General features: G+C 61.5%; 49 protein-coding genes and 2 tRNA genes (1 of these 51 running past the window's edge). 18 read left to right on the top strand and 33 right to left on the bottom strand.

Annotation, left to right across the window (positions count from 1 at the left end):
* Window positions 1-350: 350 nt before the first annotated feature.
* The 4 genes from CKW24_RS18070 to CKW24_RS18085 all read right to left on the bottom strand — a co-directional run bounded on the left by CKW24_RS18070 (window position 351) and on the right by CKW24_RS18085 (window position 3839).
* Complete coding sequence (locus CKW24_RS18070; RefSeq protein ID WP_095169528.1) at window positions 351-1364, bottom strand: AI-2E family transporter; 1014 nt, start codon at window positions 1362-1364, stop codon at window positions 351-353.
* 127 nt (window positions 1365-1491) lie between these two features.
* A complete protein-coding gene (locus CKW24_RS18075) occupies window positions 1492-1797 on the bottom strand; it encodes a PsiF family protein (RefSeq protein WP_095169529.1) in 306 nt (101 codons plus the stop codon).
* Window positions 1798-1930: 133 nt separating this feature from the next.
* Window positions 1931-2830, bottom strand: a complete 900-nt coding sequence (locus CKW24_RS18080) for a hypothetical protein (protein WP_143501232.1) — start codon at window positions 2828-2830, stop codon at window positions 1931-1933.
* Between the two features lie 226 nt (window positions 2831-3056).
* Window positions 3057-3839 (bottom strand): helix-turn-helix transcriptional regulator, encoded by a 783-nt coding sequence (locus CKW24_RS18085; RefSeq protein ID WP_095169531.1) that lies wholly within the window; start codon window positions 3837-3839, stop codon window positions 3057-3059.
* Between the two features lie 96 nt (window positions 3840-3935).
* On the opposite strand from CKW24_RS18085, the gene CKW24_RS18090 reads away from it, so the two are divergent.
* Complete coding sequence (locus CKW24_RS18090) at window positions 3936-4811, top strand: DMT family transporter (RefSeq protein WP_095169532.1); 876 nt, start codon at window positions 3936-3938, stop codon at window positions 4809-4811.
* Window positions 4812-4821: 10 nt separating this feature from the next.
* On the opposite strand, the gene CKW24_RS18095 is transcribed toward CKW24_RS18090, so the two are convergent.
* The gene (locus tag CKW24_RS18095) at window positions 4822-5712 is read right to left on the bottom strand and encodes a triacylglycerol lipase (RefSeq protein ID WP_095169533.1); all 891 of its coding nucleotides are present in this window, start codon (window positions 5710-5712) and stop codon (window positions 4822-4824) included.
* 238 nt (window positions 5713-5950) lie between these two features.
* On the opposite strand from CKW24_RS18095, the gene CKW24_RS18100 reads away from it, so the two are divergent.
* A complete protein-coding gene (locus CKW24_RS18100) occupies window positions 5951-6481 on the top strand; it encodes a bacterioferritin (RefSeq protein WP_095169534.1) in 531 nt (176 codons plus the stop codon).
* A 65-nt stretch (window positions 6482-6546) separates the two neighbouring features.
* On the opposite strand, the gene CKW24_RS18105 is transcribed toward CKW24_RS18100, so the two are convergent.
* The gene (locus CKW24_RS18105) at window positions 6547-8616 is read right to left on the bottom strand and encodes an AsmA family protein (protein ID WP_095169535.1); all 2070 of its coding nucleotides are present in this window, start codon (window positions 8614-8616) and stop codon (window positions 6547-6549) included.
* 388 nt (window positions 8617-9004) lie between these two features.
* Between CKW24_RS18105 and CKW24_RS18110 the strand changes: the two genes are divergently transcribed.
* The 7 genes from CKW24_RS18110 to CKW24_RS18140 all read left to right on the top strand — a co-directional run bounded on the left by CKW24_RS18110 (window position 9005) and on the right by CKW24_RS18140 (window position 13958).
* A complete protein-coding gene (locus CKW24_RS18110; protein WP_095169536.1) occupies window positions 9005-9346 on the top strand; it encodes a hypothetical protein in 342 nt (113 codons plus the stop codon).
* Window positions 9347-9514: 168 nt separating this feature from the next.
* A complete protein-coding gene (locus CKW24_RS18115) occupies window positions 9515-10147 on the top strand; it encodes a TetR family transcriptional regulator (protein WP_095169537.1) in 633 nt (210 codons plus the stop codon).
* Window positions 10148-10348: 201 nt separating this feature from the next.
* Complete coding sequence (gene ureE, locus CKW24_RS18120; RefSeq protein ID WP_095169538.1) at window positions 10349-10849, top strand: urease accessory protein UreE; 501 nt, start codon at window positions 10349-10351, stop codon at window positions 10847-10849.
* Window positions 10846-11520 (top strand): urease accessory protein UreF, encoded by a 675-nt coding sequence (locus CKW24_RS18125; protein ID WP_095169539.1) that lies wholly within the window; start codon window positions 10846-10848, stop codon window positions 11518-11520. Before ureE ends, CKW24_RS18125 begins: the two co-directional genes overlap by 4 nt.
* A gap of 24 nt (window positions 11521-11544) precedes the next feature.
* Complete coding sequence (gene ureG, locus CKW24_RS18130) at window positions 11545-12159, top strand: urease accessory protein UreG (protein WP_095169540.1); 615 nt, start codon at window positions 11545-11547, stop codon at window positions 12157-12159.
* A 37-nt stretch (window positions 12160-12196) separates the two neighbouring features.
* A complete protein-coding gene (locus tag CKW24_RS18135) occupies window positions 12197-12769 on the top strand; it encodes a HupE/UreJ family protein (RefSeq protein ID WP_095169541.1) in 573 nt (190 codons plus the stop codon).
* A gap of 55 nt (window positions 12770-12824) precedes the next feature.
* Complete coding sequence (locus tag CKW24_RS18140) at window positions 12825-13958, top strand: AGE family epimerase/isomerase (protein ID WP_095169542.1); 1134 nt, start codon at window positions 12825-12827, stop codon at window positions 13956-13958.
* Window positions 13959-13994: 36 nt separating this feature from the next.
* Here the strand turns inward: CKW24_RS18140 and CKW24_RS18145 are convergent, their stop codons facing one another.
* The 9 genes from CKW24_RS18145 to CKW24_RS18190 form a co-directional block, all read right to left on the bottom strand.
* The gene (locus CKW24_RS18145) at window positions 13995-14903 is read right to left on the bottom strand and encodes a cation diffusion facilitator family transporter (RefSeq protein ID WP_095169543.1); all 909 of its coding nucleotides are present in this window, start codon (window positions 14901-14903) and stop codon (window positions 13995-13997) included.
* Between the two features lie 98 nt (window positions 14904-15001).
* Window positions 15002-15769, bottom strand: a complete 768-nt coding sequence (locus CKW24_RS18150) for an SDR family oxidoreductase (protein WP_095169544.1) — start codon at window positions 15767-15769, stop codon at window positions 15002-15004.
* Window positions 15770-16520: 751 nt separating this feature from the next.
* Window positions 16521-17237: an ABC transporter ATP-binding protein gene (locus CKW24_RS18160; protein WP_095169545.1), complete on the bottom strand. Its 717-nt coding sequence runs from the start codon at window positions 17235-17237 to the stop codon at window positions 16521-16523.
* Window positions 17234-18106, bottom strand: coding sequence for an ATP-binding cassette domain-containing protein (locus CKW24_RS18165; protein ID WP_095169546.1), 873 nt, complete (start codon window positions 18104-18106; stop codon window positions 17234-17236). The genes CKW24_RS18160 and CKW24_RS18165 overlap by 4 nt, the downstream gene beginning before the upstream one ends.
* A complete protein-coding gene (gene livM / locus CKW24_RS18170; RefSeq protein ID WP_095169547.1) occupies window positions 18099-19406 on the bottom strand; it encodes a high-affinity branched-chain amino acid ABC transporter permease LivM in 1308 nt (435 codons plus the stop codon). The genes CKW24_RS18165 and livM overlap by 8 nt, the downstream gene beginning before the upstream one ends.
* A 3-nt stretch (window positions 19407-19409) precedes the next feature.
* Window positions 19410-20324, bottom strand: coding sequence for a branched-chain amino acid ABC transporter permease LivH (locus CKW24_RS18175; protein ID WP_095169548.1), 915 nt, complete (start codon window positions 20322-20324; stop codon window positions 19410-19412).
* 229 nt (window positions 20325-20553) lie between these two features.
* Window positions 20554-21687 (bottom strand): branched-chain amino acid ABC transporter substrate-binding protein, encoded by a 1134-nt coding sequence (locus CKW24_RS18180; RefSeq protein WP_095169549.1) that lies wholly within the window; start codon window positions 21685-21687, stop codon window positions 20554-20556.
* 363 nt (window positions 21688-22050) lie between these two features.
* Window positions 22051-23334, bottom strand: a complete 1284-nt coding sequence (locus CKW24_RS18185; protein WP_095169550.1) for an FAD-binding oxidoreductase — start codon at window positions 23332-23334, stop codon at window positions 22051-22053.
* Window positions 23335-23423: 89 nt separating this feature from the next.
* Window positions 23424-24914, bottom strand: coding sequence for an aldehyde dehydrogenase family protein (locus CKW24_RS18190; protein WP_095169551.1), 1491 nt, complete (start codon window positions 24912-24914; stop codon window positions 23424-23426).
* A 164-nt stretch (window positions 24915-25078) separates the two neighbouring features.
* Here CKW24_RS18190 and CKW24_RS18195 point away from each other — a divergent pair, with 164 nt between their 5' ends.
* The 3 genes from CKW24_RS18195 (at window position 25079) to nadE (ending at window position 28172) form a co-directional block, all read left to right on the top strand.
* The gene (locus CKW24_RS18195) at window positions 25079-25984 is read left to right on the top strand and encodes a LysR family transcriptional regulator (RefSeq protein ID WP_095169552.1); all 906 of its coding nucleotides are present in this window, start codon (window positions 25079-25081) and stop codon (window positions 25982-25984) included.
* A 129-nt stretch (window positions 25985-26113) separates the two neighbouring features.
* Window positions 26114-27340: a nicotinate phosphoribosyltransferase gene (gene pncB, locus CKW24_RS18200; protein ID WP_095169553.1), complete on the top strand. Its 1227-nt coding sequence runs from the start codon at window positions 26114-26116 to the stop codon at window positions 27338-27340.
* A gap of 4 nt (window positions 27341-27344) precedes the next feature.
* On the top strand, window positions 27345-28172 hold the full coding sequence (gene nadE / locus CKW24_RS18205; protein ID WP_095169554.1) for an ammonia-dependent NAD(+) synthetase: 828 nt from the start codon (window positions 27345-27347) through the stop codon (window positions 28170-28172).
* 257 nt (window positions 28173-28429) lie between these two features.
* Here nadE and azu read toward each other — a convergent pair whose 3' ends face one another.
* Complete coding sequence (gene azu, locus CKW24_RS18210) at window positions 28430-28876, bottom strand: azurin (RefSeq protein ID WP_095169555.1); 447 nt, start codon at window positions 28874-28876, stop codon at window positions 28430-28432.
* A 343-nt stretch (window positions 28877-29219) separates the two neighbouring features.
* Between azu and CKW24_RS18215 the strand changes: the two genes are divergently transcribed.
* Window positions 29220-29807, top strand: a complete 588-nt coding sequence (locus CKW24_RS18215; RefSeq protein WP_095169556.1) for a TIGR00730 family Rossman fold protein — start codon at window positions 29220-29222, stop codon at window positions 29805-29807.
* A gap of 68 nt (window positions 29808-29875) precedes the next feature.
* Window positions 29876-30067 carry a hypothetical protein gene (locus CKW24_RS18220; RefSeq protein WP_095169557.1) on the top strand — a complete coding sequence of 64 codons (192 nt, stop codon included), beginning with the start codon at window positions 29876-29878 and terminating at the stop codon, window positions 30065-30067.
* A 68-nt stretch (window positions 30068-30135) separates the two neighbouring features.
* Here the strand turns inward: CKW24_RS18220 and CKW24_RS18225 are convergent, their stop codons facing one another.
* The 11 genes from CKW24_RS18225 to rnr all read right to left on the bottom strand — a co-directional run bounded on the left by CKW24_RS18225 (window position 30136) and on the right by rnr (window position 47008).
* Window positions 30136-31029 carry a transglutaminase family protein gene (locus CKW24_RS18225; protein ID WP_095169558.1) on the bottom strand — a complete coding sequence of 298 codons (894 nt, stop codon included), beginning with the start codon at window positions 31027-31029 and terminating at the stop codon, window positions 30136-30138.
* Window positions 31026-33512 (bottom strand): circularly permuted type 2 ATP-grasp protein, encoded by a 2487-nt coding sequence (locus CKW24_RS18230; RefSeq protein ID WP_095169559.1) that lies wholly within the window; start codon window positions 33510-33512, stop codon window positions 31026-31028. The genes CKW24_RS18225 and CKW24_RS18230 overlap by 4 nt, the downstream gene beginning before the upstream one ends.
* Before the next feature lie 57 nt (window positions 33513-33569).
* Entirely contained in the window at window positions 33570-36860 is a 3291-nt protein-coding gene (locus CKW24_RS18235; protein ID WP_095169560.1) for a DUF2126 domain-containing protein, read from the bottom strand.
* 363 nt (window positions 36861-37223) lie between these two features.
* Window positions 37224-39530, bottom strand: coding sequence for a YgiQ family radical SAM protein (locus CKW24_RS18240; RefSeq protein ID WP_095169561.1), 2307 nt, complete (start codon window positions 39528-39530; stop codon window positions 37224-37226).
* A gap of 186 nt (window positions 39531-39716) precedes the next feature.
* Window positions 39717-41111 (bottom strand): replicative DNA helicase, encoded by a 1395-nt coding sequence (gene dnaB / locus CKW24_RS18245; RefSeq protein WP_017336265.1) that lies wholly within the window; start codon window positions 41109-41111, stop codon window positions 39717-39719.
* 110 nt (window positions 41112-41221) lie between these two features.
* Complete coding sequence (gene rplI / locus CKW24_RS18250; RefSeq protein ID WP_095169562.1) at window positions 41222-41668, bottom strand: 50S ribosomal protein L9; 447 nt, start codon at window positions 41666-41668, stop codon at window positions 41222-41224.
* A 19-nt stretch (window positions 41669-41687) separates the two neighbouring features.
* The gene (locus CKW24_RS18255) at window positions 41688-42581 is read right to left on the bottom strand and encodes a hypothetical protein (RefSeq protein WP_095169563.1); all 894 of its coding nucleotides are present in this window, start codon (window positions 42579-42581) and stop codon (window positions 41688-41690) included.
* Window positions 42582-42617: 36 nt separating this feature from the next.
* The gene (rpsR, locus tag CKW24_RS18260; RefSeq protein ID WP_002551829.1) at window positions 42618-42848 is read right to left on the bottom strand and encodes a 30S ribosomal protein S18; all 231 of its coding nucleotides are present in this window, start codon (window positions 42846-42848) and stop codon (window positions 42618-42620) included.
* Between the two features lie 28 nt (window positions 42849-42876).
* Window positions 42877-43299, bottom strand: coding sequence for a 30S ribosomal protein S6 (gene rpsF, locus CKW24_RS18265; protein ID WP_003217491.1), 423 nt, complete (start codon window positions 43297-43299; stop codon window positions 42877-42879).
* A 314-nt stretch (window positions 43300-43613) separates the two neighbouring features.
* Window positions 43614-44381 (bottom strand): 23S rRNA (guanosine(2251)-2'-O)-methyltransferase RlmB, encoded by a 768-nt coding sequence (gene rlmB / locus CKW24_RS18270; RefSeq protein WP_095169564.1) that lies wholly within the window; start codon window positions 44379-44381, stop codon window positions 43614-43616.
* On the bottom strand, window positions 44378-47008 hold the full coding sequence (gene rnr, locus CKW24_RS18275; protein ID WP_095169565.1) for a ribonuclease R: 2631 nt from the start codon (window positions 47006-47008) through the stop codon (window positions 44378-44380). Before rnr ends, rlmB begins: the two co-directional genes overlap by 4 nt.
* 225 nt (window positions 47009-47233) lie before the next feature.
* On the opposite strand from rnr, the gene CKW24_RS18280 reads away from it, so the two are divergent.
* From CKW24_RS18280 to CKW24_RS18295, 4 genes are all read left to right on the top strand, one after another.
* A tRNA-Leu gene (locus CKW24_RS18280) sits at window positions 47234-47320 on the top strand.
* Between the two features lie 165 nt (window positions 47321-47485).
* Window positions 47486-47572, top strand: a tRNA-Leu gene (locus CKW24_RS18285).
* Window positions 47573-47848: 276 nt separating this feature from the next.
* Complete coding sequence (locus CKW24_RS18290) at window positions 47849-48859, top strand: extracellular solute-binding protein (protein ID WP_095169566.1); 1011 nt, start codon at window positions 47849-47851, stop codon at window positions 48857-48859.
* On the top strand, window positions 48859-50424 hold the full coding sequence (locus tag CKW24_RS18295; protein ID WP_095169567.1) for an iron ABC transporter permease: 1566 nt from the start codon (window positions 48859-48861) through the stop codon (window positions 50422-50424). Before CKW24_RS18290 ends, CKW24_RS18295 begins: the two co-directional genes overlap by 1 nt.
* A 48-nt stretch (window positions 50425-50472) precedes the next feature.
* Here CKW24_RS18295 and CKW24_RS18300 read toward each other — a convergent pair whose 3' ends face one another.
* The 6 genes from CKW24_RS18300 to hflX all read right to left on the bottom strand — a co-directional run.
* Window positions 50473-52407 carry a methyl-accepting chemotaxis protein gene (locus CKW24_RS18300; protein ID WP_095169568.1) on the bottom strand — a complete coding sequence of 645 codons (1935 nt, stop codon included), beginning with the start codon at window positions 52405-52407 and terminating at the stop codon, window positions 50473-50475.
* Between the two features lie 137 nt (window positions 52408-52544).
* Window positions 52545-53834, bottom strand: a complete 1290-nt coding sequence (locus tag CKW24_RS18305; RefSeq protein ID WP_095169569.1) for an adenylosuccinate synthase — start codon at window positions 53832-53834, stop codon at window positions 52545-52547.
* A gap of 54 nt (window positions 53835-53888) precedes the next feature.
* On the bottom strand, window positions 53889-55076 hold the full coding sequence (locus CKW24_RS18310) for an ATP phosphoribosyltransferase regulatory subunit (RefSeq protein WP_095169570.1): 1188 nt from the start codon (window positions 55074-55076) through the stop codon (window positions 53889-53891).
* A 306-nt stretch (window positions 55077-55382) separates the two neighbouring features.
* The gene (gene hflC, locus CKW24_RS18315; protein WP_095169571.1) at window positions 55383-56252 is read right to left on the bottom strand and encodes a protease modulator HflC; all 870 of its coding nucleotides are present in this window, start codon (window positions 56250-56252) and stop codon (window positions 55383-55385) included.
* Window positions 56252-57418 carry an FtsH protease activity modulator HflK gene (hflK, locus tag CKW24_RS18320; protein WP_095169572.1) on the bottom strand — a complete coding sequence of 389 codons (1167 nt, stop codon included), beginning with the start codon at window positions 57416-57418 and terminating at the stop codon, window positions 56252-56254. The genes hflC and hflK overlap by 1 nt, the downstream gene beginning before the upstream one ends.
* Before the next feature lie 96 nt (window positions 57419-57514).
* Window positions 57515-57671, bottom strand: partial view of a ribosome rescue GTPase HflX gene (gene hflX / locus CKW24_RS18325; protein ID WP_095169573.1) — the 3' end only. Its footprint extends 1145 nt past the window's final position; 157 of the gene's 1302 nt are visible here — the last part of the coding sequence; the start codon falls outside the window, past its right edge; the stop codon is at window positions 57515-57517.

Here is a 57671-nt window from a genome sequence, read left to right on the forward strand (position 1 = left end):
TTGGGGGGTAAACCGGCAGGACGCCGGTTTAGCCGCACTGGGCCAGGGATGGCCCATTGCGGCGGCCCCCCAAATCAATGTCGGAGTACGGGCATGCCGAGCCTAAGCGAGGCACCGAGTGGTGGGGTAAGAGCGTTTTGCTTACTTTTGCGCTGTTCAAAAGTGAGCCGCCGTCAGGCGGAACCATAGGAGGCCGTTACCGCAAAAATGGATATGTACTCCGCCTAATCCAACACCCCAGAGGTCACTACACAAGCAGGTTCTCTCTCCACAGGTGCAACGTCGCACCACAGCTGTGTAGATACCTATGCCAGCGATGACGTCAGGTCAGGCAACCCACATCTCGCAGATCAAACCATCCCCGCCTGCTTCAACTCGCTCTTGAGATACGCGTAGTAAATCGGCCCTGCCACCACTCCCGGCAGGCCGAACGCAGCTTCGAATACCAGCATCGCCAGGAGCAACTCCCACGACTTGGCACTGATCTGCCCGCCGACGATCCGTGCGTTGAGGAAGTACTCCAGCTTGTGGATGAAAATCAGGTAGCCCAGCGCCGCCATCGCCACCCAGATCGACAGCGATAAGCCGACGATGGTGATCAGGGTATTGGACATCAGGTTGCCAATCACCGGCAGCAAGCCCAGCAGGAAGGTCAACACGATCAGGGTCTTGGTCAGCGGCAGGTGAATGCCGAACATCGGCAGGATCACCGCCAGGAAGATCCCGGTGAAGAAGGTGTTGAGCAGGGAAATCTTGATCTGCGCAAAAACGATGTTGCGAAAGGCCTGGACCAGCAGGTGCAGGCGGTCGAACAGCGCGGCAGCCAGGGGTTTGCGCTTGGTCAGGTCCGGCACCCGCTGCAGGGCAATGATTGCCCCCAGCACCATACCGATCAGCAAGGTGACGAACATGTGCGCCGCGTCCTTGCCCACCAGTTGCAGGTCGCTCAGGTGTTTGCTCAGCCATTCACCGATGGCCACGCGGAATTCGGCGGCACTGGCCGGCAAATAGGCGTCAACGAACGGCGGTAGCTGGCCGCGCGCCTTATCGACCACGCCCATGAATTTATCCAGCGACGCCCCGGGATTTTCCGCTTCATGCAACAGGAAGCTGAAGGCGCCGGCAAAGATCAGCGCCAGCACACTGACCACCAGGGTGCCCAGCAAGGCCACCGCCAACCAGCGCGCACGCCGCCCTTCGATCAGCCGTTGCAGTTGGGGGGTGAGCATGTTGACCAGTTCGTAGACCAACAACCCGGCCAGCAGGCTGGGCAACAGCCGCAGGGGCAAGACCAGCAGCAAACCACCAAAAATGATCACCCAACTGACTACCAGCAACACGTGACGCTGAGAAAACGTTGGCATACAGCCTCAAAACAAACGGCGTTAAAGGATTGGCAGTCTGCCAGCGTTCGGCCCTTGAAGCGAGCGGATGGCCGATATCGATCGGCACCGCTGGCTTGAACGCTGGCCGCCAATTTGCCCTGGTAGTTTATTTTTTCTTCAGGCAATCACTCATGAAGGTTTTACGTGCCTCGCCGGTCAGCGCCTGGGTGGCTGCGGTGGCGTTGCAGGTTTTCATCTTCTCTTGTTGTGGGGTCAGGGCCTTGGCGTCATTGGCTGCCGGCTGCGCCTTGAGGCAATCGCTCATGAAGGCTTTGCGCTCGTCGCCCTTGAGGGCCTTGGTGGTGGCGTCGGCGTTGCAGGTGGTCATTTTGTTCTGTTGCGCCGTGGCGGCAAAACCCTGGGAGCAGAGCAGCAAGCCGACCATCAACAACGGGATACGCAGCATCTTCATGGAGACTTCTCCTGGTTGCTGCGCCGAGGGGCGCAGCTTGAACTGCAGTGTAGACAACAGCTGTTACAGGTTCATCCAGGAGCAGCAAACGTCAGGGCGCGATTAACCCACCCGGTCCCGGCTTCGCAGCTCGTCAGACGGGGCCAATCGCCTGTACGTATTCCTCATAAGCCTTTATTCGGCGCTCAATGAGCTCGGCGCGAAAGCGTTCGAAAGACACCGGCTGCCCGCCAGGCTCACGATAGGTAGCGCCCAGTGCATTCGATGAGGTCCATTGGGCGTAAGAGCCTTTCTGATGCAACTTCGCAACCTTGATTGAACGCAAGGTCGAGTCATCGGTGCCCCGCGCGGGTAACGTCGGAGGACCTGGTGGCGTGTCATTGATAAAGCTGTACTCGGCAATCGCCGGCCCGGGCTCCAGGCTGATCACGGGATCAGGATCAAAGCCGAAGCAACCCTCCTGGGCCAGGTGTGCAGCGGGCAGTTCTGGCCAGGAGTCAGCGACCACCAACTCGGCGGGCTTGCTCAGGTCACCGATGAGCACGTATTGGTGGTCAAAGTCGCTGGCCCTGACAATATGCACCGCAGCAGATCTTGGCTGGCTGGCCAGAATCGAAAAGGTCACCTTGGAGTTTTCCGAGCAGTTGCCGCCCATGATTTTTATCGCGGCCTGAGCTGCCTCGCCGATGGTCAGTTCGGCGGTGGCCTGGCCGGTCGCCAGGTCGATCTTCCTGAGGTTTTTCAGTTTGGCGATGGCCGAACCTCCTTTTTCCCAGATGCTCGGCCTTTGATTGCCTGACAGGGGCAGCAGCTCCTTGCTCCGGGCGACGGTTCGTTGTGCCAACTGCAGATTGGCCATGGTTGGCGCGTCCACTTCAATCACTCTGCCTGGCTGCACCGGCAGATCGAAAAGCTGCGCATAGCTAAACAGGTCTGCTGCGGTATCTGACTGAGCTCCCTCGGCCGTCGTCGACTGCGCCAGCGCATCGTACTCACTGGCACGCCCGGTTTGCTTCAGATAACGCGCGGTCATGGCCAACTCCCGCTGAGCAGTGGACAGTTCCCCTCGTTGCTCGCTGAACGCATTGTCCAACACGCTGGAAAACTGTTCAGGCGTCAACAGCCCGTTCAATTCGGGTAAAAGCTCGATACTTTGCCTGAGTCTTTCTATGGCCAAGGGGCTTTCGCGCGCGTACGCGTATGAAACGTCTGGCTAATGCGTAAACACGCAATCTTTAAATCCCGCGCCATCGCACAATTCAAAATCCTTTGTTTCGACGATAGTGTTCCGGCGAACAACCGGCCTGGCGCTGAAACATCGCGGTAAAGGCCGAGGCCGTGCTGTAGCCCATATCGAAGGCGATTTCCTGGATGCTGCGTGAGCTGTCCAGAGCCTCGATCGAGGCAAGAAAGCGCAGGCGCTGGCGCCACTCGCCGAAACCCATGCCCAGTTCCCGCAGACATTGACGCGCCAGCGTCCGCTCGCTGATGTGCACGTGCGCGGCCCATTGCGCCTGCGTGCGGTTGTCACCTGGGGCCGCCTGCAACGCTTCAAGCACTGCCGACAACGCCGCGCTGCGGGCGTAGGGCAGATAGCCGTTGTGAACCGGCGCCTGGTGCAGTTGATCTATCAGCACTTCGGCCAGGCGCTGATCGGCAGCCAAGGCGGGGATTTTCACATCGCGCGCGGCGAAATCCTTGAGGATCGCCTTGAGAATGTCGCTGATCGCCAGCGTGCAGGCCTGCGCCGGCAACTCGCGACACACCTGGGGCGCCAGGCACACCGCGCGATAGTTGATTGGCTGATCACTGTAGAAACTGTGCTCGGTCTGCGGCGGCACCCAGATCGCATACTGGGGCGGAGACATGAAGCGGCTGCCGCCAACTTCCATGTGCAGCACACCATGGGCCGAATACTCCAGCGTGCCCCATGGGTGGCGGTGAGCGGCGGCATACAGGTGCGCGTCGAAATCGGCATAACGAAAGTACACCGGGGCGGGCAGTTCGCTGAAATCCAGCAGATCAATGTGTTTACGGCTCATGCTGTCCGGATTCAAGGGCAGGTTGTCTGAATGCAAGTATAGGCTTTGATCCAGACAGGCGGATAATCCCCCCTCATTAATGCTCTGGTTGTCCTCATGCAATACGCTTATCCCCTGCTGGCCATTTTCATCTGGGCCGGCAACACCGTAATCACCAAAATGTCGGCCGGGGCGATCTTCCCCGCCGAGATCGGCTTTTATCGCTGGCTGCTTGCCGGCCTGCTGTTCACCCCGTTCATGCTCAAGCCAGTGCTGCAGCATTGGCCGCTCATCCGCCCGAACCTGGGCAAGATCTTTGTCCTCGGCGTACTCGGCATGGCGGTGTATCAAAGCCTGGCGTACTTCGCCGCGAGCCTGACCTCAGCCACCAACATGGGCATCATCCTGTCGCTGATGCCGCTGATGTCACTGGCCATGGCCATCATCAGCCTCGGTCAGCGCCTGACCGCCGGGGCGCTGGTCGGAGCGCTGCTGTCATTTTCCGGGGTGCTGGTGGTGGTATCGTCCGGTAGCATGGCGACGCTGCTGGAGCATGGGCTCAACCTGGGGGATGCAATGATGCTGATCGCGACCCTCGCCTATGCGATCTACAGCACCCTGTTGAAAAAATGGCAACTGCGCCTGCCGCCCCTGGTGCTGCTCTACCTGCAAGTGCTGGTGGCGGTGGTGGTGCTGTTTCCGCTGTTCGTCGCCTCGCCGAAAACCGGCCTGACCCTCCACAATGTGCCCCTGGTGCTGTACGCCTGCCTGCTGGCCTCGATGGTTGCGCCCCTGGCCTGGATGCAGGCCGTGGTGCGCCTGGGGCCAAGCCGGACCACGCAGTTTTTCAACCTGCTGCCGTTGATCACCGCACTGATTGCCGCCGTGGTGCTGCACGAACAACTGGCGCTGTACCACCTGGTGGGTGGGGCGCTGACCCTGGGCGGGGTGATTGTGTGCGAACGCTGGACCCGGGTGCTGGGCCGCAGATGATCGGCTGAAGCTAGACGCCCGCCGCCTTCAACCGCTGCGCATGTTCGACAAACAGGCGCACCGGGTCCGCACCCTTGCCCACCAGCCCGAGCGACTGGTTGACGATGTCGAAGTGATCCAGCGGGAAATCATCACCGATGACCGTGCCCAGGTGCGAGCTGTAGCGCCCGACCATGCCGTCGCAGTGCCCGGCCTCGCGGACGAAGGTACGGGCAAACAGACGGCAACTACGGTTGGTGCCGTCGATCAGGTTGCCGCCACGATCGGTGATACCCGGCTGCAGGGTGCCCGACCACGAGTAATAACGCACACCATTGACCTCCTCGGGCCCCTGCCCGCCCCAAGTCTGCGGCAAGCCCTGTGGATAACATTGGTTGAACAGTGCCACCCCGGCGCTGGTCAGCGAGTTGTGGGAGGCGTGCACATCCACTGGCCATCGGCGCACGTGGTGGCCGGTCTCCAGCAATCCCATCAGCCAGGCGACGCCTTGTAACAGGGCACTCAGCAGCCGACCCTTGGCGCTCTCGGGCGGGTAGTGCTGGTGCAGGTAGTCCGCCAGCTCCGAGCCGTGGTTGGGACCGGCCACCGAGGTCACCGAGGCTACCAGGTCGGGGCGTTTGGCGGCGGCGTAGCGGGCGGTCAACGAGCCTTGGCTATGGCCGATCAGGTTGACCTTGCTGGCGCCGGTTTCCCGCAGGATCGCCTCGACCTGCAGCAACAACTCTTCGCCGCGCACCTCGTTGGAGTTGACCGGCGACACCTGCACCGCAATCACCTTGGCCCCGCCCCGCCGCAGCGCCGGGATGATCGCGTACCAGTATGGATACAGCACCAGGCGAACAAACCCGAGCATTCCCGGGACCAGCACCAAGGGGTAGCGAGTGGCAGTGTCTTGCGACATGGGCAAACATCCTTGTGATCGATGGGAAAGCCCGGGAGGGGATGCAAGACGTCGGCCATCACTATCGCCAGCCAGGATGACGCCTTCACGACCACTCTATGACATTCCCCCGCGCCCGCCTCAACCTCGTCATCGTGGCTCGCAACATCCGATAAAACTTTTCTCGCGGCCCATCACTCACACCTAAGGAGCACGCCAACAGAGCGTGATGCCGAGTGATCCGCCCGAGGAGATAGAGATGAGTGAGCAACAGTTGTCTGATATCAACACCCTGCGCCAGCGGGCGCGCACCCACGTCGAGAACGGCGCCGTGACCGAAGGCTATAGCGCCGACCGCGAGGAGGTGCTGCGCCTGCTCAATGAGTCGTTGGCCACTGAGTTGGTCTGCGTGCTGCGTTACAAACGTCACTACTTCATGGCCGATGGCCTGAAGGCTGCGGTGGCGGCCCAGGAGTTCCTCGAACACGCCACCCAGGAAGCAGAGCACGCCGACAAACTTGCCGAGCGTATCGTGCAACTGGGGGGTGAACCGGAATTCAATCCGGACCTGCTATCGAAAAACTCCCATGCGCAATACATCGCCGGCAATACCCTCAAGGAAATGGTCTACGAGGACTTGGTGGCCGAACGTATCGCCATCGACAGTTATCGCGAAATCATTCAGTACATTGGTGACAAGGACCCCACTACCCGCCGCCTGTTCGAAGATATCCTCGCCCAGGAAGAAGAACATGCCGACGACATGGCGGACTTGCTGAAGGACTTGTAGGCTCGCCTATTCAGCCTTGTTGTGCCGACTCACAACAAGGCTCCAACACTCGTCAAACCCGCAGATCAGTCCTTCACGGTCTTCGGCGCCTTGCCCGACTTCATCTGCTCCAGCAACGGTGCACACTGATTCGGTTCGCCACCACTGGGCGCCACCAGCGCCAGCAAACCGGCCGCCGGGCCGGCAATGACCCCCAGCGCCACCATCCCTGCGCCGCGCAGCATCAACGGCACGCCCTTGACCCCGGCATCCGGCTTGATGAACTTGCCGCGCACGTACAGCGGTGAACGCAAGGAGATCAACCGCCAGCCCTTGGACTCGGGGGTGATGGTCAGGTCCAGTTGTTCGCTGGCCATGTTCGCCGTGCCGTCGATGTAGATGATCGCGTTCTCCGTGTCGAACACAAACAGGCGCGTGGTCGCCAAACCGCTCTTGATCCCGAAGTCGGCAGCCGCACAGTTGATCTTCACTTCCTTGTCGCCAAAGATTTTGCCGACCAGGTAGTTGCCCACGTTCAACCCGGCCAGCTCCATCAGTTCACGGCTGATCGCGCCGTCGTTGATCAGCATCTTCAGATCGCCATTGGCGCTGCCCAGCAACGCCGCCACCGAGTTGCCACGCCCGGTTATGTCGGCATCGCCATTGAGTTCGCCGAAGCTGGTTTTCATCGGTTCAAAGGTCGGGAACAGTTGCTTGAGCTTGAAACCCCGCGCGCTCAGTTTGGCCCGGCCTTCCAGCGGCGTGGTCTGGCCGTTGAGGCGGATCTGCGCGTCCAGCTTGCCGCCCGCCACGCCAAAACGCAGTGGCTGCAGGTTGAGCTGGCCGTCATTGAGGATCACGTGGGCATACAGGTCATTGAATGGCAGTTTCTCGCTGTGGACGATGCGCTTGCCGGTGAATTCGACATCAGCGTCCATATCGCGCCAGCGTTCAGTGCGGAACTCCTCCACTGGCAGCACCTTGTCGGCCGGCTGTTTGCTGTCGCCGCCGCGGGCTTTTTGCTTGGCGTTGGAGTCGGCGCCGATCAGGGGCGCGAGGTCGGCGAACAGCAGTTGATTGGAGACCAGTGCGCCGCTGAGCTTGGGTCGTGGCTGGCTGGCCACGTAGGCCAGGTTGCCATGGATGTCGCTGCCGCCGATGGTGCCGTTGAAGTCTTCATAGCGGAACTTCGCCCCCTCCGGTGCCCGCAGGTTGGCGATCAAATGACCGTCGGTAGCATAGGGCGAGGAGTCCGGCAGGGTGATGCCGGTCAATGGGTAAAGGTTGCCCAGGCTGCTGCCCGCCAGTTTCAGGCGCAGGTCCAGCGCGCCGAGGTTAAGCGGATCGGTCAGGGTCCCGGCCAGTTCGACCCGAGTATCGGCAATCCGCACTTGGGCCTGCAGTGGAAAGGGCTTGGCGGCGTCCTGCAAGGCCAGCAGGCCGCCGATCTTGCCCTGGCCCGACAGCGCCTGGCCGTGGTACTGGCCTTTGACCTGCAGGGCAAACGCATAATCCTGCGGCGCCGCCCCCTGGTCCTGGGCTTTTTTCGCGGTCTTCTCGCCGACGATATCGCTGAACGCAATCGGCTTGCCCAGTGGGTCGATCAGCAGGTCGAGGCGGGTCTTGAGGCTTTGATCGTCCAGCGTCACGTGGCCCTTGTCGAAGCCAATCGCGCCGATATCCACCACCCAACTGGAAGGTTCGGCATTCGGGTCCTTGGGGTCGAAAGTGAAGGTCCAGTTGGCGCGCCCATCCGCCAGGCGCTGCAGCTGGGCATTGGGCTCGGTCAGGTCGATGCGCGGAATCACCACGCGCTGCGCCAGCAGGGCCAGCGGCGAGATCCGCAGCTCGACGCGCTTGAGGCTGACCATCTGCGGTTGTTTGGACCAGTGCGGGTTACCCAGGCTCAGGTCCTCGGCCACCACATGCGGCCATGGCACCCAGGCGCGCCAGCCACCCTCGTCGAGTTCGCGCTGCCACACCACCGACAGGTTGCCATTGATCGCAAAGGGCCGATGCAACTCCTCCGAGACCTTGGCATTGAGCGGCGGCTTGATCCGGTTCCAGTCGAAGAACGCGATGACCAACACCAACACGGCGATCAACAACACGAGGCTGGCAAAGACCCAGGCGAGAATTTTACGGGTGCGCGTCATTGCACAAAGCTCCTGATGACTGCTCGGCGCCCGGACCGCGACGCTCGATAAAAATCCTAGGCCATAAATCGACCACTATGAAAACTACGACTGGCAAATGGCCCGCAGGTTTAACCAAAAACCCGATTCAGCGCTAAATAGCCGCTTTTTTCCTGACCGAGTCGCCAGAATCCTGTTACCTGGGTCGCACTTTGACGGCGCACAAGCGGGTCGAAAATACCCAATCCGCTGCTGAAACGTTCCCCGCAAACCCGCGTTCTAGAGGCGCTCGGCAGAACAATCAATTCTGTTGATTATTACCATTGTCTTTATGAACTTTTATATCGACTTATCGAGAGTAGCATTGGCTCCGTACCCACTTTATCGCCCCCACACGGAGCAACCGACCATGAAACGCCAATTACTGCTGAGCCTGACCCTTTCCCTCCTCGCCGCTAACGCTTTTGCATTGCCAGCGGCCGAGCAAGCCACCCCACAAGCCAAAGCCGAACACTCGGTGTTCAGCCAGACCGTTGCCGAAGGTGGTTCCGACCGTCTGCTGGAACGCAACAAAATCGCCGCCGATGGCTACGACCGCACCCCACAAGGCCAGACCGTTGCCGAAGGCGGCCGTGATCGCCTGGAAGAGAAAGGCCTGGTTGAAGATGGCTACGACCGTACCCCACAAGGCCAAGTTGTTGCCGAAGGTGGTGGTGACCGTGTCATCGAACGCAACAGTGCAGTGAGCTGAGCCCATGGTGGCCCTGAAAAAAGCCCGATTCCCTGGAGTCGGGCTTTGACTTTGCGTCAACCGCAACGCCCCGCTACGCCCTTGCTGTCTCCTGCCACTGAAGTTCGACGCCAGCAAAGCTGATTTGCTAGAGTGCGCCGCTGTCCCTGATTAGAAGTCAGCCGCCTGATGCTGCCCCGCGCCGAACAGAAACAACAGACCCGCAATGCCCTGATGGACGCTGCCCGCCACCTGATGGAGTGCGGCCGAGGATTCGGCAGCCTGAGCCTGCGCGAAGTAGCGAAAACCGCCGGCATAGTCCCCACCGGCTTCTATCGGCATTTTGCCGATATGGACCAACTGGGCCTGGTGCTGGTCAGCGAAGTTGGCCAGACCTTCCGCGAGACCATTCGCCTGGTGCGCCACAACGAGTTCGTCATGGGCGGGATCATCGATGCCTCGGTGCGTATCTTCCTCGACGTGGTGGCCGCCAACCGCTCGCAATTCCTGTTCCTGGCCCGCGAGCAGTACGGTGGCTCCCTGCCGGTGCGCCTGGCCATTGGCCAATTGCGCGAGAACATCAGTGCCGACCTCGCAGCGGACCTGGCTTTGATGCCCAAGCTGCAACACCTTGACCTGGCCGGCCTGTCGGTGATGGCGGACCTGATCGTCAAGAGTGTATTCGCCACCCTGCCCGACATTATCGACCCCCCCCTCGAAGCACTGCCCGAGCATCTGACCCCACAGGCGAAGATCACCCAACAATTGCGCTTCATCTTTATCGGCCTCAAGCATTGGCAGGGGTTGGGCAGCACCGAATAAGCCCGCCGGGCCCCGTCGCCTGATCGCGCGACAAAAAGGTGCGTCCGCACGCCCTCGCGCACCAAACCACGCCACACCATCCCCCCTGGCCCCGCACCACTTTCTAGCATTCACGGGCTAGCCGAGGAAATTTCCTGCAACCATTCCTGTTGGCAAGCCCCTTGCTCTAAACCCTGCATTGTCCTTTGCCGGAAGTTTGCCATGCTGGTGATTCATCGCAGAATCGACCCTCAACCCCTCTGGGCCGCCGAGTTGCACCTGAACTTCGAGGCCCGCAGCAAAAGCCGCCTGCGCTGTTTCAGTGCCGCGGGGGAAGATGTCGGATTGTTTCTGGAGCGCGGCCAGCCACCCCTGTTCGACGGTGAATGCCTGAAGGCCGAGGACGGTCGCATCGTGCGGGTCTGCGCCCGCCCTGAACAACTGCTGCACGTCACCTGCGCCAACGCCTTTGAACTGACCCGCGCGGCCTATCACCTGGGTAATCGCCACGTCGCCCTGCAAGTGGGCGATGGCTGGCTGCGCCTGCTCGACGACTATGTGCTCAAGGCCATGCTCGAGCAGTTAGGCGCCCGCACCGTCAGTATCGAGGCGCCGTTCCAGCCGGAGCACGGTGCCTACGGTGGCGGCCATCACCATTCGCGCCACGGCGACGAAGACTTCAACTACGCCCCCAAACTGCATCAGTTCGGCGTACGCCTGTGAATCCCGCCTGGGCGCTGCTACGCCTGGCCAGTCCACAGTTGCCGATTGGCGGCTACAGCTATTCCCAAGGCCTGGAAATGGCAGTGGACAACGGCCGCGTCAGCGACCCGTCGACCGCCAGGCGCTGGATCAGCGACCAGTTGCTGCTCAACCTCGCACGCTTTGAAGCGCCCTTGCTGCTCGCCCACTGCAACGCTGCCGCCAGCGCAGACTGGCCGCAGTTGTCGAGCCTCTGTGAGCAGCACCGCGCCAGCCGCGAAACCCGCGAGCTGCACCAGGAAAGCCGGCAGATGGGCTACTCCCTGCAACAACTGCTCAGCGGCTTGCCGGAGTTGGACCCACCTGCCCGAGCGTTTCTCGAGCGCTGCCACGAGCCCCATCTGGCCCTGTGCTGGGCGCTGGCCGCCCGCGCTTGGCACATCGCCCCGCAGGACGCCCTGGCGGCCTGGCTGTGGAGCTGGCTGGAAAACCAGCTGGCGGTGCTGATGAAAACCCTGCCGCTGGGCCAGCAAGCGGCGCAGCGCCTGACCAGCCAATTGCTGCCGCTGCTGCAACAGGCGCAGCAGGACGCCAGCCGAATCAATCCCGAACACCTCGGCAGCGCCGCGTTCGGTCTATCCCTGGCGTGCATGGCCCATGAGCGCCAGTACAGCCGCCTGTTCCGTTCCTAGGGCCGGTCATTTTTGGAGAATCACATGAACACACAACCTCTGCGTGTCGGTATCGGCGGCCCGGTCGGCTCCGGCAAAACCGCCCTGACCCTGGCCCTGTGCCTGGCGCTGCGTGAGCGCTACAACCTGGCGGTGGTGACCAACGACATCTATACCCGCGAAGACGCCGATTTCCTGGTGCGCAACCAAGCGCTGGCCCCGGAGCGGATCATTGGCGTGGAGACCGGTGGCTGCCCGCACACGGCGATTCGCGAAGACGCCTCGATCAACCTGGAGGCGGTCGATCAACTGAACCGGCGCTTTCCGGGACTGGACCTGATCCTGGTGGAGTCCGGCGGCGACAACCTGTCGGCGACCTTCAGCCCCGAGCTGTCCGACCTGACCATCTACGTGATCGATGTTTCGGCGGGTGACAAGCTGCCGCGCAAGGGCGGGCCGGGGATTTGCAAGTCCGACCTGCTGGTGATCAACAAGATCGACCTGGCCCCACTGGTGGGCGCCTCTTTGAGCCTGATGGACAGCGACACCCAGCGCATGCGCAACGGCAAACCCTTTGTCTTCAGCAATCAGAAAACCGGCCAGGGCCTGGAACAGATCATTGCCTTCATTGAACGCCAGGGCCTGCTGACCGCGGCCTGACAGTTATCCACAAGACACTCGCAAAGGAAGCCTATCCATGACACTCAAACGCCTATTTGCCGCCGCGGCCCTGCTGCTCACCCCGGCCCTCGCTTTCGCTCACCCGGGCCATGGCGACAATGGCTTACTGGCCGGCATCAGCCATCCCATCGGCGGCCTCGATCACCTGCTGGCGATGCTCGCCGTCGGTTTGTGGGCTGCGCAACAACAAGGTGCCGCACGCTGGGCACTGCCCTGCACGTTCGTCGGCACCATGCTGCTGGGCGGATTTCTTGGGTTCGAGGGCTTGAGCCTGCCGGCCCTGGAAAGCGGCATTGCGGCCTCGGTGCTGGCGCTGGGCCTGGCGGTGGCGCTCGCGGTGCGACCAGCCCTGAGCCTGGCCGTTGGCGCGACCGCCCTGTTTGCCCTGTTCCACGGCGTGGCCCACGGCCTGGAGCTACCCGAGATGTCCAGCCCCTGGACCTACGCCGGCGGCTTCGTCATTGCCACCGCCAGCCTGCATGCTGCCGGGTACGCCCTGGTGCGCGTGTTGCCACAAGCCGCCGCGCCGCTGGTACGCCTGGCCGGTGCAGCATCGGCGGCGACCGGGGCCTGGCTGCTCGCGGGGTAAGGGGGGCAGCTGCTACCATGTCGCGCAAACACTCCTGCCGTGACGACGCCAGCCAATGCCCGATGCTCCCCGCTCCGCCTCCCAGCCTGAACTGACCGCACTGTTTGCCACTGTGCAGCAGCATTTTCGCGGCGTGATCGTGCCTCTGTGGCAGGGTCCGGGCTGGAATGCGCAGATGGCATTGCCCTACGAAGCCCTGGATGCCCGGCACCAGCCATTGCCGCCCCAGCGCTATCGGGCCATGGCCTGCGCGCGCCAGTTGTACCTGTTCGCCAGCCTGATCGGTGAAGTGCCGGCGGCCGAGGAGCGGGCTGCGGCGCTGTTCCGTTCGTTGCAACAGCACTTTCATGATAGCGAGCATGGCGGCTGGTTCTACAGCATCGACCCCCAGGGTGCACCGCTGGATCAGCGCAAGGACCTCTACACCCACGCCTTCATCCTCTTCGCCTGCGCCCATTACTGGGCCAAGGTGCGTGAGCCGCTGGTGGAGTCGGTGCTCAACGCCGCCCTGCAGGTGCTGGCCCAGCACTTCGCCACTGGCAACGGCCTGTACGAAGCGAGCCTGGACCGCAACTGGTCGTCACTCGGCGCAGGCCCCCTGCAAAACCCGCTGATGCACCTGGCCGAAGCCTTCCTGGCCACCCTGGCGGTGCGCGAGGACCTGGCCGTCGAGGCGACACTCAAGGCGTTGTGCGCCGCCATGCAGCAGCACTTCATCGACCCGCAGCACGGGGTGATGATGGAGAAGCCGCTGGGGGCTGTGGATAACTGGTTTGAGCCGGGGCATCAGTTCGAATGGTTTTTCCTGCTGGACGCTTCGCCGACCCTGCGCGGCTCGGCGCTGCATGCTTCGCTGGACCGCGCCTTCGCCTTCACCGAACAACGGGGGGTGGAGCCGCAGACTGGGGCCGTCGCCGCCATGCTCGACCTGGTGGAGGGTCAACAGCCGCGCGATGCCACCCAGCGCATCTGGGCCCAGGCCGAATACCTGCGTGCCCTGACCTTGCGCCCGGCCAGCCAGGCTGCGCTGTTGCACCAGTTACAAGCCTTGCAGCAACGTTTCCTGCACGCCGGCGGCTGGCACGAATGCCTGGACGCCAGCGGTACCGTCAGCCGCCAGGATATGCCGTCGACCACGCCCTACCACCTGGCGACCTGTTATCGCGGGTTGGCTGAGTATCTGGGTTGAGCTAAACACCGCTTTCGCGACAAATCGCCTCGGTCGTCAGCCAGCAATCCACTTCGGATCAGCGGTAAAGCTGATGGTCAGCCATCGCGCGGCATCCGGCTTGCCCAATTGCGCCGAAATCTGCTCACGCAGGGCATCCAGCGTCGCCACGCCCTCCAGCCGGTAATCCACCGGCAACACCACGTGAATCTCGATAAACCGCGCCCGCCCGTGTTTCTGCACGTAGCTGACATAGTCGGCAAAACCGTGCTCGGCCTTGGCCGCGTCCATTACCTGGCGCACCTTGTCATCCAGTTGATCAGGGGCAATCCCCAGCACATCGCGCAGCGCCGGGCGCAGGATCTTCCAGGCCGGCGCCAGCATGCTCAAGGCCAGCAGGATCAGGATCAGCGGGTCGACGTACAGCGCCCATTGGCCATACCCCTGGGTCTTGAGCAGCAGCGCCGTGAGAAAGCTCACCAGCAAGCCCACCGATAGCATTGCATCCACCAGCCAGCTGATGTTGTCGAACTGGATCAACGTGGACTTGAGCGCGCGATTGCGCTGACGGATGTAGAAGAAATAGGCGAACTCGACAACGGTAAACACCGCCGCATAGACGATCACCAAACCCAACTCGATCTCGCGGCCACCGTTGATGATGCCGAACACACCGTTGAGAAAGGCGTAGATCGCAATCAGCAGCAGGAAGCTGCCTTCAATCAACAGCACCATGGGCTCCAGGTGCCAGAAACCGAACTGGAAACGCTGATTGCTTTGCTTGGCGATCAGCTTGGCGGTGATCAACATCAGGACCTTGATGAAGGTCGCGATCAACGAAAAGAAACCATCGAACAGGATGGATTGGGACCCGGAAACAAAACCCGTGACGATCCCGGCGATCGCCACGGCCAACATCAGGACGGTCGATTGCTTGAGCAGTGCCTGCTCACCTCGGTTACTCACATGGCCTCCTTGTGAACCCGGACAACCGCGACATGCGGTGGGGGTTTCAACAAGGAGTGTACCTTATGCCCTGTTTTGGCCGAATCGGCGCCTGCGTCTTACCCCTTGGCGTTACGATCAATCGCAAAGCCACCCCAGGTCTGGCTCACGGGCATCAGTTCCAGGCGGTTGATGTTGATGTGCGCCGGCGCGTTGAGCACCCAGAAGATGGTGTCGGCAATGTCTTGCGGCTGGATCGGCTCAGCCCCGGCATAGGTCGCGTCGTAGCGCGCCTGGTCGCCAGCAAAGCGCACCAGCGAGAACTCGCTTTCGCACAGGCCCGGCTCGATGTTGCTGACACGCACGCCAGTGCCCTGCAGATCGCACCGCAGGTTCAACGAGAACTGTTTGACGAAAGCCTTGCTCGCGCCATACACGTGGCTGCCCGGGTACGGGTAGTTGCCGGCGATGGAGCCCAGGTTGATGATCCCGGCGCCACGACCGTGGGCGATCAGGCGGGGCAACAACAGACGCGTGCTGTACATCAGGCCCTTGATGTTGGTGTCGACCATGGTGTCCCAATCGTCGAGGTCGCACTTGGGTGCCGGGTCCACGCCCAGGGCGAGGCCGGCGTTGTTGATCAGCCCGCGCAGCGTGGCAAAGGACGGCGGCAGGTTGGCAATGGCCGCTTCCATCGCCTGGCGATCCCGCACATCGAGCACCAGGCCATGGACCTCGGTCTGCTTCGACAATTCGGCGCACAGGGCATTCAGACGCTCTTCACGACGCCCCGTCAGCACCAGTTTCCAGCCAGCCTCGGCAAAACGACGGGCGCAGGCTTCACCAAAACCGGATGTGGCGCCGGTAATAAACAGGGTGTTGGACATCGTGCTCTCCTGGATTGGGCTGATCCACAGCCTTGAAATCGATTAACTAGCGGCAGCATGCCCGGCCACGTTCCGAGGGGCAACCTCGGGTTTTCTGGACAAAAAACAACCAACTCGGCCGAGCCCTTGTGGACCGTGGCCCGCAGCCAACTGCACGCACCTTATCCACAGCCCCGTCCACAATCTTTGGGGGCAAGTGCAAAAGCCTGGGCACCGCTATCCACAAGGCTTTGCGGGCAGATTGAAAAGTTTTTTGCTTGACCGAGGCCGCCCCACGTGTCGCCCTCCCGGGTTGAACCCGACCGGCCGGTCAAATTGGCGATGGCTTCAAGCCAGCAAATTCGCTGCTTTGCGAAGTCTTTCCAGAGTTTAACCACAGACTTATCCACAGGCTGCGAGGGCGATTTTCGCCTGCATCCGGCGGCCAATAAAAAGGTTGACAATCCAGGCTCACGGCCATGCAAAAGCCGCTGTACAAAAATCAACCACAAGCTTGCAAGCCACGTAAACAAAGGCCCGCAGCGAGTTGCACCCACGTTACCCACAGCCAGTTCCACAGCAAACGGGGACAAGTCAAAACTGTGGAAAAACAGCCATTTGCAGCGTCTTTATGTCGCGCTTTGACAGCTGTTGAATATTGTTTTCCACATTTTCCGTTTAACCCCGAAAGTCCACGATCACGCCTCCAAAACAACAAAAAAAACGCCCTGAAGGCCGGAGCCGTCAGGGCGCTGGTTTGCCGCTTGCCGGTCTAGTGACCGCCAAGGTAAGCGTTGCGCACCTCTTCGTTCACCAGCAGCTCCTTGCCGGTACCGGTCAGGCGGATCTGCCCGTTGACCATCACATAGGCGCGATCCGACAGGCGCAGGGCATGGTTGGCGTTCTGCTCGACCAGGAAAATGGTCATGCCGGTCTTGGCCAGCTCGCGCAAGGTGGCGAAGATCTGCTTCACCACGATCGGCGCCAGCCCCAGGCTCGGCTCATCGAGCAACAACAGCTTGGGCCGGCTCATCAAGGCACGCGCAATGGCGAGCATCTGCTGCTCGCCACCGGACATGGTCATGGCCCGCTGGGTCCGACGCTCCTTGAGTCGCGGGAACAGCTCGAACATGCGCTGCATGTCTTCGCTGGCGTACTTGTCGCCGATGGGAATGGTGCCCATCAGCAGGTTTTCCTCGACGGTCATGTCGGGGAATACCCGCCGTCCTTCCGGCGACTGCGCGATGCCGTTGGAGGCGATGTAGTGGGACGACTTGTGGGTGATATCCACCCCCTGGTAGATGATCTGCCCGTCAGCGGCCCGGGGCTGGCCGAAGATCGACATCAGCAGGGTCGATTTACCGGCACCGTTGGACCCGATCAGGCTCACGGTTTCGCCTTCGTTGATGTGCAGCGAGACTTTTTTCAGGGCCTGGATTGGCCCGTAGAACACGTCCAGCTCCTTGAGTTCGAGAATCGGTTGGCTCATACCAGCTCCTCTTCATCGGCACCCAGGTAGGCGGCGATCACTTTCGGGTCGTTGCGAATGGCTTCGGGTCCGCCCTCGGCGATCACGTTGCCGTGGTCCAGCACCACGATGTGGTCGGAAATGCTCATTACCATGCCCATGTCGTGTTCAATCAGCACCACGGTCAGATCGTGCTCGTCGCGCAGCAGCCGGATCATCGCGCTCAGCGCTTCGGTTTCCTGAGGGTTGAGACCGGCGGCCGGTTCGTCGAGGCAGATGATCTGCGGCCGCGTGCACATGGCCCGGGCGATTTCCAGGCGGCGCTGCTGGCCGTAGGACAGTTCACCGGCCAAGCGGTTGGCGCAGTCCACCAGGTCAACCACTTCCAGCCAATAGAACGCGCAGTCCAGCGCATCGCTTTCGGCCTTGCGGTAGCCCTTGGTGTTGAGGATCCCAGCCAGCAGGCTGCGGTTGACCCACATGTGCTGGGCCACCAGCAGGTTTTCCAGCACCGACATTTCCTTGAACAGGCGAATGTTCTGGAACGTGCGCGCCAGGCCGGCGCGGTTCACCAGGTGAGTGCCACCGAACATCTTGTAGTACAGCCGGCTGGCGAAATTTTTCGGCGAGACGAAATCGCTGGCCTTGAAGGACTCGCCCAGCAACTGGATGACGTTGGTAGCCTGGCCACGGGTATTGAGTTCGATCTTGCCGCCGGAGGCCTTGTAGAAGCCGGTCAGGCAGTTGAACACGGTGGTCTTGCCGGCACCGTTGGGGCCGATCAGGGCAAAGATCGAGTTGCGATGGACCTTGAGGCTGACGTCACTGAGGGCCTTGATGCCGCCGAAGTGCATCATCAGTTTTTCTACCGAGAGTACGACTTCACTCATGGCGCTGCCCTCTTTCATACGCAATGGCACCTTTACGTGGAGTCACACCGGTACGGCTGATCCGAATCAGGCCGCGCGGTCGCCAGATCATCATCAACACCATCAGGATGCCGAACAGCAGCACCCGGTACTCGGCGAAGCCGCGCAGCAGCTCCGGGGCCACGGTCAGCACGAACGCGGCGATCACCACGCCGATGGTCGAACCCATGCCGCCGAGCACCACGATCGCCAGGATCAGTGCCGACTCAAAGAAGGTGAACGAGGTCGGGTTGACGAAGCCCTGGTAGGTGGCAAAGAACACCCCGGCCAGGCCCGCGGTCGAGGCACCGATGGTGAACGCCGAGAGCTTCACCAGCACGTGGTTCAGGCCCATGGAACGGCAGGCGATTTCATCTTCGCGCAAGGCCTCCCAGGCGCGGCCGACCGGCATGCGGGTCAGGCGGTGCTTGATGTACAGCACTGCCAGCACCACCAGGAACAGCACGGCGTAGATGAAGTAGTACTTCACGTCCGGGTTGTAGGCAATGCCGAAGAACTCATGGAACGGCACCCCACCCTCTTTGGCGCGCTTGCCGAACTCCAGGCCGAAGAAGGTTGGCAGCGGTGCAGCCATGCCGTTCGGACCGCCCGTCAGCGACAGCCAGTTGTTGAGGATCAGGCGAATGATTTCACCAAAGCCCAGGGTCACGATGGCCAGGTAGTCGCCGTGCAGGCGCAGCACCGGGAAACCGAGGATGCAGCCGGCCAACGCGGCCGTGATCGCCGCCAGTGGCAGCACCGTCCAGAAACCCAGCCCCAGGTATTGATAACCCAGCGCCAGGCCATAGGCACCGATGGCGTAGAAGGCCACGTAGCCCAGGTCGAGCAGCCCTGCCAGGCCAACCACGATGTTCAGGCCCAAGCCCAGCAGCACGTAGATCAGGCCCAGGATCACTACGCCCAGCAAGTAGGAGTTGGAGAAGAACGGGAAGACCACGGCGATGACGATCAACAGCGGGATGATCCAGCGCAGCCGCGACTTGTAGTCCGGCGCCAGCACGTGCACGCCGGAGCCGGTGGACTCGAAACCTTCGAGGATCCGCCGGCCCTTGGGCGACTGCAGGAACAGGCTCAGGGCGAAACGTCCGGCCATGACCACGGCAATGATCCAGGCAACGCGCTTGGGTTCCAGGTTGAAGCTGTAGCCATCCAGCACGACCCCGACAATGGGGCCAAAGACGATCAGGGCAATCAGGCCGGCAAGAATCGCGTCGACCACACTTTCTTTGACATCAATGGATTTTTTATGGGTTGAAGACATCGCTTACACCTTCGACACAAGAGGACGGCCGAGCAGGCCTTGGGGCCGAAAGACCAGAACAAGCACCAGCAGCGAGAAGCTGAAGACGTCCTTGTAGTCCGAGTTGACCAGACCGGAGAACAACGACTCGGAAATGCCCAGGATGATTCCGCCGAGCATCGCCCCGGGCAGTGAGCCGATACCGCCCAGGACCGCTGCGGTGAAGGCCTTGATGCCGATGACGAAGCCTGCGTAGAAGTCGAAGGTGCCGTAGTTCATGGTGATCAGCACGCCGGCCAGGGCCGCCATCGCTGCACCGATGATGAACACGTAGGAAATCACCCGGTCGGTGTTGATCCCCAGGATCGAGGCCATCTTGCGGTCTTGCTGGGTGGCACGGCACATGCGGCCGAGCTTGGTGTACTTGATGACGTAGGTCAGCAGCGCCATGCCGGCGAATGCCGCGACCAGGATGAAGATCTTGGTGTAGGTCAGTTGCACGAACCCGTCACCGATGTCCACGCGCCAGGCACCGGTCAGCAGTGTCGGAACCCCTTGTTGGCGGGCGCCTTGGCTGATTTGTGCATAGTTTTGCAGGATCAGGGAAATACCGATGGCACTGATCAACGGTGCCAGGCGGGTCGAGTTGCGCAGCGGTTTGTAGGCGACACGCTCGATGACCCAGCCATACACCCCGGTAACGATGATGGTGAAGATCAACGTGCCGAGCATCAACAGCGGGAAGGATTCGATACCGAAGTAAGCCAGCAGTGCCAGACTGATTGCCGCGAGGTAAGCGGAAATCATGTAAACCTCGCCGTGGGCGAAGTTGATCATGCCAATGATGCCATAGACCATTGTGTAGCCGATGGCGATCAGGCCATAGACCGACCCGAGGGTCAGGCCATTGACCAGTTGCTGCAGGAAAATACCATCCATAACGCTATCTCACGCAGTGAGAACCCGCACCCTTGTCGGGGTGCGGTTCTTCTAAGGAAAATACAGATTTACGTCGCAGTAATGTCAGACAGGCCACCGCAGCCCCCTTGTGGGAGCTGGCTTGCCAGCGATAGCGGTAGATCATTCAACAGAGTTGTCGACTGTCAGGCCGTCATCGCGGGCAAGCCCGCTCCCACAGGGAATGTGGCGTCCGCTTGATCAAGTGCCGTTATTTCTGTTTTTCCAGCTGGTGATATTTACCGTCCTTGTCCCACTGGTAGACCACGTAGTCGGAGACTTTCAGGTCGCCCTTGGCGTCCCAGGTCTTCTCGCCCATCACGGTCTTGACCGGGTTGGCCTTGAGCCACTTGGCGGCGTCTTCGCCTTTGTTCGACTTGGCGCCGTTGAAGCCTGCCGCCAGGGCCTGGACCGAAGCGTAGGCGTACAGGGTGTAGCCTTCAGGCTCGGTGCCGGCCTTGCGGAAGGCATCCACGACCGTCTTGCTCTCTGGCAGCATGCGTGGGTCGGCGCCGAAGGTCATCAGCACGCCGTCGACGTATTGCGGGCCGCCAGCGGTGGTGACCAACTCGTCGGTGACGATGCCGTCATCGGACATGAACTTGACGTCTTTCAGGCCTTCGGTACGCAGTTGCTTGACCAGTGGACCGGCTTCCGGGTGCAGGCCGCCGAAATACACCACGTCGGCACCGGCCGCGCGGATCTTGGTGACCACGGCGCTGAAGTCTTTTTCGCCGCGGGTCAGGCCTTCATACAGCACCGGCGTTACGCCGCGCTTTACCAACTGGGCCTTGGTTGCGTCCGCCAGGCCCTGGCCGTAGGTGTCCTTGTCGTGCAGCACTACGACTTTTTTGCCCTTGAGCACATCGACGATGTAGTCGCCGGCCACGATGCCTTGCTGGTCGTCACGCCCGCACATACGGAACATGGCGCTCAGGCCGCGCTCGGTGACCTGTGGGTTGGTGGAACCCGGGGTGATCGCGATGATCCCGGCTTCGTCGTAGATTTCCGAGGCTGGAATGGTCGAGGAGGAGCAGAAGTGACCGACCACGCCGGCAACTTTCTGGTTGGTGAGGTCCTTGGCGACCGTCACTGCCTGTTTTGGCTCGCAGGCGTCATCGCCCTTGACCAGTACGATCTTCTCGCCATTCACGCCGCCTGCGGCGTTCACGGCGTCGGCCGCTGCCTGTGCACCCTTCATGTACTGCTCGCCAAATGCCGCGTTGGCGCCCGTCATCGGACCCGCTACACCGATCTTGAGGTCGGCCTGAGCAAACGCAGAAACACCCAACGCAGCAGCCACTGCGAGGGCCAGAAAGCCTTTCTTGTAAAACGTCTGGGACATGAGGTGGTGCTCCAAGGTTTTTTTTAGTTGGCACTGCAACTTCACTGAATGCTCAGAGCAAGGGCCGTGCCATCGGTTTTTTATTCTTGAGCAAGTCGCTGCCTTATTGTTTTTTCGACAGTTTTGGGCCCATTTTCATTGGGCGTGCAACCGTCTAGATCGCAGAAGGTGAAACCGTTATTTTTTAAGGGTGAAACCTTCGCGTGCCACCATTGCAACCGTCAGCAGAAACGACGTGCAACCAACCTGTAACAGCCCGCGTCACCGAACTGCACACTGCTGGTGCGGGACTGCTACAACCCGCACCATTACAGGCTAGACGTTACCGCCGAAAGTGCCGCGCCCAAGGGCAAATTCCCTTGTTTAAATGACAATCCGCAGGCACTGGCCCGCGTGATAGAGGGAGAACCCGGTTTCGTACAGGCAACTGCGCAAACCCACGCCCAGCACTGGCTGCATGGGTGCGAAGGGAATCGGCAAGGCTTGCGGATCGCCGTGGCACAGGTAGTCGGCGAAGGCTTTGCCGACCACGGTACCGGTGGTCACTCCACGGCCGTTGTAGCCAGTGACGGCGACCAGGCCGGGTGCTGGCTCGAACAGGCGCATCAGATGATCGGGGGTAAAGGCGATGCAGCCGGTCCAGGTGCACTCCCAGTCCACCGGCTTGAGGTAGGGGAAATAGTGTTGCTGCACACGATCGGCCCAGGCCTTGAGGAACCAGGCGGGCTTGCGGTTGCCATTGCCCAGGCTGCCGAGCAACAGGCGACCGTCCTGGTCACGGCGAATGCTGCTCAGGACCTGGCGGGTGTCCCAGGAGCCCTGGCCGCCTGGCAGGATCTGCTGCGCGGCTTCTTCGGTCAGGGGCGCCGAGGCGACCTGGTAGTAGTAACCCGGGAAAAAGTTACGCCGCAGCTCGGTCCAGTCACCCTCGGTGTAGGCGTTGGAAGCGATCACTACCTGTTCGGCGAGAACCGCGCCCTCGGCGGTGTGTACTGCCCACAGCTGGCCCTGGCGCTCCAGCCGGGTCACCGCTGAGTGGTCGAACAACTGGCCACCCAGGTCGGCGGCGGCCTTGGCCAGGCCACTGGTGTAGGCCATTGGATTGAGTGTGCCAGCGCGGCGATCAAGCAGCGCGGCGGCGATTTTCCTGGTCCCGGTGGCTTGCTCGCAGGCCGCTCCGGTCAACAGTTCGACCGGGGCGCCGCGACGTTTCCATTGCGCTTCGCGGCTGCGCAGATCGGTTTCGCCAGTACGGTTGTGGGCCATGTGCAGCGTGCCCTCACGGCGCAACTGGCAGTCGATGCGGTACTTGTCGATCAGGCTGAACACCAGCGCGGGGGCCGCGCCGAGCATACGATTGAGCTGGCTGCCGACGACTTCGCCAAAACCCTCTTCAATCTCGTCCGGGGGAATCCACATGCCGGCGTTCACCAGCCCGACGTTGCGCCCCGAACCGCCCTGGCCGCAGCGCTGAGCCTCAAGTACACAGACGCTCTTGCCCTGTTCCAGCAAATGCACGGCCGCCGATAAGCCGGTGAAGCCGGCGCCGATCACGCAGACATCGGCCCGCACCTCGCCCTTGAGCGCCGCCCGGTCAGGCCGTTGCGGCGTCAGTTTTTCCCATAAGCATTCTTCGCGTAACGGCATTGCAAGCTCCTGTCGGAGCAGCTACGAGCCGCAAGCTACAAGCCGCAAGCCAGTTTGCTTGAAGCTCGCAGCTTGTAGCTGGCCGCTGCTTAATCGAACGTGATGCCCTGGGCCAACGGCAGTTCCAGCGAGTAGTTGACGGTGTTGGTCTGGCGTCGCATGTAACCGCGCCACGCATCGGAGCCCGACTCGCGGCCGCCGCCGGTTTCTTTCTCGCCGCCAAACGCGCCGCCGATTTCCGCACCGCTCGGGCCGATGTTGACGTTGGCGATCCCGCAATCGCTGCCCACCGCCGACATGAACTGCTCGGCTTCACGTACGTCAGTGGTGAAGATGCACGACGACAGGCCTTGCGGTACAGCGTTGTTGAGGCGCAGCGCTTCGGCGAAGTCGTTATAGCCAACCACGTAGAGGATCGGCGCGAAGGTTTCGCTGCACACCACGTCGCTTTGCTCGGGCATTTCGACGATGGCTGGCGAGACGTAGTAGGCGTTGGGGAACTGCGACTCGAGCTGGCGCTTACCGCCGAATACTCGGCCGCCTTCACTCAGGGCCTGCTCCAGGGCGTCCTGCATGTTGTCGAAACTGTGTTTGTCGATCAGTGGCCCGACCAGGTTGCCTTCCAGCGGATGGCCAATGCGCACCTTGGAATAGGCGGCCTTGAGACGGGTGACGATCTCTTCCTTGACCGATTCGTGGGCAATCAGCCGGCGCAAGGTGGTGCAGCGCTGGCCAGCAGTGCCGACGGCACTGAACAGGATGGCCCGGACCGCCATGTCCAGGTCGGCGCTTGGGCCGAGGATCATCGCGTTGTTGCCACCGAGTTCGAGAATGCTGCGGGCGAAACGGGCGGCGATCTTCGGCGCCACTTCGCGGCCCATGCGGGTACTGCCGGTGGCACTGATCAGGGCTACACGCGGGTCGTCCACCAGCGCTTCACCGGCATCGCGGCCGCCGATGATCACCTGGCTGAGGTAGGGCGGTGCATCACTGAAATTCTTCAGCACTCGTTCGAACAGCGCCTGGCAGGCCAGTGCGGTGAGTGGGGTTTTCTCCGACGGCTTCCAGATCACCGGGTTGCCGCACACCAGCGCCAGCGTGGTGTTCCAGGCCCAGACCGCGACCGGGAAGTTGAACGCACTGATCACCCCGACCACGCCCAGCGGATGCCAGGTTTCACGCATGTGGTGGCCCGGGCGCTCGGAGGCGATGGTCAAGCCATAAAGTTGGCGGGACAAACCGACGGCGAAGTCGCAGATGTCGATCATTTCCTGCACTTCACCCAGACCTTCCTGAGTGATCTTGCCGGCTTCCCAGGACACCAGCTCGCCCAGGTCGGCCTTGTATTCACGCAGGACCTCACCGAACTGGCGCACCAGCTCACCGCGGCGCGGCGCTGGCACCTTGCGCCACAATTCGAATGCATGCTCGGCACGACTGACCTGCTGCTCGACTTCGGCGGCACCTTCCCAGTTCACCGAGGCCATCTGGCTGCCATCGACTGGTGAATGCACGGGCTGTTTGCCATTCTGGTACAGGGCCGGGTTTACCCCCAAACGATCAAGCAATGCGGCAACCATGGGTCACTCCTCAAGCAAAAAACGGAAAGTTCGCAGCCGCAGCAAGTCGGCTGATCAGGCCTGTAGTTGTAGCGCTACACAGACGAGCCAACAAACGACGATTAGGCGAGATATCATTCCGTTTATTCATGCAACGCGTTGCAACAAGAACAAAGGGACCACCCATGCTGAATAAACGCCACTTGCCATCGATCACTGCCCTGCAGTGCTTTGAAGCGGTCACCCGCCACCTGAGCTTCACCCGCGCCGCCGAAGAGTTGAACCTGACTCAGAGCGCAGTGAGCAAACAGGTGGCGCAACTGGAAGAGCTGTTGCAGCACCTGCTGTTTCGCCGGGTCCGGCGGCGCCTGCAAATGACCCCGGCTGGGGATCTGTACCTGGTTGAAGTCCGAAAAATCCTTACCCAGGTCGAAATGTCGACCCACTACCTGCGCTCCTACGGTGGCGAGACAGAAGTCTTGCGGGTGTCCACCCCGCCTACTTTTGGTGCCCGCTGGCTGGTGCCTCGCCTCAAGGGTTGGCGCCTGCGCCATCCGCAGATTCATCTGGACCTGTGCAGCGAACAGGAAGCCGACGACCTGCTGCAAGGCCGTGCCGACCTGGCGTTCTACTTCGGCCAGGGCTCTCGACCGGGCACTGAGTGCCTGAAACTGTTCGGCGAAGAACTGGTCCCGGTGTGTGCGCCCGGCAGCCTGCCGGACCACCCCTTCACGGACCCGACCCAGCTCACCGACCTGGTGTTGCTGCAAAATGCCTCGCGGCCCCAGGCCTGGCACGACTGGTTCGACTGCCAGGGTTACCAGACCGAACACAGCTACCACGGGCCACGCTTCGAGACGTTCTACATGTGCATCCGCGCCGCGCAAGTCGGCTGTGGCGTGGCCCTGTTGCCGCGTTTCCTGGTGGCAGAAGAACTGGCCGACGGCAAGCTGGTCATTCCCTGGCAGCATGCAATGCCCAGCAGTGACGCCTATTACCTGGCCTACCCGGAACACTCGGCGGAGGTGCCCAAGGTCCGGGATTTTGTGAAGTGGATGCTGGAGCAGATCGATACCCCGGCAGCCAACTGATGAGGGCCGCTCCAACAATGGATAGGCGTCGTCCAAAAAATCACTGGCAATCACCACTGCCGATATGCGCCACTACGCCCACTCAATGAAACTGCGTTAAAGGCTGCGGCCAGCCTGGAGATCCCCGTTATGAGCGAGAGTGTGTTTGCCGATCGCATCGTGCAGAACCTGCTCGACACCGACTTCTACAAGCTGACCATGATGCAGGCGGTGCTGCACAACTACCCTAACGTTGAAGTCGAATGGGAGTTTCGCTGCCGCAACAGCGAAGACCTGCGCCCTTACCTGGCGGAAATCCGTTTTCAGATCGAGCGCCTGGCCGAGTTGAGCCTGAGTGCCGACCAGTTGGGTTTCCTGGAGCGCATCAGCTTCATGAAGCCGGACTTTCTGCGTTTTCTCGGGCTGTTCCGCTTCAATCTGCGCTACATCCACACCGGCATCGAACAGGGCGAATTGTTCATCCGCCTGCGCGGGCCATGGCTGCATGTGATTTTGTTCGAGGTGCCGTTGCTGGCGATTGTCAGCGAGGTGCGCAACCGCTATCGCTACCGCGAAGTGGTGCTCGAGCAAGCCCGCGAGCAGCTGTATCGCAAGTTCGACTGGCTGAGTGCCAACGCCAGCAGCGAGGAGTTGTCCGAGTTGCAGGTCGCGGATTTCGGCACCCGTCGCCGGTTTTCCTACCGGGTCCAGGAAGAAGTGGTCAACGTGCTCAAGCACGACTTCCCGGGGCGCTTCGTCGGCACCAGCAACGTGCACCTGTCCCGGGAAATCGACATGAAACCGCTGGGCACCATGGCCCACGAGTGGATCATGGCCCACCAGCAACTCGGCCCAAGGCTGATCGACAGCCAGAGCGCCGCCCTCGATTGCTGGGTCCGCGAATACCGTGGCCTGCTCGGCATTGCCCTGACCGACTGCATCACCACCGATGCATTCCTCAATGATTTCGACCTGTACTTCGCCAAGCTGTTCGACGGCCTGCGCCACGACTCCGGGGACCCGATCCTGTGGGCGGAAAAAGCCATCGCCCACTATCACAAGCTCGGCATCGAGCCGATGAGCAAGACTCTGGTGTTCTCCGACAGCCTGACGCTGCCCCGCTCACTGGAGATCTTCCGGGCGTTGCGCGGGCGGATCAATGTCAGCTTTGGCATCGGAACCAACCTGACCTGTGACATTCCCGGTGTCGAACCCATGAGCATCGTGCTTAAAATGGCCGCCTGCAACGGCCAGCCCGTCGCCAAGATTTCCGACGAGCCTGGCAAGACCCACTGCAAGGATCCGAATTTCGTCGCCTATTTGCGACATGTGTTTCAAGTACCTGCCGCCCTATCTGGCAATTCAAGCAAGGAGTGAATTCATGCAAGCCGTACAGCGTGAGATTGCTGAACAGCTCAAGGTCCAACCGCCCTTCGCCGACCAGGCTGCCCTGGAAGCGGAAATCGTGCGGCGGATCGCTTTCATCCAGAACTGCCTGGTCAATTCCGGGCTCAAGAGCCTGGTGCTGGGCATCAGTGGTGGCGTCGACTCGCTGACCGCAGGCCTGCTGGCCCAACGCGCCATGCGTGAACTGCGCGAGCGCAGCGGTGATGCGGGCTACAAATTCATCGCCGTGCGCCTGCCGTACGAAACCCAGTTCGATGAACACGAAGCCCAGGCGTCGGTGGACTTCATCGCACCCGATGAGCGCCACACGGTCAACATCGGTCCGGCGGTCAAGGCACTGGCCAGTGAGGTCGCGGCCTTTGAAGGCAAACATGCGGTGTCGGTGGATTTCGTGCTGGGCAATACCAAGGCCCGCATGCGCATGGTTGCCCAATACACCATCGCCGGCGCCGCCCACGGCCTGGTGATTGGCACTGACCACGCCGCCGAAGCGGTGATGGGCTTTTTCACCAAGTTCGGTGACGGCGCCTGTGACCTCGCGCCCCTCAGCGGCCTGGTGAAAAACCAGGTACGGGCCATCGCCCGACACTTCGGCGCGCCTGAGTCACTGGTGGAAAAAGTCCCTACCGCCGACCTCGAAGACCTGTCGCCGGGTAAACCGGACGAAGCCTCCCATGGCGTCACCTACAGCGAGATCGATGCCTTCCTGCACGGTGAGCCGGTGCGTGAAGAAGCATTCCGGATCATTTGCGACACCTATAGAAAGACCCATCACAAGCGGGTGATGCCGTTTGCTCCGTGATTGACCAGGGTCTGTAGCGCGGTCAAACGCCAGGCACAAAAAAAGCGTCCCACCGGGTAATGCTGATCAGTTAAGGAGAAACGACCACCTATGTGGGAGCGAGCTTGCTCGCGATGGACGTGAACGATAACGCGTGAATGGATAAACACGCGGCGCTTTCAAGTTCATCGCGAGCAAGCTCGCTCCCACAATGGTCGGCGTCGCTTAACTGATCGGCATTAGTGCCAGAGGGACGCTTTTTTATCGGCTTAAAAGGCTTACTTCAGGGTAATGGTGCCTTTCATCATCGAGATGTGGCCAGGGAACGAGCAGAAGAAGCCGTATTTTTGCGCAGCGTCGAGTTTCGACACGTCAAAGGTCACGGAGTCTTTCTCGCCAGCACCGATGATCTTGGTGTGGGCGATCACGCGGGTATCGCCTTCCTTGAGGTAGTTCTTGTCGATGCCGGCAGCCAGGCCATCGGTGGCGATCGGCTGCATGTCAGCTTCAGTGCTGATCACCAGGTTGTGGCCCATGACGTTCTTCGGCAGGCTGCCGGAGTGGGTCAGCTCGACGGTGAATGTTTTGCAGCTCTTGTCGATTTCAATGGCCTTGGTGTTGAAGGACATCTGGTCAGTGGAATCAACGGTGACCTTGCATTCGGCAGCCATCAGTTGGCTGCTAGCCAGTGTCAGCAGGGATACCGCAACAAGTTTGGCAAACATGGTGAATCTCCAAGGCAGGGTTAAAAAATCCATATCTTGTAAAGACTGCCTGAAATTTCCGGAAGTTCCTATGACCTGAATCAAGAATTGTATACAACTTTCGAGCTATGACACTCATCGAAACAATCTACCAGCCAGACAGCCCGCGCCAGCCTAAGATCGGTCCATTGTTGCCGCCAATGGAGTGTCCGTCATGTCCCTCAATAGCCTGTTGTGCAGTTTGCTCGCCGCCTACGCCTGTGGTGCCAGTGGCACATTTGATGAGGCCCGCCGCGCGGATTAATCTTGGAGCAACCCGGTGCCAGCCATTACTCTGCGCTCGTCACTGATCACGGAGGAAGGCATGTCTTTAACATCTGTTTGTGTGTTTTGCGGCGCCAGCACCGGTACCGACCCGGCCTATCGAGAGGCCGCGATTGCCCTGGGCCAGGAACTGGCTCGGCGCAAGCTGACGCTGGTGTACGGCGGTGGCGCGGTCGGCTTGATGGGGATTGTTGCCGACGCCGCACTGGCGGCCGGTGGCGAAGTGATCGGAATCATTCCCGAAAGCCTGAAAAACAAGGAAATCGGCCACAACGGCCTGACTCGCCTGGAAGTGGTCGACGGCATGCACGCCCGCAAGGCGCGCATGGCAGAACTGAGCGACGCCTTTATCGCCCTGCCCGGCGGCCTGGGCACCTTCGAGGAACTGTTCGAAGTCTGGACCTGGGGTCAGCTCGGCTACCACGGCAAACCGCTGGGTCTGCTGGAAGTGAATGGTTTCTACAGCAAACTCACTGCATTTCTTGATCATGTCGTCGGTGAAGGCTTCGTTCGCGGCCAGCACCGTGACATGCTGCAAACGAGCGAATCGCCGCAGGATCTGCTGGATGCACTGGATGCCTGGCAGCCGGTGGTCAGCCCCAAATGGGACGGGCAAAAACCCGATTAACCCTTGGTCCCGGTTTAAAGGCAGAATACGCGCCGCTCAACCTCACCTTCGACCCCAGAGGATCGCCCATGGCTAAACCTAATTACTCCTTCGCCAAGCGTCAAAGAGACTTGGCCAAAGAGCAGAAGAAAGAGGAAAAGTTGCAACGCAAGAAAGCGGCTGCCGATGAAGAGGCCGGCGCACTGAACCAGGATGCAGAAGGCGAAGTGACTGCCGAAGACGCTGTAGAAACACCGAAAGAGCAGGCGCCAGACGCCTGAGCCCCACCGGACAGTGTCCCGCCTATCTTCTGTAGGAGCTGGCCAGCCAGCTCCTACGGCGGACCGCGCTAGTCCATCGGCAAGACCGTCACCCGCACTTCCGGGTCATGGCTGCCGCCCCCCAGAATCACCCCACGCAACGGCGACACATCGGAAAAATCCCGGCCCCAGGCCAGGGTGATGTGCTCCAGCGCCGGCTGGACATTGTTGGTCGGATCAAAATCCACCCACCCCACTACCGGACAGAACACCGACACCCAGGCATGGGACGCATCGGCGCCGATCAGCCGCGCCTGCCCGGGAGGTGGTTGCGTCAGCAGATAGCCACTGACGTAACGCGCCGCCAATCCCCTGGAACGCACACACGCCAGCATCAGGTGCGCAAAGTCCTGGCACACCCCCCGCCGCCGCTCCAGCACCTCCACCAGCGGAGTTGCGACCTGCGTGGCCTCGGCGTCGAAGGTGAACTCGCTGAAGATCTTCTGCATCAACGCCTGTACCCCCAGCATCAGCGGCCGCCGCGGCGCAAAACAGCTTTCGGAGAATTCGACGAAGGGGCTCTTCAAGTGCACATACGGCGACTCGAAGCGATAACGACACGCCTGCAGCACCTGGTCGGCGACTGACTGGCCACTGTAGGTCAGCGCACTGCGGGTCGCCTCCCAGGCCGGCGACTGCTGGAAGTCCGGCAATGCCCGGGCCAGCACCTCGACCGTCAGCCGGGCATTAACCTGCAACTCATCGTGGGGTCGCTCGAATGCCAGGCGGGTCAGCGGGTTGCCGAACACGTCCAGCTCATCGCGACGGGTCGTCGGTGATGGGCTGATCAGCAACTGCTGCTCGGTGCAGCGCTGCCAGGTACAGGGCCGCGGCCACAAATGGGCCAACTGCTGGGCCAGGGAAACCGGGCTGTCGTAGCGATAATGGGTGTCGTGGAGAATCTGATAGCGGGCACTTTTCACACGGACACCGTACGTTGGCTGACATCGTCGACATGGGCGAAATGCCGCAAGGCCAGGCGATCGGACACCTGGTTGCTGACATCGGCGACCTCCTGCAGCAAGTCCGCCAGGCCATCGAGGGCGGCGCGCACACTGCTGTCACCGAAAAGCGGGTTTTCCAGGCAGCCAAGGTCAAACCCGGCCAGGCGCTCCACCAACAGTGGCAAGGCCGCCTCGGCAGGCGCAGCGAAGTCGTGGTTCAAGCGCTTCAGGGAGCGGCTCACCAGTTTCAACTGGAACAACACCGCATGGGGGTTCTGTTCATCGAGCAACAACAGGTCCAGTACCGGGATCAACTGCGCCACGGCCAGGTAACGGGAGCGGTAGGTGATGCTGCTGTTACCCAATTCGAGCAACCATTCCAGGCCCGCCTGATCGAACGCCCCGGCGCCACGCAGAAAGCCCGCAAGGCTGCTGCTCAAGAACTGCAAACGCTCGATGCGCCGGCCGATCATCAAGAAGCGCCAGCCTTCGTCGCGGGTCATGTCGTCCAGGGCAAACCCTGACAACGCGGCCAGCGACATCACCAGTCGGTTGAGAAAATCCAGCAACTCGCCAAAATCCGCGGCCTCGGTCGAAAGCGCCATGGCTTCGCGCTGCAACTCCACCAACGCCTGCCAGTTCTCGCGCGACAGCTTGCCGCGCACCTGGGACGCTGCCCACTGCAAGCGCTGCAGGTTGGCGCGCAGGCTGAACGACCAGTCGGCACCGAGCAAGGCGGCGAGCAGGCGCTCGGGCAATTCGCCCTCCTCGGGCAGCAGCATCAGGCTTTCCCCCAGCTCGACAGCCGCTTGCAGGGCCTGCGGATCGTCGCCGTCGACATAACGCGCAAGCATGATGCGCAGCAAACGCGCGCTGTCATCGCAGCGCTCGCAATAACGGCCGAACCAGAACAGGTTTTCCACCACCCGCGACGGCAGGTACGGATCGCGCCGCACCAGGTCGTGCACGCCGAGGGTTCGCTGGGCTTTCCATTGTTCGCCGACGGGGGCTCGCTCGCCCAGCACCCAGGTGTCTTTGCTCGCACCGCCACGCTGCATCGAGACCACTTCGGCATCCGCCTCGGCGGCCACCCGGGTCAGGCCACCGGGCAATACCCGATAGCCGTCGCGACTGGCCACCGCATACACCCGCATGCCGATGGCCCGTGGCTGCAACTGACCGGTTTCGGCCTGCCACACTGGCGCCTGGGACAGCTGGGCCAGTTCTTGCGCCACATAGGCATAGGGTCGCGCACGCATGCGCTGTATCAGATCAACGCGCTGTTTTTCACTCAGGTCGCGGCCAAACACCGGGATAAAACTCTGCGAGGGAAAGGCCGGCTTGATCAGCAGCTCGGGGAGTTTCGCCAGCGCTTGCTCCAGCACCGGTGGTTCGCCGCACCACCAGGTGGCAATGGACGGCAGGAGCAGTTCCTCACCGAACAGGTATTGATTGATCTTCGGTAGAAACCCCAACAGGCCTGGCGATTCCAAAACACCGCTGCCCAGGGCGTTGGCCACCAGCACCCGGCCCTGGCGCACCGCATCGAGCAATCCTGGAACGCCGAGGGCCGAGTCGGTGCGCAGCTCCAACGGGTCGCAGAAGTCATCGTCGAGCCGGCGCATGATCGCGTGAACCCGGCGCAGGCCACTCAGGGTCTTGAGGTAGACGGTGGCATCCCGCACCGTCAGGTCACCGCCTTCGACCAGTGGATAACCCAGTTGGCGGGCCAGGTACAGGTGCTCGAAATAGCTCTCGTTGAATCGCCCCGGGGTCAACAGCACCACCAGCGGCACTTCCTCGGCGCTGGGTGCCTGGCGGGCCAGGGTTTCCTGCAGGGTCCGGAAGAACCCCGCCAGGTGTTGCACTTGCAGGTCGCGATAGAGTTCGGGAAACGCGCGGGACACGATGGTGCGGTTTTCCAGCGCATAACCGGCGCCAGACGGTGCCTGGGTGCGGTCCGCGGTGACCCACCAGCGCCCGTCGGGGGTGCGCGCCAGGTCCACTGCATACAGGTGCAGGAAGGTGCCGGCAGGCGGCTGGATCCCCTGGCACGGCCACAGGAAATTGTTATGGCCAAACACCAGTTCCGCCGGCAGCAGGCCCTCGGCAATCAGGCGCTGCGGGCCATACAGATCCGCCAGCACCGCGTTGAGCAGCCGCGCACGCTGGGCGATACCGGCCGACAGGTGCTGCCACTCCTCAGCGGCGATCACGTGGGGCAACAGGTCCAGCTCCCAGGGGCGGTCGGCGCCCTTGGGGTCGGCGTAGACATTGTAAGTGACGCCGTTTTCCTGGATCTGTCGCGCCAGCAACGCCTGACGCTGTACCAATTGTGCAGGCGAACTGCGCTGCACCTGCTCGAACAGGCGCCGCCAATGCGTGCGCACGGCACCGCTGTCGTCGAGCAGTTCGTGGTAGGTGCCCGCCGTGAGCGGGTAACGGTCTAGCAGGTCAGGCATGGAACGCTCGGCAGGCTCAGGAAAAAATCAGGTTAGCGCATAACTATGGCAGGTCTGTTATTGGCTGGTCTGCGCAAACCGGCGCAAATCCAGGGTCATGGGCAACTCATCATTGATAGTCAGGGTCGGGACCTGAAGGGGTCCCGGGCTGTGGCCGAGCCGGAAAAACCGTGCCATGCGCCGGCTCTCGGCTTCGTTGGCGTTGACCGGCAGGCTGTCGTAATTGCGCCCTCCCGGATGGGCAACGTGGTATTGGCAGCCCCCCAGGGAGCGCTGCATCCAGGTGTCGAGCAGGTCGAACACCAAGGGCGCATGCACCCCGATGGTTGGCTGCAGGCAGTTGGCGGGCTGCCAGGCGCGGAACCGCACGCCGGCGACAAACTCGCCGACCCGACCGGTCGGCTGCAGCGGTACCGCAACCCCATTGCAGGTCAGCACATAGCGCTGCGGAGCCAGCCCCGTGAGCTTGACCTGCAGGCGCTCCAGGGACGAGTCGACATAACGCACCGTACCTCCCGTTGCGCCCTCCTCGCCCAGCACATGCCAGGGCTCCAGCGCCTGGCGCAGCTCCAGCTCGATGCCGCTGACCGCATAATCGCCGACCTTGGGAAAACGGAACTCCAGGTGGGCGGCGAACCATTCGGCGCGCAACGCATACCCGGCGGCGTTGAGATCCACCAGCACATCGGCAAAGTCCTGCTCGATAAAGTGCGGCAGCAGGAACCGGTCATGCAGCTCCGTCCCCCAGCGCGCCAGCTTGGCCGGCGCATAGGGCTCGCGCCAGAAGCGCGCCACCAGGGCCCGCAGCAACAGTTGCTGGACCAGGCTCATACGCGCATGGGGCGGCATCTCGAAGGCCCGCAACTCCAGCAGGCCCAGGCGTCCGGTCGCACCGTCCGGCGAATAGAGTTTGTCGATACAGAACTCGGCGCGGTGGGTGTTGCCGGTGACATCGATCAACAGGTTGCGCAGCAGGCGATCCACCAGCCAGGGGGCACAGGCCTCGCCCGGTGGCGGCATTTGCGCGAAGGCGATTTCCAGCTCGTACAAGGCATCGTTGCGCGCCTCGTCGACCCGCGGCGCCTGGGACGTTGGACCGATGAACAGGCCGGAAAACAGGTAGGACAAGGACGGGTGGTTGTGCCAGTAGCTGATCAGGCTGCGCAGCAGGTCCGGACGCCGCAGAAAGGGTGAGTCAGCCGGAGTCGCGCCACCCAGTACAAAATGGTTACCGCCGCCGGTGCCGGTGTGGCGGCCGTCGATCATGAATTTTTCGCTGGTCAGGCGGGTCTGGCGGGCCTCCTCGTAAAGGAGCTCGGTGCGCTCTACCAGCTCATCCCAAGTGGCGGACGGCTGCACGTTGACCTCGATCACGCCTGGGTCCGGGGTCACCCGGAAATTGCTCAGGCGCGGATCACTGGGCGGTTCATAACCCTCCAGCAACACCGGGCAATGCAGTTCCTGGGCGGTGGCCTCAATGGCGCTGACCAGCTCCAGGTAATCCTCGAGCCGCGCAAGCGGCGGCATGAACAGGTACAAGCGCCCTTCCCGGGCCTCGGCGCAGAACGCGGTGCGGGTCAGCCAGTCGGCCGACTCGTCGAGAGCCGGCACGCGCTCCTCGGCCTCCGCGGGCGTAGCGTGGGCCGCCAACTGCGCGGTGCCCGGCAGTGCTGGGAAGTCCTGGTTGGGGTCCTGCGGGTGAATGAACGGATACTCCGCGGCTTTTACCCAAGGCTGGGAGCCCAGTGGCAATCGATAGCCCAGGGGGGAATCGCCGGGAATCAACCGGCAATGCTCATCGCGCAGGTACCAGCGCCCGCTTTGCCACTGGTCGCCCTGGGCGGTGCGCGCCAGCGGCAAGACCTGGCCAATCACCTTGTCCAGGCCCTGGCTGAAGACCTTGCGCAGCCGCGCACGCTCCAGCGGCTGGTCCAGGCGCGGGTCTTCGGCGCTGACGTTCAGCGGCAAGTTGCCTTCGCGCCACAGGTAATAGAAATGATCTTCGTAAGCCGGGAATACAAAACGCGCAGGCAATTTCAAGCGCTCGGCGACACTCGCCAGAAAGCGCCCAGCCAACGCGCCATCTGCGCCGTAGTCCTGCTGCTCATCGGCGATCAACGCACTGTTGTGCCAGACCGGTACGCCATCACGCCGCCAGTAGCAGTTCAGCGACCAGCGCGGCAGTTGTTCGCCGGGGTACCACTTGCCCTGGCCGAAATGCACCAGGCCTTTGGGCGCGTAATGCTTGCGCAGGCGCTGGAACAGCTCGGCAGATAGCCGACGTTTGTCCGGGCCGAGCGCGGCGGTGTTCCATTCGGCGCCATCCGGGTCGTCGATCGAAACGAAGGTCGGCTCGCCGCCCATGGTCAGCCGCACATCGCCGGCCTGCAGGTCGCCGTCGATCTGCCGGCCCAGGGTCTGGATGGCCTGCCACTGCTCCTCGGTGTAGGGCTTGGTGACCCGGGGCGCTTCCCAGATCCGCTCCACCGACATTTCATGGCTGAACTCACACTCACAAGGTTCAACCAAGCCGCTGATTGGGGCCGCAGAGGACGGATCGGGACTACAGGCCAACGGAATATGTCCTTCACCGGCAAACAGCCCAGAGGTGGCGTCCAGGCCGATCCAGCCCGCACCCGGCAGGTAGACTTCGCACCAGGCGTGCAAGTCGGTGAAATCCACTTCGGTGCCGGACGGCCCGTCGAGGCTCTTCACGTCCGCCGTGAGCTGGATCAGGTAACCCGAGACAAAACGCGCTGCCAGCCCGAGGTTGCGCAGCAGCTGCACCAGCAACCAGGCCGAGTCGCGGCATGAACCGGATGCGTGCTCCAGGGTGTATTCCGGGGTCTGGACCCCGGGCTCCATGCGAATCAGGTAACCGATGTCTTCGCTCAGGCGCTGGTTGAGGGCCACCAGGAAATCCACGGCCGGCAGCGGTGTGCGCTCGATACCCTGCAGATAAGCCTTGAGCCTGGGGGTCAGCGGCAGGGTTTCGAGGTACGGCGCCAGTTCCTTGCGTTCATCCGCGGCGTAGGCGAACGGGATGTGCTCGGCGTAGGGCTCGAGGAAAAAATCGAACGGGTTGAACACCGCCATTTCGGCCAGCAAGTCGACTTCGATGCGCAGTTGCTCAGTCTTTTCCGGGAACACCAAGCGCGCCAGGTAGTTGCCCTGGGGGTCTTGCTGCCAGTTGATGAAGTGCTGCTCGGGCAACACTTTCAGCGAATAAGAGAGGATCCGCGTGCGGCTATGGGCCGCCGGGCGCAGGCGCACGATCTGCGGGCCGAGTTCGACGGCGCGGTCGTAGCGGTAGTGCGTGACGTGGTGCAATGCGACATGAATCGACACGGCGTGCCTCCTGCGAGCCTAAAGCGTACCGGGCACCGCGCAAGACTTATGCCATACAGCAGCGCTGGCGCTTTCTCCGGTTGCTTGAGGCAGTACAGCACCAAAATCGGGCGCTGCAGGAAAATGGTTTGGCGCAGGTGCACGTAAATGTGGCGATCCGTCAGAAATTGGTTGGCAGTTCCGGCCTCTTCGCGGGCAAGCCCGCTCCCACAAGGATCGCTGCGAATGCAATAAAGCAGACAACCTCCAACACTGTGGGAGCGGGCTTGCCCGCGATGAGGCCAGCAGCTCCAGTACATTTCCCAAGCCTGAAATGCAGAACGCCAACCCGAAGGTTGGCGTTCTGTTCAGCGGGGGCGCGGCTTAGCGCGGCACAACCGGCTTGCGCGCAGGTTTCGGGCCCTTGCCTTTGGCCGCATCCTTACGCTCCTTGGCCGCCTGCTGGTTACGGGCGAACGCCGCAGCCTTGGCCTGTTCACGCTTGTCCCACGGATTGCCACCATCACTGGCACGCGGCGGCAGGCCGGTATGCTGGGTGAGGATCTTGGTGGTCTTTTCCGTCGCCGCCACTTTATGGCTGCCAGCCGGCGTCGAGTTCTTGCGACGGGCACTCTGGTAGCTGTCGCTAGCCGGCTGGTGCAGCGGAATCAACTGGTTCTTGCCCGGCCCGATCAGGTCGGCGCGGCCCATGCGGGTCAGCGCTTCACGCAGCATTGGCCAGCCTTTCGGGTCGTGGTAACGCAAGAACGCCTTGTGCAGGCGACGCTGCTCCTCGCTCTTGACGATGGTCACGCCGTCGCTCTTGTAGGTGACCTTGCGCAGCGGGTTCTTGCCCGAGTGGTACATGGCGGTGGCCGTGGCCATCGGCGACGGGTAGAACGCCTGTACCTGGTCGGCGCGGAATCCGTTGCCCTTGAGCCACAGGGCCAGGTTCATCATGTCTTCGTCGGTGGTGCCCGGGTGGGCCGCGATGAAGTACGGAATCAGGTACTGCTCCTTGCCCGCTTCCTTGGTGTACTTCTCGAACATGCGCTTGAACTTGTCATAGCTGCCGATGCCCGGTTTCATCATCTGGTTGAGCGGACCTTCCTCGGTGTGTTCCGGGGCGATCTTCAGGTAACCACCGACGTGGTGGGTCACCAGTTCCTTGACGTACTCAGGCGACTCGACCGCCAGGTCGTAACGCAGGCCCGAGGCGATCAGGATCTTCTTCACACCCGGCAAGGCGCGTGCGCTGCGATACAGCTGGATCAGCGACGAGTGGTCGGTATTGAGGTTCGGGCAGATGCCCGGGAACACGCAGGATGGCTTGCGGCACGCGGATTCGATTTCCGGGCTCTTGCAGGCGATGCGGTACATGTTCGCGGTCGGCCCGCCAAGGTCGGAAATGACCCCGGTGAAACCCGGCACTTTGTCGCGGATCTCTTCGATTTCGCGAATGATCGACTCTTCGGAACGGTTCTGGATGATCCGGCCTTCGTGCTCGGTAATCGAGCAGAAGGTGCAGCCACCGAAGCAGCCACGCATGATGTTGACCGAGAAGCGGATCATGTCGTAAGCCGGGATCTTCTCCTTGCCGTACGCCGGGTGCGGGACACGGGCGTAGGGCATGCCGAACACGTAGTCCATTTCTTCGGTGGTCATCGGAATCGGCGGCGGGTTGAACCAGACGTCGACTTCGCCATGCTTCTGCACCAGCGCACGGGCGTTGCCCGGGTTGGTTTCCAGGTGCAATACCCGGTTGGCGTGGGCGTAGAGCACCGCGTCACCACGGACTTTTTCCACCGATGGCAGGCGAATCACGGTCTTGTCGCGGGTCATGCGCGGGCTGGCCAGGATCTGCACGACTTTAGCTTCGCTCGGATCCTCGACTGGCCCTTTTTCCTGCTCGATGGCGCAGGCTTGGGTGTCCTGGGTGTTGACATACGGGTTGATGATCTTGTCGACCTTGCCCGGACGGTCGATGCGCGTGGAATCGACTTCGTACCAGCCTGCAGGCGTGTCACGACGAATGAACGCAGTACCGCGCACGTCGGTGATGTCTTCGATCTTGTGTCCGTAGGACAGGCGCTGGGCGACTTCGACAATGGCCCGCTCGGCGTTGCCGTACAGCAGGATGTCGGCGCAGGCGTCGATCAGGATCGAGTTGCGCACCCGGTCCTGCCAGTAATCGTAGTGGGCGATGCGGCGCAGGGAAGCTTCGATGCCACCGAGCACGATCGGCACATTCTTGTAGGCTTCCTTGCAGCGCTGGCTGTACACCAGGCTTGCGCGATCCGGACGTTTGCCGGCCATGCCACCTGGGGTGTAGGCGTCGTCGGAACGGATCTTCTTGTCGGCGGTGTAGCGGTTGATCATCGAGTCCATGTTGCCGGCCGCGACACCGAAGAACAGGTTCGGCTCGCCGAGCTTCATGAAATCGTCTTTGGACTGCCAGTTCGGCTGGGCAATGATCCCGACGCGAAAGCCCTGGGACTCCAGCAGCCGGCCGATGATGGCCATGCCGAACGATGGGTGGTCGACGTACGCATCACCGGTAACGATGATGATGTCGCAGGAATCCCAGCCAAGCTGATCCATCTCCTCCCTGCTCATCGGCAGGAATGGCGCAGGACCGAAACATTCGGCCCAGTACTTGGGATAGTCAAATAACGGCTTGGCTGTTTGCATGACGGTGACCGGTGTTGAGATGAAAAATCGCGGGCGCGGAATATAGCACAAATTTTGACCAATTCCGACGGTTATGGTCGGAAATTACGGCGACCCAATCGCGGGCAAGCCCGCTCCCACAGGGATCACACTAACCCTGTGGGAGCGGGCTTGCCCGCGATGAGGCCCTTTCAGGCACTACACAACTTACTCGTCGTCGAAATTGTAGCTGCCCGGCGCGAGGTTTTCGAAGCGCGTGTACTTGCCGATGAACGCCAGTCGTGAGGTGCCGATCGGGCCGTTACGCTGCTTGCCGATGATGATTTCGGCGATGCCCTTGTGCTCGGTTTCCGGGTGATACACCTCGTCCCGGTAAACGAACATGATCACGTCGGCATCCTGCTCGATCGCTCCGGATTCCCGCAAGTCGGAGTTGATTGGCCGTTTGTTCGGTCGTTGCTCCAGGGAGCGGTTGAGCTGGGACAACGCCACTACCGGGCAGTTGAATTCCTTGGCCAGGGCCTTCAAGGAACGGGAAATCTCGGAAATCTCGTTGGTCCGGTTGTCGCCACCCGACCCCGGGATCTGCATCAGCTGCAGGTAGTCGATCATGATCAGCGCGACGTCACCGTGCTCACGCACCAGTCGGCGGGTCCGCGCGCGCATTTCCGAAGGGCTGATACCGGCCGTATCGTCGATGAACAGCTTGCGGTCGTTGAGCAGGTTGACCGCCGAGGTCAGGCGCGGCCAATCGTCGTCGTCCAGGCGACCGGCCCGGACCTTGGTCTGGTCGATACGGCCCAGGGACGACAACATACGCATGATCAGCGATTCGCCTGGCATCTCGAGGGAGTAGACCAGTACGCACTTGTCGCTGCGCAACACGGCGTTTTCCACCAGGTTCATCGCAAAGGTGGTTTTACCCATGGACGGACGGCCAGCGACGATGATCAAGTCAGCCGGTTGCAGGCCGCTGGTTTTCTCGTCGAGGTCGGTGTAGCCGGTGGACAGGCCGGTGATGGCGTTGTCAGTGTTGAACAGGGTGTCGATGCGATCGATGGCCTTGGTCAGCAGGTCATTCACGCTCACCGGGCCGCCGGTTTTAGGCCGGGCCTCGGCGATCTGGAAGATCTGCCGTTCGGCTTCGTCGAGAATCTCTTCAGCCGTACGCCCTTCGGGATTGAAGGCGCTGTCGGCAATTTCGGTGGCGATGCCGATCAACTGCCGCAATGTTGCCCGGGCACGAACGATCTGGGCGTAGGCCTTGATGTTAGCGACCGACGGGGTATTTTTCGCCAGCTCACCCAGATAACCGAGACCTCCCACCTGGGAGGTCTGGCCTTCCTTGTCGAGCTGTTCGGCAAGAGTCACCACGTCGATCGGTGAGTTCTGGTCCGCCAGCTTGGCAATCGCACGGAAAATCAGGCGGTGGTCATGACGATAGAAATCACCGTCCGAGACCTGATCGAGCACGCGTTCCCAGGCGTTGTTGTCCAGCATCAGACCACCGAGTACAGCCTGTTCGGCCTCGATGGAATGGGGCGGCACTTTCAACGCGGCGGTTTGCAGATCGTATTGCTCAGGAGCGGAGATATCGTTCATGGCCACTTGGAATTAGGGGATCGTAGAAAAACAAAAGGCACGACCTGTAAACAGGATCGTGCCCGATGTTAACTGGCTGACACGCGAGGTGCCAGTCAGTTAGGTGCTGCTTAAGCTGCTACCACGACAACGCGTACGGTGGCTTCAACTTCAGCGTGCAGGTGCACGGCTACGTCGAATTCACCTACGTTGCGGATGGTGCCGTTCGGCAGACGAACTTCGCTTTTTGCAACTTCAACGCCAGAGGCGGTCAGTGCATCAGCGATGTCGTGAGTACCGATCGAACCGAACAGCTTGCCTTCGTCACCGGCGGTGGCAGTGATAGTCACTTCCAGCTCAGCCAGTTGGGCAGCGCGGCTTTCAGCCGAAGCTTTTTTGTCTGCAGCCAGTTTTTCCAGCTCAGCACGACGCTCTTCGAACGCAGCCAGGTTGGCAGCGGTCGCAGCGGTAGCTTTGCCGTAAGGCAGCAGGTAGTTACGGCCGTAACCAGCCTTAACGTTCACTTTGTCGCCCAGGTTGCCCAGGTTGGCGACTTTTTCCAGAAGGATCAGTTGCATGTGAAAATCCTCTTAACTTTTAACCTTCACCGTTCGCGTTATCGACGTCTTTCGGCGTCAAACGACCGCGAAAATCAATCAGGCTGTCGACAATGGCCAGGACCACCAGCAACGGATAGATCAGCTGCATAAACAGCAACAGCGTTACGTACAACCCCACCAGCCAAAACTTGGCCAGTCGCTTTTCAGCCACCAGCCCATGAATCAAGGCCAGCCCGGCGAACACCAGCGGTACGCTGCACAACGGCGTCAACATGGCCATCTGGGTACCGAAATTCGGCCCCAGAAGCATGCACGCCAGCAGCAACATCGCCGGCCCCAGCGGGATTCGGATGGCGCGAAACTCGCGACCAAAACCACCGGGGTTGTACAACAACGCCTGCCAGTAGCGCCCGACAATCAGGCTCAGCACACTGACGATTTGCAACAAGGCCGCTATCAGGCCAGTCAGGACCGGTGCAATCAGGGCGGCGAGACGCGCTCGCTCCTCTACCGACAATTGCTGGTAGAGGTCACCGAGGGCCAGCGGCAGGATCTTGACCAGTTCCTGTGCCAGCATCTCGATGTGGGGACGGTAAACCGCACCCAGCACCACCGAAAACACCACTCCCATCGCTACGCTGACCAGCAGCGTGCGGTTCCAGGACTCACTTGCGCGTAAAACCAACGCAAGGCCCGAAGATCCCAGCAGCACCATGAGTGCCCGTGGATCATCGGAATACAGCCACCAAATCAAGGCTGGCAGCATCCCCAGAGCAAGGACGCCCAAGGCGTCCTTCAATCCGCGCCGCAGCAGCACCAGGCTCCCTGCGGCAGCACCCAACCAATACAACAACGGCAATGCCGCGCATCCGGCCACTACGAGAGTGGCCTGCATACGGCCGCGCATGATGAACTCAGCTATGGCACGCATGCATTCAATCCCTTACTACGTGTCGACTGCCCGGTCTCAGCGGCCGTGGCTGTCGGTGTAGGCCAGCAGGGCCAGGAAGCGGGCGCGCTTGATAGCGGTGGCCAGCTGACGCTGATAACGTGCTTTGGTACCGGTGATGCGGCTTGGAACGATTTTGCCGGTCTCGGATACGTAGGCTTTCAGAGTGTTGAGATCTTTGTAATCGATCTCTTTCACGTCTTCAGCGGTGAAGCGGCAGAATTTACGACGACGGAAGAAACGTGCCATTTGATAGGCTCCTTAAAAGGTCCGTGGATTACTCGTCAGCGTTATCGCTGTTGTCGCTGTCATCACTATCAGCGCTTTCGGCGCCTTCGTGCTCAGGACGGTCGCGACGCTCACGGCGCTCACTGCGGTTTTCTTCAGCCTTGAGCATCTCGGATTGGCCGGTAACGGCTTCTTCGCGACGGATGACCAGGTTACGGATCACTGCATCGTTGTAGCGGAAGTTGTCTTCCAGCTCGGCCAGGGCCTTGCCAGTGCACTCAACGTTCAGCATCACGTAGTGAGCCTTGTGAACATTGTTGATTGCGTAGGCCAGTTGACGACGGCCCCAATCTTCCAGACGGTGGATTTTGCCGCCGTCTTCTTCGATCAGCTTGGTGTAACGCTCAACCATGCCGCCGACTTGCTCGCTTTGATCCGGGTGGACCAAAAAGATGATTTCGTAATGACGCATGAATGCTCCTTACGGGTTGTAGCCTGCCGCTCAAAAGCGGTCAGACAAGGAGTGAATGACACTTATGGACTTGCTTGCGATAGACACATGCGTGCCTGCCGTCACAGCAAGGGGCGCAATTGTAGAGAAGGGACAGGAGAGGTGCAAGGTTATTGGTGAATATTTGAACAGTTCGTTCGCATGCGCATTTGCGCGACACCACAAACCCCTGTAGGAGCGAGCTTGCTCGCGATGAGGGCGCAATATTCAACATTGATGCCGAATGTTGCACCGCTATCGCGAGCAAGCTCGCTCCTACAGGGAACACAACCGGGTCAGGACTTTTTGCCGGTCCCTGCAGCTTTTACGCTGCGCTGACGCTGGGCTTCGAACAGGCAGACACCTGTGGCCACGGACACGTTGAGGCTGCTGACGCTGCCGGTCATCGGCAAGTGCACCAGGTAGTCGCACAGGTCACGGGTCAGGCGACGCATGCCGCTGCCTTCGGCGCCCATGATCAGGATCGTCGGGCCGGTCATGTCCTGCTGATACAGGCTCTGCTCGGCTTCGCCCGCCGTTCCGACCACCCACAAGCCACGCTGCTTGAGTTTTTCCAGGGTGCGCGCCAGGTTGGTCACGGCCACCAACGGAATCACTTCCGCGGCGCCACAGGCTACTTTTCGTACAGTCGGGGTCAGGGTCGCTGACTTGTCCTTCGGCACGATCACCGCCAGCGCACCGGCCGCATCGGCCGAACGCAGGCAGGCACCGAGGTTGTGCGGGTCGGTCACACCGTCGAGCACCAGCAACAGCGGTGCGCCTTCGGTACGGTCCAACAGCTCGTCGAGCATGGCCTCACCCCAGACCTGGCTCGGACTGACATCCGCAACCACGCCCTGGTGCACGCCCTCGACCCAGGCATCCAGCTCACGACGCTCGGCCTGGCCGACCGCAACGCGGTTTTCGCTGGCCAGCTCGATCAGCGTCTGCACCCGCGGATCGCTGCGGCCTTCGGCCAGCCAGATCTGCTTGACGCGTTTCGGGTGGTGACGCAGCAATGCTTCTACCGCATGCACGCCGTAGATTTTTTCCAACTGACTCATGACTTGGCCTTAGGTTTACGTGCCCCGCCGCTTTTGGCTGGAGCCGAGCCCGCTTTTGGCGGACCCTTACGGTGTTTACTCGGTTTGGCTGGCTTGCCGCCGGTGGCCTTTTCAGGCGCCGACCGTCCGGTCTTTCCCCCAGACGCCGCTTTACCACCGCTTTTCGCTTCGGCCAGCAACGCCTGTTTCATTTCCCGACTCTTGCGCACTTCGGCGTTTTTCGCCGCGGCATCGCTTGGGCGGTAGGCTTCGGCAGCCTTTTCCTTGGCAGGACCACGACGACCGGTTTTCGCCGGCGCCGGTTCTGCGGCGGTCTTGGCAACCGGAGCGGCGGTTTCGCTGCCGCGCTTCTTGCGGCCGATCGGTGCGCTGATGGTTTTTTCCGCCATCTCGAAGTCGATCTTGCGCTCGTCCAGGTCAACCCGCATCACGCGCACTTCGACGGTGTCGCCGAGGCGGAAGCTGCGGCCGGTACGCTCACCGGCCAGGCGGTGGTGCACAGGGTCGAAGTGGTAGTAGTCGCCCGGCAACGCGGTGACATGGACCAGGCCTTCGACATAGATATCGGTCAGCTCGACGAACAGGCCAAAACCGGTCACGGCGGTGATCACACCCGGGAACGACTCGCCCACGCGATCTTTCATGAACTCGCACTTGAGCCAGTTCACCACGTCGCGAGTGGCTTCGTCGGCGCGGCGCTCGCTCATCGAGCACTGCTCGCCGAGTTGCTCCAGCGTCGCTTCGTCGTACGGATAGATACGCGCCTTCGGAATACTCATCGCGCCAGCACGCTTGACGTGCGGGGTGTTCATCTTCGAATGGATGACACTGCGAATCGCCCGGTGCGTGAGCAGGTCCGGGTAGCGGCGGATCGGCGAGGTGAAGTGGGTATAGGCTTCGTAATTCAGGCCGAAGTGGCCCTGATTGTCCGCGCTGTACACCGCCTGGCTCAACGAACGCAGCATGACCGTCTGGATCAGGTGGAAATCCGGGCGATCCTTGATACCGGCCAGCAAGGCCTGGTAGTCCTTCGGCGATGGACCATCCTTGCCTTTGTGCAGGGACAGGCCGAGCTCGCCGAGGAAGGCGCGCAGTTTTTCCAGGCGTTCCGGTGGCGGGCCATCGTGAACACGGTACAACGCAGGAATCTCGTGCTTCTTGAGGAACTCGGCGGTGGCCACGTTGGCCGCCAGCATGCATTCCTCGATCAGCTTGTGCGCGTCGTTACGCACAGTCGGGCGAATTTCCGCGATCTTGCGCTCGGAACCGAAGATGATCCGGGTTTCCTGGGTTTCGAAATCGATCGCACCGCGCACGTGACGAGCGGCCAGCAACACTTTGTACAGCGAGTAGAGCTGCTTGAGGTGTGGCAGGACGTCGTTGTACTCGCCGCGCAGTTGACGCGCCTCGGAGAGTTTCGGCGTTTCCAGCATCGCGCTGACCTTGTTGTAGGTCAGGCGGGCGTGGGAGTGGATCACCGCTTCGTAGAAGCAGTAGTCGGTCATTTCGCCGGACTTGGAGATGGTCATCTCGCAAACCATGGCCAGGCGATCGACGTGCGGATTCAGCGAGCACAGGCCGTTGGACAGCTGCTCAGGCAGCATCGGGATCACGCGCTCGGGGAAGTACACCGAGTTGCCGCGAACCTGGGACTCGTTATCCAGGGCCGAGCCGATCTTCACGTAGCTGGAAACGTCGGCAATCGCCACGTACAACTTCCAGCCGCCGGAGAACAGGCGCAGCTTGCCTGGCTTGGACTCGCAGTAGACGGCGTCATCGAAGTCGCGGGCATCTTCGCCGTCGATGGTGACGAACGGCAGATGGCGCAGGTCGATGCGCTTCTCTTTGTCCTTCTCTTCGACTTCCGGCTTGAGCTTGGCCGCTTCCTTGAGGACCGCTTCCGGCCAGACGTGAGGAATGTCGTAGGTGCGCAGGGCGACATCGATTTCCATGCCCGGCGCCATGTAGTTACCCACTACCTCGACCACGTCGCCTTGCGGCTGGAAGCGTGGGGTTGGCCAGTGGGTAATCTTTACTTCAACGAATTGACCGACCTTCGCGTTGGCGTTGCGGCCCGGGGTCACCAGCACTTCCTGCTGGATCTTCGGGTTGTCAGCGACGACAAAGCCGATGCCGCCTTCTTCGAAGTAGCGGCCGACGATGGTTTCGTGAGCACGCGACACCACTTCGACGATCATGCCTTCGCGACGCCCGCGACGATCCAGGCCAGACACGCGCGCCAGGGCACGGTCGCCGTCGAACACCAGGCGCATTTGCGCCGGGCTCATGAACAGGTCGTCACTGCCGTCGTCCGGCACCAGGAAGCCGAAGCCGTCACGGTGACCGCTGATGCGGCCAAGGATCAGGTCGAGCTTGTCCACCGGTGCGTAAGTACCACGACGGGTGTAGATCAGTTGAGCGTCGCGCTCCATGGCGCGCAGGCGGCGGCGCAGGGCTTCGACCTGGTCTTCTGTGGTCAGACCAAACTCTTCGACCAGTTGCTCGCGGTTAGCAGGCGAACCTCGATCAGCAAGGTGCTGAAGGATCAGTTCGCGGCTAGGAATAGGGTTTTCATATTTTTCCGCTTCACGAGCGGCCTCGGGATCGAGGGACTGCCAATCGGCCATTAGAGAGTTTTCACCTTGTCTATATGCGGGTTAGTTTGGCATAGGCGTAATGAAACGGGAAATTTCAGGCTACTGAAGGCCCCAAATGCCCTTTCCTGCCGCCGGAATGCGACCGCCCGGCAGCATTCGTAAAATTTCCCCTGTTTTTTTGATATCAGGGGTTTACAGTTAAAACGACGCTCCGTATAGTGCGCGCCATCGACGACGTACAGCGTTGCCGATACTGCCCAGATGGTGAAATTGGTAGACACGCCAGCTTCAGGTGCTGGTGACCGCAAGGTCGTGGAAGTTCGAGTCTTCTTCTGGGCACCAATTACGAGCTTGAGATTAGTTCAATTTCAAGGCTCACACAAAAACCCGCGAAAGCGGGTTTTTGCATTTTAGCGGTTTGATTTAATTTTATTAAATCAGGGGTTTACAGATCAAATAGCGCTCCGTATAGTGCGCCACATCAACAGCGGCAACGTTGTCGATACTGCCCAGATGGTGAAATTGGTAGACACGCCAGCTTCAGGTGCTGGTGACCGCAAGGTCGTGGAAGTTCGAGTCTTCTTCTGGGCACCAATTCAAATTCAAGGTCGATGATCTTGAATCTCACAAAAACCCGCGAAAGCGGGTTTTTGCGTTTCCGGCCTCCGAAAAACACCCCACCCTCTTCTGTAGGAGCGAGCTTGCTCGCGATGCACTCGAGACCAGCACTTGTTCTCAGACAGAACGCGCCATCGTTCACGCCCATCGCGAGCAAGCTCGCTCCTACAGGAATCAGCGTCCGCACTTGAGAAATAATATCGTTTATCATTGTTTCAAGTTTTTGCAATGCGACAGTGAGGAACCCTGCGAATGATGTTTCGAAATACCCTGCGCCGCGGCCTGACCTTCACGCTGCTAGGGCTGGCCCTGGCCTGCCCACTCACCCAGGCGGCCGATCCGGTTTCCCTGACGCTTTATAACGGCCAGCACAAGGAAGTCGGCGATGCCGTCGCCAAAGCCTTCGAAGCCAAGACTGGGATTCACGTCAACGTACGCAAAGGCAGCAGCAACCAGCTTGCCAGCCAGGTCGTGGAGGAAGGCGAGCGCTCACCCGCCGACGTGATCTACACCGAAGAGTCGCCGCCACTGAACAAGCTGGGCGAACAAGGCCTGCTGGCCAAGACCGACGATGCCACTCTGGCAGTGCTGCCCAAGGATTACGTGGCCAGCAATGGCACCTGGATCGGCGTCACCGCCCGGGTCCGCGTGGTGGCCTACAACCCGAAACTGATCGACGAAAAAGACCTGCCAAAATCGGTGATGGAGTTCTCCGATCCGAAATGGCAAGGCAAGGTCGGGTTCGTACCCACCAGTGGCGCGTTCCAGGAACAGGCCGTGGCGATCATCAAAGTGCACGGCATGGATGCGGCCGAAGAATGGCTGACCGGCCTGCGGGCGTTCGGCAAGACCTACAGCAACAACATGGTCGCCCTCAAGGCCGTGGAAAACGGTGAAGTAGCCACGGTGCTGGTGAACAACTACTACTGGTTCGCCCTGCAACGGGAAAAAGGCCAGCTCGACTCGAAGCTGTATTACTTCAGCGACGGCGACGTCGGCGGCCTGATCACCGTTTCCAGCGCCGCCGTGCTCAAGTCCAGCAAGCACCCGCAAGAAGCCCAGCAACTACTCGCCTATATGGCCAGCGAAGAGGGCCAGCGTGTGATTACCCAGACCACCGCCGAGTATCCGCTGCATAAAGGCATGGAGTCGGATCGCGGACTCAAGCCGTTCAACGAACTGCAAGCGCCGAAAGTCACCCCGGCCGACCTGGGCAATGCCGAGGAAGCCCTGGAACTGGAACGTGAAGTTGGCTTGAACTGATGAGCGCCTCCCTGCCCGCCTCCGCCTCGCGCGCAGCCTATGTACCGCGGCGCAAGCGGCCTTCGATCTGGTTGCTGCTACCGGTGCTGCTACTGGTCTGCCTGAGCCTGCTGCCACTGCTGTATGTCGGCCTCAAAGCCTGGCAGGCCGGCTGGGCGCAGGCGGTGCATCTGCTATGGCGACCCTATGTGTTCGGCCTGCTGCGCAACACCCTGCTGCTGATGATCGGCGTCACGCTGGCCTGCGCCTTGGTCGGCCTGTCGCTGGCCTGGCTGCTGGAGCGCAGCAACCTGCGGGGGCGGCGCGTATGGGGGGTGATTCTGTGCTTGCCGTTTGCCGTCCCGGCCTTCGTCAGCAGTTTTACCTGGGTCTCCCTGAGCTCCAGCTTCGAAGGCCTGGGCGGGGCGATCCTGGTGATGAGCCTGTCCAAGTACCCGCTGATTTTCCTCCCGGTGGCGGCGACCCTGCGCAATCTCGACCCCGCCCTGGAGGAGTCGGCCCGCACCCTGGGCCTGAACCGCTGGGGCGTGTTCTTCAAGATCACCCTGCCTCTGCTCTGGCCCTCGCTGCTGGCTGGCTCGCTGCTGATTGCCCTGCACATGCTGGTGGAATTCGGCGCCCTGTCGATCATCGGCCTGCAAACTTTCACCACGGCGATCTATCAACAGTTTGAACTGGAGTTCAGCAACGCCAATGCGGCAATGCTCTCCGCCGTCCTGCTGGCGCTGTGCCTGGTGCTGTTGTGGCTGGAGCTGCGGGTGCGCGGCAAGGGCCGCCATGTGCGGATTGGCCAGGGTGCCGCGCGGCATGCCGAGCAGGTTCGCCTGGGCGCCCTGGCACCGCTAGGCCAGCTTTACTGCCTGTTGCTGGCGATTGTCGGCAGCGGGATTCCCCTGGGCATGCTCGGGTACTGGCTCGCGGTAGGCTCATCGGCAGCTTTCCCGATGGCGGCAATCGGCGAAGCGCTGCTGTCATCGCTGGCCTTGTCCCTGGGCGGCGCAGCGCTGTGCCTGGTGCTGGCGGTGCCCGTGGGCTTGCTGGTGGTGCGCTACAAGGGCCGCCTGGCGCTCTGGGCTGAACGCCTGCCGTATTTACTGCACGCGCTGCCTGGCCTGGTGATCGCCCTGACGCTGGTCTACTTCGCCTTGCACTATGTGCCGGCGCTGTACCAGACCTCGGGGTTGCTGCTGATCGCCTACGCCTTGCTATTCCTGCCGCTGGCCCAGGCACCGATTCGCACGGCCCTGAACAAGGCCGCTCCGCAACTCGAAGAAGCCGCCCGCACCCTCGGCGCGTCCTCGTTCAGCGCCTTTGTGCGAGTGACGCTGCCGATCATCTTTCCGGCGCTGGGCGCAGCCTTTGCCCTGGTGTTCCTCGATGCGATGAAAGAGCTGACGGCGACCCTGCTGCTCAGCCCGACCGGGCTCAACACCCTGGCCACCGAGGTCTGGGCTCACACTGCGAATGTCGAGTTTGCGGCAGCAGCACCCTATGCGGCGCTGCTGATTCTGGTGTCGGGGCTGCCGGTCTATTTGCTTACGACGCGGATGTATCTGAGCCGCTGAGATCGCCATCGCGAGCCTGCTCGCGATAGCGACAGCCGATACCCCGCATCAAGCCCGGAACTGCCCCAGGCTGGCCTTCAACTGCGCCGCCAAACCATCCAGCACTTTGCCGCTGGCCGTGGTTTCAACCACCGCCTGGGCCGCCTTCTCGGCCTGGGCATGGATGGTCTGGACCCGCCCACGCACCGCTTGCGCGCCCTTGGCCTGGTGCGCCGCCGCCTGGGTCGCCAGGCCGATGGCCGCATGCACTTGTTCGACGGAGGCCTGCACCGACTGCTGCAGCCGCGCATTGTCGCGCAACACCAGCAACCCTTCGTTGGCCTGGCGCCCTGCCTGGCCGATCGCCGCAACCGCTTCACGCGCGCCCTGCTGCAGGGCACCGATGTGCGCCTGGATGTCGCCGGTGGAGCTTTGTGTCTTGCTCGCCAGCGCCCGCACTTCGTCCGCCACAACCGCGAAACCGCGCCCGGTCTCACCGGCCCGCGCCGCTTCGATGGCGGCATTAAGGGCCAGCAGATTGGTCTGCTCGGCAATGCCGTGGATCACCTCCAGGACCACCTCGATCTGCTCGCTTTGCTGGGCCAGCCGCTCGATCACCTTGGCGCCCGTATCCACCTGCCCGGCCAGCGCTTCGATCAAGCTGCCGACCTGAGCCGAGGTACGGGTGTTTTCATCGGTCGCCTGGCGAATATCCACCACCTGCTGCAAGGCCGCCTGCATGGCATGACTTTCAGCCTGCGCCTCGTCCGCCATCTGTGACAGCGCCCGCAGGCTCTCTGCCACTTCATCGCGCTGGGATTTCGCCGCGGCATCGGCCCCGGCGTTACGTTGGCTCATGGCGCCGATTTCCACACCTGTGCGCTGGGCCACATCACCGGCCTCGCGAACGATCGGCTGCAACTTATCCACAAACCGATTGACCGCCGACGCCATGTCGCCGATTTCGTCCTGGCTGTTGATCTGCACGCGCTTGGTCAGGTCGCCCTCGCCCGCCGCCAGGTCATCCATCGCGGCAATCAGTAACTTCAGGCGATTGACGACTCGCCGCCCGAGCACCACCGCGAGCAGCAGCAACACACCGCAGCCGACCAGGGCCAACGCCATGCCGATCCGCCAGCGCAGAGTCGCCGCGGCTTCCTGTACGGTAGCGGTGGTATTGGCCTGCATCTCGCTGGCAGTGGCCTGCGCCGACTGCAGGCGCGCGCGCATGGCTGTAGCGCTGTCAGCCGCGGCGCCCTTGAGGCTGTCACCGACCAGCTGATCGCTGCTGGCGATCAGCGCCGAGAAGCGCTTGTCGAGTGCAGCCAGGTCCGCCTCGACCGAGGCCGTGGAAACCCCCATGAGTACCTTGCCGATTTCCACGCCATTAGGGTTGATCGATGCCTCGACGTAGAACACCGACGGATCGTTTTTCGCCGCATCCAGCACTTTATCCAAGGCGCGTTCGCCCTGGCCTTTCTCCAAAAGGGCCTTGTTGATCGGGTTTTCCCGGTTCAGGTAGCGGGTCAGGTGCTGGCCGGTGGCATCGTCGTACACCACAAACAGCACATTGGGATTGCGCTGGGCGCGCCGGGCGAACTCGGACAGGGTCGGAACATCGCTGTCCCACATGGCGCGCGGTGCGACCGATGCCAGGAGCTGGGCCATGTCATTGGCCGAGTCCTTGAGGTCTTTTTCCAGGGTGGCGCGCAGTTGTGCCTGCTCATCCTCGAGTCGCGAAGACAAACCGGCCGTCAGGCGCTGACGGGTACTGGTGGAGAGGTTATCCAGACTGGAAGTGACCTCGCGTCCGGCCTGCTCCAGTTCACCCGAAAGCTTCTGGCTATCGGCGCCCAGACGCGCGCCCAGATCCGCCTCCAGGGCGGTCACGGTGCTCCGCGTCAGGGCAACCGCCACCAGCACCTGCACCAAAAGGGCGATACCAAGGGTAACGAATACGGGCCGCAACAAACGGCTTTGTAACAGTGAGAGAACGGCCGACACAGAAAATCCCTCTACTTGGATGCTATTAAACTGATAGCACGCTCGAAGGGATATTCACAGCAAAGGTCATGCCGCACGGCAGGCACAAACGACAAAGGGCCCCATCAGGGCCCTTTATGTTTTACATCAACAGCTTATTAAGCGAACGGGTGACGCAGAACGATAGTTTCGTTGCGGTCCGGACCGGTCGAAATAATGTCGATCGGCGCGCCGATCAGCTGTTCAACGCGCTTGATGTAAGCACGGGCATTGGCTGGCAGCTCTTCCAGGGTTTTGGCACCCACGGTCGATTCGGTCCAACCTGGCACTTCTTCGTACACAGGCTGCAGGCCCAGGTAGCTGTCGGCGTCGGTCGGAGCAATGTCGTTGCCTTCTGCATCTTTGTAGCCGACGCAGATATTGATGGTCTCCAGACCGTCGAGTACGTCCAGCTTGGTCAGGCAGATACCCGAGATGCTGTTCACATCGATAGCGCGACGCAGGATAACGGCGTCGAACCAGCCACAACGACGAGCACGACCGGTAGTCGCGCCGAACTCGTGACCTTGCTTGGCCAGGTGCGCACCGACTTCGTCGAACAGCTCAGTCGGGAATGGACCCGAACCCACGCGCGTGGTGTAGGCCTTGGTGATGCCCAGGATGTAGTCCAGGAACATCGGGCCAACACCCGAACCGGTAGCAACGCCGCCAGCGGTGGTGTTGGAGCTGGTCACGTACGGGTAGGTGCCGTGGTCGATGTCCAGCAACGAACCCTGGGCGCCTTCGAACATGATGTCTTTGCCAGCGCGACGCAGGTCGTGCAGCTCGGCAGTCACATCCAGCATCAGCGGGGTGAGCAGCTCAGCGTATTCCTTGCACTCGGCCAGGGTCTTTTCGAAGTCGATGGCTGGCTCTTTGTAGTAACCCACCAGCATGAAGTTGTGGTAATCCACCAGTTCACGCAGTTTGTCGGCAAAGCGCGGCATGTTGAGCAGGTCGCCCACACGCAGGCCACGACGCGCAACCTTGTCTTCGTAGGCCGGGCCGATACCGCGACCGGTAGTACCGATCTTCAGCTCGCCACGGGCCTTTTCACGAGCCTGGTCCAGCGCTACGTGATACGACAGGATCAGCGGGCAGGAAGGGCTGACACGCAGGCGCTCGCGCACCGGTACGCCTTTCTCTTCCAGCTTGGTGATCTCGCGCAGCAGGGCGTCTGGTGCAACCACCACGCCGTTGCCGATCAGGCACTGCACGCCTTCGCGCAGTACGCCCGAAGGGATCAGGTGCAAGACAGTTTTTTCGCCATCGATCACCAGCGTGTGGCCAGCGTTGTGGCCACCTTGGTAGCGCACTACGGCGGCAGCATGTTCGGTCAGCAGATCAACGATCTTGCCTTTGCCCTCATCACCCCATTGGGTGCCCAGGACTACGACATTCTTACCCATAACACTTGTCCTCATTCGCGCAAACTTGGTGCCGGCAGCGGCCGGCAGGAAAACTCAAGAAGCCAGCGGCAATACTTGCCAAAGCCCGTTCTGCTGAATCAATTGCCGGTCGCAGTCCGCGTCACGGGCGGCGGCCAATGGTTGCCCAGGCAATGCCTGGACGACACGCTGACCCTCACTGCGCAACTGGCAAACCTGCTGCCAGAGTGCCGCATCCGTACTGTCAGGCATCCAGATACCGCCAGACGGTAGCTCGATCTCAGCACGCCCCAGGGTCACCAGGGTTTTCAAATCGGTGGAGAAGCCGGTGGCCGGACGAGCGCGACCGAAGTCGGCGCCGATGTCGTCGTAACGACCGCCCTGGGCAATGGACTGGCCAACACCCGGCACGAATACCGCGAACACCACACCGGTGTGGTAGTGGTAGCCACGCAGCTCACCCAGGTCGAAGTACAGCGGCAACTGCGGGAAACGCACGGACAGCCGCTCGGCAATCGCCAGCAAGTCGTCCAGCGCTGCCAGCACCGGCGCCGGCGCTTGGGCCAGGCGCTCACGGGCAGCAGCCAGCACTTCACGGCCGCCACACAGGTCGACCAGCGCCCGCAGCATGCCCGCCAGGTCGGCAGGCAGGCCTTCGGTCAAGGTAATGACCTCGTCGATGGCCTTGCGTTGCAGGGCGTCGAACAGCTGTTGCTCGACCTCACCGGACAAACCGGCCGCACGGGCCAGGCCGCGGTAGATACCGACGTGGCCCAGGTCCATGTGCACATCCGGCACATCGGCCAGTTGCAGCATGGCCAGCATCAGGCTGATGACTTCGACGTCGCTACTCGGGCTGGCGTCGCCGTACAACTCGGCGCCCAGCTGGATCGGGCTGCGCGAAGTCGACAAGGCACGGGGCTGCGCATGCAGCACACTGCCGGCGTAGCACAGGCGGCTCGGGCCTTCGCGGCGCAGGGTGTGCGCATCGATGCGCGCCACTTGCGGCGTGATGTCGGCACGAAAACCCATCTGCCGGCCCGACTGCGGGTCGATGACCTTGAAGGTGCGCAGATCCAGGTCCTGGCCCGCACCGGTCAGCAGGGATTCCAGGTACTCGATATGGGGAGTCACGACAAACTCGTAACCCCAGCTCTGGAACAGATCCAACACCTGACGGCGCGCCACTTCAATGCGCGCCGCCTCTGGTGGCAGTACTTCTTCGATGCCATCTGGCAGCAGCCAGCGGTCTACCGTTGCCATTACGCCATTCCCCTTTGATCCGGGCGGCCAACCCTCGGCCGGCCTTGAGTGAAGCAGAAAATGTCTGGCCCATGCACAGAATTTCACGCGCATGGACGACGTGGCGATCGGCCTGAATCCGGCCTCGCCAAACACTTTCCTCGAAAAACCTGTCGAGTTGTTCAACCCGACTGCACGCAATCAAACGTGCAGACGCAAAAAAGCCGGGAATTTCCCGGCTGCCGCATCATACACACGTTTTCCCAAAGGATCACCCCGCGAGAGGCTTTAGCCGCCCGGCGGGGTTCCTTTTGGATCAGTGTCGGATCAAGGCTTGGCTTTTTCCAGGTAACGGAAGAAGTCGCTGCTTGGATCCAGGACCATGACGTCGGATTTGTTCGCGAAGCTTTCACGGTAGGCGCGCAGGCTACGGTAGAACGCGTAGAACTCCTGGTCCTGGCCGTAGGCCTTGGAGTAGATCGAAGCGGCCTGGGCATCACCGTCACCGCGAACCTCTTCGGATTCACGATAGGCTTCAGCCAACAGTACGCGGCGCTGACGATCGGCGTCGGCACGGATGCCTTCTGCCAGCTCGTTACCCTTGGCACGGTGCTCACGGGCTTCACGCTCACGCTCGGTGCTCATACGCTCGAACACGCTGCGGTTCACTTCCTTCGGCAGGTCGATGGTCTTGACCCGAACATCGACAACTTCGATGCCCAGCTCTTGTTCCGCCATCTTGTTCAACGAAGCCGTGATATCCGCCATCAGCGCATCACGCTCACCAGACACCACCTCGTGCAGGGTGCGCTTACCAAACTGGTCACGCAGGCCCGATTCCAGACGGCGGGACAAACGCTCGTCGGCAATCTGCTTGAGGCCGGATGTCGCGGTGTAGAAGCGCTCGGCATCCTTGACTCGCCACTTGGCGTACGCATCGACCATCACGGCTTTCTTTTCCAGCGTCAGGAAACGCTGTGTCGGTGCATCCAGGGTCATCAGGCGTGCGTCAAATTTACGCACCTGGTTAACGTAGGGCACTTTCACATGCAGGCCTGGCTGGACATCAGCCTGGACCACGCGGCCGAACTGCAGCAACACCGCACGCTCGGTCTGAGCCACGATGTAGAAGCAGTTCCAGGCAGCGATCGCCACGACAACGCCGACAATAAGGGCGATCAGCGATTTATTGCTCATCAGCGACTCTCCCTGGTACGTGCCTGTTGCTGCAGATCTGCTGCCGCACGCGCATTCGCTTCATTGCTGCTGGCCGCGGCACCGGTCGCCGGAGCGCTGGCAGGACGGCCACTGTCGATCATCTTGTCCAGCGGCAAGTACAGCAGATTGCTCTGGCCATTCTTGTTGCCGGTCACGAGAACCTTGCTGGTGTTGCTGAAGACTTCCTGCATGGTGTCCAGGTACAGACGCTCACGAGTGACTTCCGGGGCCTTGCGGTACTCGGCCACCAGCTTGGTGAAGCGGTCGGCCTCACCCTTGGCGCGCGAGACTGTTTCGTCACGGTAACCGTTGGCGTCCTCGATGATGCGTTGGGCCTGACCACGCGCTTCCGGCACGACGCCGTTGGCATAGGTTTCAGCCTGGTTGCGCGAACGCTGCTCGTCTTCACGGGCACGGATCACGTCATCGAAGGCTTCCTGCACTTCACGCGGTGCCGCTGCGTTCTGTACGTTGACCTGGGTCACGGTGATACCGGTGCGATAGGTATCGAGGAAGCGTTGCAGACGCTCCTTGATTTCGCTGGCCATCAATTCACGACCTTCAGTCAGCACCTGGTCCATGGCGGTAGAACCCACCACGTGGCGCAGGGCACTGTCGGTTGCGTGCTGGAGGCTGATTTCCGGCTGATCGACGTTCAGCACGAAGTCCTGCAGGTTGCTGATCTTGTACTGCACGGTCAGCGGCACTTCGACGATGTTCTCGTCTTCAGTCAGCATTTGACCCTGCTTGGTATAGGCACGCTCACGCGTGACGTTTTCCATGTACTTCTTGTCGATCGGCGGGAGGTAGATGTTCAGGCCCGGGCCAACGGTCTCGTAGTACTTGCCGAAGCGCAGCACTACGGCTTGCTCCTGCTCGTCGACCACATAAACCGCGCTGTACAGCCACACGGCCGCCAGCACGACGAGGCCGATGCCGAGCAGGCCATAACCGCCGCCCTTGCTCGAACTACCGCCATCGTCACCACGTTTCTTACCACCACCGAACAACCCATTCAGGCTTTCCTGCAGCTTTCGGAAGGCCTCGTCGAGATCTGGTGGCCCCTTGCGGTCGCCATTATTGCGGCGCTTACCACCCCAAGGATCCTGATTATTCGAGTTGCCACCCGGCTCATTCCAAGCCATAGCGCTCTCCATCTGATAAAGCAAAGACGCACCCACGGCGCGCCGACCAATGCTACAGAATGCCCGTCATAGCGGCACAACCGCTTTTTCAGGCTTTTATTGCAAAGTGTGTTGCTCGATGAATTCCAGCGGCTGCATCCCCTCGCGGCTCACCAGTCGATTGAGTTCGACCCGTGGCAAACGAACGTCCAGCAAACTGATGCCTTCTTCGTCGTATTCTTCTTTCTGTACTGCGCCCAGCTCGAAGAACTGT

It is taken from the genome of Pseudomonas sp. Irchel 3H3 (assembly GCF_900187635.1).
Taxonomy (GTDB): domain Bacteria; phylum Pseudomonadota; class Gammaproteobacteria; order Pseudomonadales; family Pseudomonadaceae; genus Aquipseudomonas.

Bases quoted from the DNA above. Each gene is read 5' to 3' on its own strand.
- CKW24_RS18070 (WP_095169528.1), bottom strand. From the start codon at position 1,364: ATGCCAACGTTTTCTCAGCGTCACGTGTTGCTGGTAGTCAGTTGGGTG.
- CKW24_RS18075 (WP_095169529.1), bottom strand. From the start codon at position 1,797: ATGAAGATGCTGCGTATCCCGTTGTTGATGGTCGGCTTGCTGCTCTGC.
- CKW24_RS18080 (WP_143501232.1), bottom strand. From the start codon at position 2,830: ATGACCGCGCGTTATCTGAAGCAAACCGGGCGTGCCAGTGAGTACGAT.
- CKW24_RS18085 (WP_095169531.1), bottom strand. From the start codon at position 3,839: ATGAGCCGTAAACACATTGATCTGCTGGATTTCAGCGAACTGCCCGCC.
- CKW24_RS18090 (WP_095169532.1), top strand. From the start codon at position 3,936: ATGCAATACGCTTATCCCCTGCTGGCCATTTTCATCTGGGCCGGCAAC.
- CKW24_RS18095 (WP_095169533.1), bottom strand. From the start codon at position 5,712: ATGTCGCAAGACACTGCCACTCGCTACCCCTTGGTGCTGGTCCCGGGA.
- CKW24_RS18100 (WP_095169534.1), top strand. From the start codon at position 5,951: ATGAGTGAGCAACAGTTGTCTGATATCAACACCCTGCGCCAGCGGGCG.
- CKW24_RS18105 (WP_095169535.1), bottom strand. From the start codon at position 8,616: ATGACGCGCACCCGTAAAATTCTCGCCTGGGTCTTTGCCAGCCTCGTG.
- CKW24_RS18110 (WP_095169536.1), top strand. From the start codon at position 9,005: ATGAAACGCCAATTACTGCTGAGCCTGACCCTTTCCCTCCTCGCCGCT.
- CKW24_RS18115 (WP_095169537.1), top strand. From the start codon at position 9,515: ATGCTGCCCCGCGCCGAACAGAAACAACAGACCCGCAATGCCCTGATG.
- ureE (WP_095169538.1), top strand. From the start codon at position 10,349: ATGCTGGTGATTCATCGCAGAATCGACCCTCAACCCCTCTGGGCCGCC.
- ureG (WP_095169540.1), top strand. From the start codon at position 11,545: ATGAACACACAACCTCTGCGTGTCGGTATCGGCGGCCCGGTCGGCTCC.
- CKW24_RS18135 (WP_095169541.1), top strand. From the start codon at position 12,197: ATGACACTCAAACGCCTATTTGCCGCCGCGGCCCTGCTGCTCACCCCG.
- CKW24_RS18140 (WP_095169542.1), top strand. From the start codon at position 12,825: ATGCCCGATGCTCCCCGCTCCGCCTCCCAGCCTGAACTGACCGCACTG.
- CKW24_RS18150 (WP_095169544.1), bottom strand. From the start codon at position 15,769: ATGTCCAACACCCTGTTTATTACCGGCGCCACATCCGGTTTTGGTGAA.
- CKW24_RS18160 (WP_095169545.1), bottom strand. From the start codon at position 17,237: ATGAGCCAACCGATTCTCGAACTCAAGGAGCTGGACGTGTTCTACGGG.
- CKW24_RS18165 (WP_095169546.1), bottom strand. From the start codon at position 18,106: ATGAGTGAAGTCGTACTCTCGGTAGAAAAACTGATGATGCACTTCGGC.
- livM (WP_095169547.1), bottom strand. From the start codon at position 19,406: ATGTCTTCAACCCATAAAAAATCCATTGATGTCAAAGAAAGTGTGGTC.
- CKW24_RS18175 (WP_095169548.1), bottom strand. From the start codon at position 20,324: ATGGATGGTATTTTCCTGCAGCAACTGGTCAATGGCCTGACCCTCGGG.
- CKW24_RS18180 (WP_095169549.1), bottom strand. From the start codon at position 21,687: ATGTCCCAGACGTTTTACAAGAAAGGCTTTCTGGCCCTCGCAGTGGCT.
- CKW24_RS18185 (WP_095169550.1), bottom strand. From the start codon at position 23,334: ATGCCGTTACGCGAAGAATGCTTATGGGAAAAACTGACGCCGCAACGG.
- CKW24_RS18190 (WP_095169551.1), bottom strand. From the start codon at position 24,914: ATGGTTGCCGCATTGCTTGATCGTTTGGGGGTAAACCCGGCCCTGTAC.
- CKW24_RS18195 (WP_095169552.1), top strand. From the start codon at position 25,079: ATGCTGAATAAACGCCACTTGCCATCGATCACTGCCCTGCAGTGCTTT.
- pncB (WP_095169553.1), top strand. From the start codon at position 26,114: ATGAGCGAGAGTGTGTTTGCCGATCGCATCGTGCAGAACCTGCTCGAC.
- nadE (WP_095169554.1), top strand. From the start codon at position 27,345: ATGCAAGCCGTACAGCGTGAGATTGCTGAACAGCTCAAGGTCCAACCG.
- azu (WP_095169555.1), bottom strand. From the start codon at position 28,876: ATGTTTGCCAAACTTGTTGCGGTATCCCTGCTGACACTGGCTAGCAGC.
- CKW24_RS18215 (WP_095169556.1), top strand. From the start codon at position 29,220: ATGTCTTTAACATCTGTTTGTGTGTTTTGCGGCGCCAGCACCGGTACC.
- CKW24_RS18220 (WP_095169557.1), top strand. From the start codon at position 29,876: ATGGCTAAACCTAATTACTCCTTCGCCAAGCGTCAAAGAGACTTGGCC.
- CKW24_RS18230 (WP_095169559.1), bottom strand. From the start codon at position 33,512: ATGCCTGACCTGCTAGACCGTTACCCGCTCACGGCGGGCACCTACCAC.
- CKW24_RS18240 (WP_095169561.1), bottom strand. From the start codon at position 39,530: ATGCAAACAGCCAAGCCGTTATTTGACTATCCCAAGTACTGGGCCGAA.
- dnaB (WP_017336265.1), bottom strand. From the start codon at position 41,111: ATGAACGATATCTCCGCTCCTGAGCAATACGATCTGCAAACCGCCGCG.
- rplI (WP_095169562.1), bottom strand. From the start codon at position 41,668: ATGCAACTGATCCTTCTGGAAAAAGTCGCCAACCTGGGCAACCTGGGC.
- CKW24_RS18255 (WP_095169563.1), bottom strand. From the start codon at position 42,581: ATGCGTGCCATAGCTGAGTTCATCATGCGCGGCCGTATGCAGGCCACT.
- rpsR (WP_002551829.1), bottom strand. From the start codon at position 42,848: ATGGCACGTTTCTTCCGTCGTCGTAAATTCTGCCGCTTCACCGCTGAA.
- rpsF (WP_003217491.1), bottom strand. From the start codon at position 43,299: ATGCGTCATTACGAAATCATCTTTTTGGTCCACCCGGATCAAAGCGAG.
- rlmB (WP_095169564.1), bottom strand. From the start codon at position 44,381: ATGAGTCAGTTGGAAAAAATCTACGGCGTGCATGCGGTAGAAGCATTG.
- rnr (WP_095169565.1), bottom strand. From the start codon at position 47,008: ATGGCCGATTGGCAGTCCCTCGATCCCGAGGCCGCTCGTGAAGCGGAA.
- CKW24_RS18290 (WP_095169566.1), top strand. From the start codon at position 47,849: ATGATGTTTCGAAATACCCTGCGCCGCGGCCTGACCTTCACGCTGCTA.
- CKW24_RS18295 (WP_095169567.1), top strand. From the start codon at position 48,859: ATGAGCGCCTCCCTGCCCGCCTCCGCCTCGCGCGCAGCCTATGTACCG.
- CKW24_RS18305 (WP_095169569.1), bottom strand. From the start codon at position 53,834: ATGGGTAAGAATGTCGTAGTCCTGGGCACCCAATGGGGTGATGAGGGC.
- CKW24_RS18310 (WP_095169570.1), bottom strand. From the start codon at position 55,076: ATGGCAACGGTAGACCGCTGGCTGCTGCCAGATGGCATCGAAGAAGTA.
- hflC (WP_095169571.1), bottom strand. From the start codon at position 56,252: ATGAGCAATAAATCGCTGATCGCCCTTATTGTCGGCGTTGTCGTGGCG.
- hflK (WP_095169572.1), bottom strand. From the start codon at position 57,418: ATGGCTTGGAATGAGCCGGGTGGCAACTCGAATAATCAGGATCCTTGG.